Below are 57,671 nucleotides of genomic sequence, written 5' to 3'. Positions count from 1 at the left end.
CTGCAGCGCCTGCTGCGAGGTCTGGGTCCATGGTTTGGTACGGTTGAGCACTAGCCCCACCGGCAGCTTGCGGCTGTGCACGCGCGGGTTCTGGGCCAGGCTGTTGAGGAAGCCGACGATCGCTTCGATGTCCAGCGCCGAGGGCAGCACCGGTACCACCACCGCGTCGGCAGCGTCGAGGAAATGGGGAATATCGTCAGCCAGGGCACCGGCCGGCGCATCGATGATGACGGTGTCGGTGCCGTCGGGCAGCTTCTGCGCCCACTGCTTCTTCCGATACACGTCGATGGGGAGCACCGCGCTTTCCAGCCCGGCACGGCGTTGTGCCCAGCGGGTGCTGGAACCCTGCGGGTCGGCATCGGCAATCACCGTGGCCTTGCCCTGCAATGCCGCGTACGCGGCCAGGTGGGTGGCGACGGTGGTCTTGCCCACCCCGCCCTTGGAACCGGCCACCAGGATCGTCTTCATGCCAGCCTCGCTTCCGGGTACGTGCCCCGAGCGTACACCGGTGATGGTGACGGGAGGTAGCGTCGTGCTGAACCAGCGGCCATCGCCTTTGCTATCGTGGCGCCCCCGAAGGATCGAACCGGCATGAGCGAACTGCAGGATCTGAGCGCGTTGATCCGCGCCAATACCCCACTGATCGTCATCGAGACCCAGGACGAGGGTCGCATCGTCGAGCTGTTCCGGCAGACGCTGATGCACGTCTGGCGGGCGCTGCACCGCTGGTCGATCACCGAGGGCCTGCGCCGGATCGACCTGGACAGCGAAGACCCGCCGGTCGGACCGCCCGATGCCAGCGCGGCCCTGCAGATGATCCGCCAGGCCGACCAGCGCGGCGTCTACCTGCTGCTCGATTTCCATCCCTACCTGGGCTATGCCAGCCACCAGCGCGCCCTGCGCGACCTGATCCAGCGCCGCCACAGCGAGCCGCACGTGCTGGTGCTGATCGGCGCCAAAGTGGAGCTGCCGGCCGAGCTGGAAGCGCTGGCGGTGCGCTTCAACCCGCGCCTGCCCGATGCCAATGCCCTGCTGAAGATGCTGCGCGAGGAGGCCGACGCCTATGCGCGCGAGCATGGCGGCCGCCGGGTTGAAGTCGACAGCGAGGCGGTGAAGAAAATCCTGAAGAACCTGCAGGGCCTGAGCCTGGTCGATGCCCGGCGCATCGCGCGCCAGCTGATCTACGCCGACGGCGCACTGCGCGACGACGACCTGCCACAGCTGGCGCGGCTGAAGTTCGAGCTGCTCAACCGCAGCGGCCACCTGTTCTTCGAACATGACAGCGCGCTTCGGCGATGTGGCCGGCGCCAACCGGCTCAAGCGCTGGATCAACCAGCGGCGCGTGGCCTTCATTGCCGGCTCCGCCCCGGCCGGGCTGGACCCGCCGCGCGGCATGCTGCTGCTGGGTGTACAGGGCTGTGGCAAGTCGATGCTGGCCAAGGCCACCGCCGCCGGCTTCGGCGTGCCCCTGCTGCGCCTGGACGTGGGCGCGCTGTACAACAAGTACCACGGCGAGACCGAAGCCAACCTGCGCCAGGCGCTGGCCTCGGCCGAACAGCTCGCGCCCTGCGTGCTGTGGATGGACGAGATCGAGAAGGGCCTGGCCAGCGGAGGCGAGGACGGCGGCGTGTCACGCCGCGTGCTCGGTTACCTGCTGACCTGGATGGCCGAACGCAAAGCGCCGGTGTTCATCGTCGCCACCGCCAACCAGGTGCACGAGCTGCCCGCCGAGCTGCTGCGCAAGGGCCGCTTCGACGAGATCTTCTTCGTCGATCTGCCCTCGCCTGACGTGCGCGTGGAACTGCTGCGGCTGCACCTGGGCCGGCGGCAGCTCAACGCCGACGACTTCGCACTGCCCGCGCTGGCGGCGGCCGCCAATGGTTTTTCCGGCGCCGAGATCGAGCAGGCGATCGTGGCTGGCCTGTATGCGGCGCATGCCGAGGGCCAGCCGCTGGACACCGAGCTGCTGATGACCGAGATCCGCGCCACCCGACCGCTGTCGGTGCTGATGGCAGAGCAGGTAGAAGCACTGCGTGCGTGGGCGTCGGGGCGGACGGTTTCCGCGGACGACTGAGGGGTTTCCAGCGAACGGCGCAGCCCCTCGTGGCGGCTGGTTGACTGTGAACATCAAAAGCCGCGCTTGGCCGGGCGGGATGGATTCGCGGGGGACGCCGTCAACCCGTCCATGGGGGCTTGGCCGCGGCATCCATGCCGCGGACACCCCCGCGAACCCATCCCGCCCGGCCTCTGACAATTTCCGAGTGCGTCCGCCACGTAAAAGAAAAAAGAAAAGCAGAAGCAAAGGCAAAAGCGCTTGGCCGGCCGCTCTTTGTAGAGCCGAGCCCACACTCGGCTGCATTTCGATCAGATATCGAATACTCGATTCCGATGTGGATTCATTCGCGCATGGCGTGGACATCGTGTCGACCAAGGTCGACACCTACCAACAGCTGCCGGAATCTGTCGAAGGCGGGGCACTGTGGGTTTGCGGGGTGTGAGCCGCATGGATGCGGCGACCAAGCCCCCAGGACGGGTTTACGGCGGCCCCGCAAACCCACAGTGCCCCGCCATCCCGCAGGAAGCCCGCTGTTGCTTCGGCTGTTGCTGTTGCTTCAGCTGTTGCCTCTGCGGGTGCCGGGTGCAACCCGGCCGAACCCCTTCCCTCAGGGCCAGGCAGGTGGTGCGGCCGCCCAGGCCTGCTGCACCTCGGCCAGCGACGCGCGCTCATCCTCACGCCACTGCGGCAGCAGCTGCCCATAGTTGGCCGTGGTACTCCACTGCGTCGGCTCGGTGCGTACCGCAGCCGCATACCACTGCACCGCCTCCTGCTTCTGCCCCATCCGCCACAATGCCAACGCATAGGTCGGTGGCACCCAGGTGGGCTTCGTACGGGCGTTGCTGGCCGATACCAGCCACTGTTCCAGCGCCGCCTCCGGCTTGCCCTGGCGCAGCAGGTCCCAACCGTAGTTCCAGCGCACGCTGCGGCCGCTGCTGCTCTGTGCCGGCGCCTCCTTCATCGCCTCGCCATACAGCTGCTCGGCCAGCTCGCCACGGCCCTGCGCGCCGGCCACCGAGGCCAGCTGCACCGTCGCTTCCACCGCGCGGCGGCCGCGCTCACGCAGCTTGACCAGCTGGGCCACCAGCTCATCGCCCTCGCCCTGCACCGCCACCATCGGCGTTGCCGCCAGGTCGTTGTCGAAGTAGAACTCCTGTGGTGCCGGCACAGCCGGCGCGGCCCACGCAGTGGCCACTCCCGAGGCCAGCAGCACGCTGGCCAGGATCTTTCCTGGAACTGACATCCCTTCTCCCCAGGCCGCAACTGCAGCCTCCCTCTCTCTCCCCGATCCTAACCCCAGCACCGCCGCGGGCGCGAGTGCCGGGGCCTCGCGGCCCCGCTGCTACAATTCGCGCCTTTCCCGCCGCGTGCCTTCACGCGGCCGGTGCCAGCCGATCCTACCGGGCCAGCCATGACCAGTACCGCGCAACTCACTTCGCCCTCGTCCGCCGACCTGCTCGACCGTGATTACACGCTCGACCACAAGTACACCCGCAGCGAGGGGCGGATCTATCTGAGTGGCGTGCAGGCGCTGGTGCGGCTGCCGCTGATGCAGCGGCTGCGCGACGCCGCCGAAGGCATCGACAGCGCCGGCTTTGTCAGCGGCTACCGTGGCAGCCCGCTGGGTGGCTTCGACCTGGAGCTGTGGGCGCGCGCAAGCACCTTGAAGCAGCCAAGGTGAAGTTCACCCCGGGCCTGAACGAGGATCTGGGCGCCACCATGGTGTGGGGCACGCAACAGACCAACCTGTTCCCCGGCGCCAACGTGCAGGGCGTGTTCGGCATGTGGTACGGCAAGGGCCCGGGCGTGGACCGCTGCGGCGACGTGTTCAAGCACGCCAATGCCGCCGGCACCTCGCGCTACGGCGGCGTGCTGGCGCTGGCTGCCGACGACCATGCCTGCCGCAGCTCGACGCTGCCGCACGGCAGCGAGGACGAGTTCGTCAGCGCGATGATGCCGGTGCTGAACCCGGCCGGCGTGCAGGACATCCTCGACATGGGCCTGCTGGGCTGGGCGATGAGCCGCTATACCGGCCGCTGGGTTGGCTTCAAGACGATCGCCGAGACGGTGGAATCGTCGGCCTCGGTCGAGGTCGATCCGATGGCGCGCCGCATCGTGCTGCCGGAAGACTTCGAGATGCCCTCGGGTGGCCTCAACATCCGCTGGCCGGACCCGCCGCTGGACCAGGAAATGCGCCTGCACCGCTATGCGGTGAAGGCGGCGCAGGCGTTTGCCCGCGCCAACGGCATCGACAAGGTGGTGATGGATGCGCCGCGCGCGGCTGGGCATCGTCACCACCGGCAAGAGCTACCTGGACGTGCTGCAGGCGCTGGAGTACCTGGGCCTGGACGAAGCCGCGTGCGCCGACATCGGCATCCGCGTGTACAAGGTCGGCATGACCTGGCCGCTGGAACCGCAGGGCATCGCGCGCTTCGCGCAGGGCCTGGAAGACATCATCGTGGTGGAGGAGAAGCGTGCCTTCATCGAGCGCCAGATGAAGGAACAGTTCTTCAACTGGCCGGCCAGCTGGGGCCAGCGCCCGTCCATCGTCGGCAAGTACGATGAAAGCGGCGAATGGATCCTGCCGTCCACCGGTGAGCTGACGCCGGCCACCATCGCCGGCGTGATCGGTCGCCGCATCCAGAAGTTCTTCAACAACGAATCGATCGAGCAGCGCCTGCAGTGGATGCAGGAGAAGGAAGCCGAGCTTGCGTTGCCGCGCGCCAGCTTCCCGCGCGTACCGCACTACTGCTCGGGCTGCCCGCACAACACCTCCACCCAGGTGCCGGAAGGCTCGCGGGCGCTGGCCGGCATCGGTTGCCACTACATGGTGACCTGGATGGACCGCAGCACCGACACCTTCACTCACATGGGCGGCGAAGGCGTGACCTGGGCCGGGCAGGCGCCGTTCACCGACACCCCGCACGTATTCCAGAATCTGGGCGACGGCACCTATTTCCACAGCGGCTCGCTGGCGATCCGCCAGGCGGTCGCCGCCGGCGTCAACATCACCTACAAGATCCTCTACAACGACGCGGTGGCGATGACCGGCGGCCAGCCGGTGGACGGCCCGCTGAGCGTGCCGGACATCGCAAAGCAGATGCGCGCCGAAGGCATCCACACCATCGTGGTGCTGTCGGACAACATCGGCAAGTGGACCGGCCAACGCGAGCACTTCCCCAGCGACGTCGAGTTCCACGACCGCAGCGAGCTGGATGAGGTGCAGAAGCGCCTGCGCGAGGTGAAGGGTGTTTCGATCCTGATCTACGAACAGACCTGCGCCACCGAGAAGCGCCGCCGCCGCAAGCGTGGCAAGCTGGAAGATCCGCAGAAGCGCGTGCTGATCAATTCGCTGGTCTGCGAAGGCTGTGGCGACTGCGGCAAGAAGAGCTTCTGCGTGTCGGTACTGCCGAAGGAAACCGAGTTCGGGCGCAAGCGCGAGATCGACCAGTCCAACTGCAACAAGGACTATTCCTGCGTGAACGGTTTCTGCCCGAGCTTCGTCACCGTGCACGGTGGCCAGCCGCGCAAGGGCAGCAAGCGCGATGCTTCCACCCTGCTGGACAACCTGCCGGCACCGGCCATCCGCGGCACCCTCGAACAGCCCTGGAACATCCTGATCACCGGCGTCGGCGGTACCGGCGTGGTGACCATCGGCGCGCTGCTGGGCATGGCCGGCCACCTGGAAGGCAAGGGTGCGACCGTGCTCGACCAGACCGGCCTGGCACAGAAGGGCGGCGCGGTGACCACGCATATCCGCATTGCCCGTCGCCCTGAAGACATCCACGCCGTGCGCATCGCCGCCGGCGAAGCCGACCTGGTGGTGGGCTGCGACATGGTGGTGGTCAACGACTACTGGGCGCTGTCGAAGGTGCGTGCCGGCCGTTCGCAGGTGGTGCTCAACACCTATGAGGCGATGCCCGGTACCTTCACCACCCGCCCGGACATGCAGTTCCCCGCCGCCGACATCGTGGCCGGTGTGCGCGTGGCGCTGGGCGGCCAGGAGCCGTTGCTGCTGGATGCCACCCAGCTAGCCACCGCGCTGCTGGGCGATGCGATCGCCGCCAACCTGTTCATCCTCGGCTATGCGTGGCAGCAGGGCCTGGTGCCGCTGTCGTTCGAATCGCTGATGCGCGCCATCGAACTGAACGGCGCGGCCGTGGCGATGAACCAGCAGGCCTTCGCTTGGGGCCGCCTGGCCGTGGTCGACCCGCAGGCCGTGCAGCAGGCCGCCGGCCTGGTACGCAACCGCCACACCGATACCGAATCCACCCCGGGCCCGCTGCATCCGCTGCCGCCGGGCGAGTGGGAGGGCAACGAATGGGGTGCCACCGCCGCACCGCGCAACACCGGCGACGAACGCGAACTGCGTGGCCTGCCCTCGCACGGTGGCGACGTGGCATTCCTGCCGCTGGACGATGCACGCCTGTCGCGTTCGCTGGATGAAATGATCGAGCGCCGCGCCGCGTTCCTGGTCGAGTACCAGGACGCTGCCTACGCCAACCGCTACCGCAGCCTGGTCGAGCGCGTGCGCGCCGCCGAAGCCGACCGCATCGGCGGTTCCACCGCGCTGACCGAGACCGTAGCCCGTTACCTGTTCAAGCTGATGGCCTACAAGGACGAGTACGAAGTGGCCCGCCTGTATACCAGCGGCGACTTCCAGCGCCGCCTGCAGCAGCAGTTCGAGGGCGATTACCAGCTGCGTTTCCACCTGGCACCGCCGCTGTTCGCCAGGAAGGACGAGCAGGGCCGGTTGCTGAAGAAGGAATACGGCCCGTGGATGTTCAAGGCCTTCGGCCTGCTGGCCAAGCTGAAGTTCCTTCGCGGCGGCCGGCTTGATGTGTTCGGTCGCACCGAGGAACGCCGCATGGAGCGCAAGCTGATCGGCGATTACGAGGCCACCGTGCAGCTGCTGCTGGACGGCCTGGATGACGACCGCCTGGCGCTGGCGGTGGAGATCGCCAGCGTGCCCGAGCACATCCGCGGCTTCGGCCACGTCAAGGAAGCGCATTTCGAGCAGGCCAAGGCGCGCGAAGCCGCCCTGCTGGCGCAGTGGCGGAACCCGAAGGCGCTGCATATCGTGCAGGTGGCTTGAGCACCGCTGACGGCACGAAAGCAACCTATTGATTGCATATTGAGATAGCAATCGATAGGTTGCCTCCAGCGAAGGAAAGAGATAGGTTGCTTGTCGTAATGCAACCTATCCTTTGCGTACACGTTCGCGTACGGTCACTTTCTAGGGGACTGCCGATATGGACAGGCCGCTGCACACGGTGAGGACACCTCAACAACTGGCACCGCTGATGCGTGCGTTCAGGCGCCAGGCGGGCCTGAGCCAGGCGCAGTTGGCGGCACAGCTCGGCATAAGCCGCCAGGCAGTAGGCGCATTGGAGCGCGACCCGGCATCGGCAAGCTTCGAACGGCTGATGCGGGTCTGGGCAGTGCTGGGTCTGGAAGTCAGATTGCAGCAGCGAAGCCCCCCGGAGACAACGTCAACGTTGGAGTGGTGAGCCATGGGTACGCTGCGGGTCTGGATGAATGGTGTCGAGGTCGCGCTCTGGGATGATGTCCGGGGCGGATCTTCCCGGCTTTCGTACGTCGACTCGTGGATCAGCTCCGCCCAGTCCCGGCCGTTGTCACTCTCACTGCCCCTGCTCCCGGAGGGTGAGAGCCATCGGGGCGATGTCGTCAACAACTACTTCGACAACCTTCTTCCCGACAACGCCGTCATCCGCAACCGGATCCGCGACAGGTTCTCCACGCGCAGCAGCGACACATTCGATCTTCTCGAAGCCATTGGCCGGGATTGCGTCGGCGCAGTGCAACTGCTGCCGCTTTCGCATACACCGGGGGACATCCAGCAGATTACGTGCGAAGCGTTGGACGAATCAGGCGTCGCTGCGATCCTGCGTCAGGTGACGGGAGGGAATCTACCTGGCGCACCCACCAGTGATGATGCGTTCCGCATATCCATCGCCGGTGCGCAGGAGAAGACGGGACTTCTGCTGCATGCTGGCCAGTGGTGCATTCCTACCGGCAGTACCCCATCCACCCATATCTTCAAGCTGCCGCTTGGCATTGTGGGCAACATGCGGGCGGACATGCACCAATCCGTCGAGAACGAATGGCTGTGCATGCAACTGCTTTCCGCCTTTGGAATCCCCGTTGCGAATACGCAGATGGGACGCTTCAAGGACGAACGCGCTTATTGTGGAGCGATTCGACCGCCGCCTTTCTGCGGATCGCCGGTGGTGGCTGCGGCTGCCGCAGGAAGACATGTGCCAGGTCTTCGGTCTGCCCGCTGCCAGGAAGTATGAATCCGATGGCGGCCCAGGCATCGTGACCATCATGGATCTGCTTCGACAATCCGAGCATTTCGAGGATCGGGCGACCTTCTTCAAGACGCAGATTCTTTTCTGGATGTTGGCTGCAACCGATGGACATGCCAAGAACTTCAGTGTCTACCTCGAAGCCGGTGGACGCTTCCGCCTGACACCCGTCTACGACGTATTGTCGGTGCATCCCATCCTGGGTAGGGGGCCAAACCAGCTCGACCCGCGGAATGCACAGCTCGCCATGTCCGTCCAGGGCAAGACTCGCCACCGGAAGCTGCACCTTGTGCGACGACGCCATTGGAACGAAACCGCACGCGCCTGTGGTGTCGCTGATGGTGCGGAGCCGTGGATCGAAGCGCTGATCGCAGCCGTCGAACCCGCCATCGAGCAGGTCACGCGTCAGCTCCCAAGTGATTTCCCCGTAAACGTGTCCGAACCCATTTTCAACGGGCTGCGCGCTGCGGCGGCACGCCTTTCCAGCATGTCGCCGGACGCCTGATCACCCCAGCCGCCACAGCAGCAACCGGTTGTTGGCCGGCATCGCCACATCACCCAGGCGGGTGAAGCCGTTGTCCGCCGCCAGCGCCTGCACCGCTTCCACATCGCGGATGCCGCTGCGTGGATCACGCGCCTTCAGCCAGGCATCGAACTGCGCGTTGCTGTCGCTGGTGTAGCGACCGCCGTAGTTGAACGGGCCGTACACCGCCAGCAGCGCACCATGCCGCAGCACCGACGGCAGCGCGGCGAACAGCGCCTGCACATGCTCCCAGCCCATGATGTGCAACGTGTTGGCACTGAATGCGGCATCGAACGTGCTGCCCTCGGGCAACGACAGGCCCGGCGCCGGGGGGAGTTCCACCTGCAGTGCCACCGGCGGCAGCAGATTCAGCAACGCCGCCTCCGCGCGCCAGGCCTCGATGCCGGGCAGATGGTCCGGATGATCGCTGGGCTGCCAGCGCAGCCAGGGCCAGCGCTCGGCGAAGAACGCCGCGTGCTGGCCGGTGCCACTGCCGATCTCCAGCAGCCGATGGCGGTCGCCCATCCACGGGTCGAGTGCGGTGGCGATGGGTTCGCGGTTGCGCTCGCAGGCTTCTGAATACGGCTTGCTCGACATCAGGACGGGGTCCGGGCGGGGTCGGCTCCATTGTGCACGAGGGGGGTGTTCTGAGCAGGGCTGCGCCCTGCACCCGCAGAAGCGACGGCAAAGGCCGAAGCGACGTCAAAAGCGGACTTCCGGTGGGATGGCGGGGTGGGTCCGATTGAGGGGGACGCTGCAAGTACGTCCATGTAAGCTCGGTCGCCGCATCCATGCGGCTCACGCCCCCTCAACCGGACCCACCCCGCCTTCGACAGACTTCCGTGATCTGCCGGAACGGCGTACGGCCTTGGTGGGTGCCGACCGTTGGTCGGCACGGATGAGTTCATTCGATATCTGACAGATGTGCCGACCAACGGTCGGCACCCACCAACGGCCACCGGCCAGCTGTCAGAGGCGGGGCGGTGTGGGTGGGCAGGACCGTTGGCGCCATGGATGGCGCCATCGAGCCCCCATGGATGGGTTAACGGCGTGTCCTGCCCACCCACACCGCCCCGCCATCCCTCAGCAAGCCCGCTGTTGCTGTAGCTGTAGCTGTTGCTCCGGCTCTGAGCAGGTGCAGGGCGCAGCCCTGCCGAAACCCTCCCCAACCATGACTGCAGTCACTTGTCCCCACGCCCCGCGCTGGCGAAAGTCGAGGAGTTGACGTGATCGGTCCGGCCCGTTGCCAACCGCACGCAAGCGAGAGAGAGAAACGCTGTGCAACGACGTGAGTTCCTGGCTTTTTCCGGTCTGGGCCTGGCGGGCCTGCTGCTGCCGCATTCCCGTGCCATCGCCGCCGAGCAGCTGCTCGCCCCGGTCGATACCGCCCAGCGCAGACGCCTGGCGGACGTTGCGCTCGCCGCCGCACGCACAGCCAAGGCCAGCTACTGCGACGTGCGCATCGGCCGCTATCTCAACCAGTCGGTCATCACCCGCGAGCACCAGGTCGGCAATGTGACCAACCGCGAATCGTCCGGTGTCGGCGTGCGGGTGATCGTCAACGGCGCCTGGGGCTTTGCCGCTACCCACCAGCAGACCGAGGCTGCCGTGCGCGCAGCGGTCGAGCAGGCCGCAGCGATTGCCCGCGCCAACGCCGGCATCCAGACCCGGCCGGTGCATCTGGCACCGACGCCGTCGGTGGGCGAGGTGCGCTGGCAGACCCCGGTGCGCAGGAACGCGATGGCGGTGCCGATCCAGGACAAGGTCGAGCTGTTGCTGGCACTCAACGCCGCCGCGCTGAATGCGGGCGCCGACTACATCAATTCCACCCTGTTCCTGGTCAATGAACAGAAGTACTTCGCCTCCAGCGACGGCTCGTTCATCGACCAGGACATCCATCGCATCTGGCTGCCGTTCACTGCCACCGCCATCGACAAGGCCAGCGGCAGGTTCCGCACTCGTGCCGGCCTGTCCTCGCCGATGGGCATGGGCTACGAGTTCCTCGATGGCGATGCGCGCGGCAAGGTGCAGCTGCCCGGTGGCATCACCGCCTACCGCGATTCCTACGACCCGGTCGAGGACGCCATCGCCGCCGCCCGCCACGCGCGCGAGAAGCTGAAGGCGCCGTCGGTGAAGCCGGGCAAGTACGACCTGGTGCTGGACCCGTCCAACCTGTTCCTGACCATCCACGAGAACGTTGGCCACCCGCTGGAGCTGGACCGCGTGCTCGGCTACGAAGCCAACTACGCCGGCACCAGCTTCGCCACGCTGGACAAGCGCGATGCCGGTTTCCGCTGGGGCAGCGACATCGTCACCTTCTTCGCCGACAAGACCCAACCGGGCAGCCTCGGTGCGGTCGGCTACGACGACGAAGGCGTGAAGACCCAGCGCTGGGATCTGGTGCGCGACGGCATCCTGGTCGATTACCAGGCCACCCGCGATGAGGCCCACATCCTCGGCCGCGATGCCTCGCATGGCTGCAGTTACGCCGATTCCTGGTCCAGTGTGCAGTTCCAGCGCATGGCCAATGTCTCGCTGGCGCCGGGCAAAAAGCCGCTCAGCGTCGAAGACATGATCAAGGACGTGGAGAACGGCATCTACATCCACGGCCGTGGGTCGTATTCGATCGACCAGCAGCGCTACAACGCGCAGTTCGGCGGCCAGCTGTACTACCAGATCAAGGACGGAAAGATCGCCGGCATGGTCGAGGATGCGGCCTACCAGATCCGTACGCCGGAGTTCTGGAACGCGTGCACCGCGATCTGCGATGAGCGTGACTTCCGCCTGGGTGGTTCGTTCTTCGACGGCAAGGGCCAGCCCGGCCAGGTCTCGGCGGTCTCGCACGGTTCGTCCACCACCCGCTTCAACGGCATCAACATCATCAACACCGCGCGCAGTCTCGGCGCTTGAGCCACCCATCCTTCGACATGGAGAGCAGCCTTGCAAAGACGTGACTTCCTGGCCCTGACCGGGCTTACCGCGGGCGGGCTGATCGTGCCCTCCTTCTTCGGCAAGGCGATCGCCGCCGAACAACTGCAGAGCACGCTGGACCTGGGGCTGAAGAAGCGCCTGGCCGATGCGGCGCTGGCCGCTGCCCGCCAGGCCGGTGCCACCTACTGCGACGTGCGCATCGGCCGCTACCTGCGGCAGTTCGTGATCACCCGCGAGGACAAGGTGCAGAACGTGGTGAACACCGAGTCCACCGGCGTGGGCATCCGCGTGATCGTCAACGGTGCGTGGGGCTTCGCCGCCACCAATGCGCTGGGTACGGCCGATGTAGCCAAGGCCGCGCAGCAGGCCGCAGCAATCGCCAAGGCCAATGCCGGCGTGCAGACCGCACCGGTACAGCTGGCCAAGGCGCCGGGCGTGGGTGAGGTGAGCTGGCGCACGCCGATCCGCAAGAATGCGATGGAAGTGCCGATCAAGGACAAGGTCGGCCTGCTGCTGGACGTCAACGCTGCGGCGATGGGCGCCGGTGCCAGCTTCGTCAACTCGATGCTGTTCCTGGTCAACGAGCAGAAGTACTTCGCCTCCACCGATGGCTCTTACATCGACCAGGACGTGCACCGCATCTGGGCCCCGATGACGATCACCGCCATCGACAAGGCCAGTGGCAAGTTCCGTACCCGCGAAGGCCTGTCCTCGCCGATGGGCCTGGGCTACGAGTACCTGGACGGTGCGGCTGCCGGCAAGGTGGTCAGCCCGAATGGCGTGGTCAACTACAGCTCTTCCTACAACATGAAGGAAGACGCGATCGCCGCCGCCAAGCAGGCGCAGGAGAAGCTGAAGGCTCCGTCGGTGAAGCCAGGCAAGTACGACCTGGTGCTCGATCCGTCGCACACCTGGCTGACCATCCACGAGTCGATCGGCCACCCGCTGGAGCTGGACCGCGTGCTCGGCTACGAAGCCAACTACGCCGGCACCAGCTTCGCCACCCTGGACAAGCGCGAACAGCATTTCCAGTACGGCAGCGAGCTGGTCAACATCTTCGCCGACAAGACCCAGCCGGGCAGCCTCGGTGCGGTGGCGTACGACGATGAAGGCGTGAAGTGCAAGCGCTGGGACCTGATCAGCAACGGCAAGCTGGTGGATTACCAGACCATCCGCGACCAGGCCCACATCCTCGGCAAGACCGAGTCCGACGGCTGCTGCTACGCCGACTCGTGGTCCAGCGTGCAGTTCCAGCGCATGGCCAACGTGTCGATGGCACCGGGCAAGAAGCCGCTGAGCGTGCCGGACCTGATCAAGGACGTGGAGAACGGCATCTACATCATCGGTGATGGTTCGTTCTCGATCGACCAGCAGCGCTACAACGCGCAGTTCGGCGGCCAGCTGTTCTACGAGATCAAGAACGGCCAGATCACCCGCATGCTGGAAGACGTGGCCTACCAGATCCGCACACCGGAGTTCTGGAACGCCTGCACCGCCGTCGCCGACGAGAGTGACTACCGCCTGGGCGGTTCGTTCTTCGACGGCAAGGGCCAGCCGGGCCAGGTCTCGGCGGTCTCGCACGGTTCGTCGACCGCGCGCTTCAACGGCATCAACGTCATCAACACCGCACGCAGCCTCGGCTGATCGGTCAGGAGCCCTTACACCATGAGTATCTTCACCGAAGCCCAGGCCAAGGCCATCCTCGACAAGGTCATCGCCCTGTCCAAGGCCGACGAATGCACCGCCGTGCTGGCCGGCGCGATCAGCGGCAACATCCGTTTCGCGCTGAACAACGTCTCCACCAGCGGCATCGTCGACAACACCGAGCTGGCGGTCACCGTCGCCTTCGGCAAGCGCGTGGGTACCGCCTCGATCAACGAGTTCGACGATGCCGCGCTGGAACGCGTGGTACGCCGCGCCGAAGACCTGGCGCGCCTGGCGCCGGAGAACCCGGAGTTCATGCCGGCCATCGGCAAGCAGAGCTACCGCGCCAGCCCGACCTTCAGCGAATCCACTGCAGCGATCGATCCGGCCTTCCGCGCCAAGGTCGCCGCCGATTCGATCGCCCCGTGCCGTGGCCACGGCCTGATCGCCGCCGGCTTCCTCGAAGACGGCCAGGGCTTCCAGGCCACCGCCAACAGCAACGGCAACTTCGCCTACCAGCGCACCACCAACTTCGATTACACCTGCACCGTGCGTACCGAAGATGGCCGCGGTTCGGGCTGGGTCGGCCGCAACCTGAAGGATGCCGCCGACTTCAAGGCCGACCAGGACATCCGCATCGCCATGCGCAAGGCCACCGAATCGGCCGAAGCCAAGGCGCTGGAGCCGGGCAAGTACACGGTGATCCTGGAACCGGCCGCGGCCGCGGGCCTGATCAGCTTCATGATGAACTTCTTCAGCGCACGCTCGGCCGATGAAGGCCGCAGCTTCCTGTCGAAGAAGGGCGGTGGCAACAAACTGGGCGAGCAGGTCTACGACCCGCGCGTGACCATGATTGCCGATCCGTGGCATCCGGACGCACCGGTGCTGCCGTGGGACGGCGAAGGCATGCCACGCGAGCGCATGGCCATCATCGAGAACGGCAAGATCGCCAACCTGGACTACTCGCGCTTCTGGGCGCAGAAGCAGGGCAAGACCGCCAAGGCTACGCCGGGCAACCTGCTGATGAGCGGTGGCGACAAGAGCACCGCCGAGCTGGTGCGCGGCACCCAGAAGGGCATCCTGGTCACCCGCACCTGGTACATCCGCATGGTCGATCCGCAGACCGTGCTGCTGACCGGCCTGACCCGCGACGGCACCTTCTACATCGAGAACGGCCAGATCAAGCACCCGGTGAAGAACTTCCGCTTCAACGAGTCCCCGGTGATCATGCTCAACAACATCGAAGAGCTCGGCAAGCCGGTGCGCGTGGCCGGTGATGAATCCAGCTACGTGATGATGATCCCGCCGATGAAGCTGCGCGACTTCACCTTCACCTCGCTGTCCGACGCGGTCTGATGGATCGCCGGGCCTGCCTGCGCTGGTTGGCCGCTGCCGCTTCGGCGGCGGCGCTGCCGGCCTTGGCGCAGTCAGGCCCGCGCAGTTCGCGCTACGACTTCTGGTTCACCCGCCTGCAGTACGACTCCGGCGACTGGGATGTGGACGCGCGCATGCCGTCCAACCTGATCACCTCGCTGATCGACTACACCTCGCTGCGCGTGGATCCGCAGGAGCACGTGGTGGCGCTGGCCGACCCACGCATGCTGGAAGCGCCGTTCTGCTACCTGGCCGGGCACACGCTGGTGGAGTTCAACGCCGCCGAGCGGCAGAACTTCGTGCGCTATGTGCGCAATGGCGGCTTCGTCTTCGTCGACGACTGCAACCACGATATCGACGGCCTGTTCGCCACCTCGTTCGAGTCGCAGATGGGTCGCCTGTTTGGTCCCAAGGCACTGCAGAAGCTGCCCAACAGCCACCCGCTGTACCGCAGCTTCTTCCGCTTCCCCGATGGCCCGCCCGCCACCAGCTTCGAACTCAACGGCTGGGGCGACGACCTGGTGCACGACTATCTGAAGGGCATCGAGGTCGATGGCCGCCTGGGCCTGCTCTACAGCAACAAGGACTACGGCTGCGAGTGGGACTACGACTGGCGCAACAAGCGCTTCCTGGCCGAAGACAACACCCGCTTCGGCGTCAACATCGTGATGTACGCGTTGAACAATTGATAGGACCTGCACGCCCATGACCTCCCCCGACCTCGATTCCCTGCTGCCGCGCCTGCACGATCTGCGCGCTGCGCTCGCACGCGCGGTGGTTGGCCAGAACACGGTGGTCGAGCAGCTGCTGATCGGCCTGCTGGCCGGTGGCCACTGCCTGCTGGAAGGTGCGCCCGGGCTCGGCAAGACCCTGCTGGTGCGCTCGCTCGGCCAGGCACTGGAGCTGCAGTTCCGGCGCGTGCAGTTCACCCCGGACCTGATGCCCAGCGACATCCTCGGCACCGAGCTGCTGGAGGAAGACCACGGCACCGGCCATCGCCACTTCCGTTTCCAGCAGGGCCCGATCTTCACCCACCTGCTGCTCGCAGACGAACTCAACCGCACCCCGCCCAAGACCCAGGCCGCGCTGCTGGAAGCGATGCAGGAACGCACGGTCAGCTACGCCGGCACCACCTACGCATTGCCCGCGCCATTCTTCGTGCTGGCTACGCAGAATCCGATCGAGCAGGCCGGCACCTACCCGCTGCCGGAAGCACAGCTGGACCGCTTCCTGCTGCACGTGCTGGTGGATTACCCCAGCGAAGACGAGGAACGGCAGATCCTGGAACAGACCACCGGCGGTGCCACCGACGCTGTGCCGAAGGTGATGGATGCCGAAGCGGTGATCGCGCTGCAGGCCGCAGTACGCCAGGTGCATGTCAGCCCTGATGTGCTGGCCTGGATCACCCGCCTGGTGCGCGCCAGCCGCCCAGGCGAAGGCGCACCCGCGGCGATCAACCAGTGGGTGAAGTGGGGTGCGGGCCCGCGCGCCGGGCAGTCGCTGGTGCTGGCGGCGAAGGCACGCGCACTGCTGCAGGGCCGCTTCGCCGCCACCCGCGAGGATGTGCAGGCACTGGCCGCACCGGTGATGCGCCATCGCCTGCTGCTGTCGTTCGCCGCCGAGGCCGAGCAGAAGCGTGCCGACGACGTGGTCGCCGCCCTGCTGCAGGCCGTGCCGTTCCCGGGTTGAGCCACGCGTGAACGCAGGTGCCCCGCTGACGTTGCCACCGGAACTGCGTGCGCGCCTGCGCCTGCTGCGGTTGCGGCCGCGCCTGGCGAGCGGCGCAAGCGGCATCGGCCAGCACGCCAGCCGCAGCCGCGGTGCGGGCCTCGAATTCGCCCAGTACCGGGCCTACGAACCAGGCGACGAGCTGCGCCAGATCGACTGGAAGCTGTATGCACGCTCGGACCGCTTCTTCGTGCGCGAATCCGAACGCGAAAGCCCGATCACGGTCTGGCTGCTGCTCGATGCCACCGCCTCGGCCGGCCAGGCCGATCGCGCGGCACCACAGCGCACGCGCCTGGACCACATGCGCGGCGTGGCCGCCTGCGTGGTCGAACTGGCCCTGCAGCAGGGCGACCGTTTCGGCCTGCTGGCGATCAACGGCGATGGACCGCAACTGGTGCCCGCAGCGAACGGCGCACGCCAGCGTGACCGCGTGCATCTGCAACTTCATGCGCTGCAGGCCCGCGGTGGCTGGCCTGCGGCCGATCGCCTGCGCCCGCTGTGGGAGCGCGTGCGTCCGGGCGACCTGCTGCTGGCGATCAGCGATGGCTTCGACGAGGCCGGCATCGTGTTGCTGGAGCAGCTGGCCGGCGCACGCCGCGAAGTGGCACTGCTGCAGATCCTCACCGCCGACGAGCGCGACTTCCCGTTCGATGCCGGCCACCGCTTCCGCGATCCGGAAACCGGCGAGGAACTGCTGGGCGATGGTGCGGCGATCCGCGCCGACTACCTGCAGCGCTTCGCCGACGCACGCAGTGCGCTGCAGTCGCGCCTGCAGGCCAGTGGCATCGCCAGTGCCACCGGCTGGCTCGACCAGCCGCTGGATCAACCACTGCAGGCGCTGTTCGGGCGTGGGGGCGGTGCATGATCCTGCTGTTCCCGTTGGGCCTGGCCGCGCTCGCCGCAGGGCTGTTGCCGTTGTTGATCCACCTCGCCCGGCGCCATCCGTATACGCCGCTGGATTTCGCCGCGCTGCGCTGGCTGCGTGCACAGATCCGGCCGCGCCAGCGCATCCGCTTCGATGACTGGCCATTGCTGCTGGTGCGCCTGCTGTTGCTGGCCGCGCTGGCTTTGCTGCTGGCACGGCCTGCGTTGACCGGGCCTGCACCAGCCCCCACTGCGTGGACGGTCGTTGCTCCAGGGCTGGACGCGACCGCTCTGCGCGGCACCGCCGAAGCGGGCAACTGGCATTGGCTGGCGCCGGGCTTCCCGGCCATTGATCAAGTGCCACCTGCGTCCACGGCCTCCCTGCCCAGCCTGCTGCGCGAACTGGACGCGCAGCTGCCCGTTGGCACCGCATTGACCGTGCACGTTCCCGATCCCCTGCCCGGCCTTGATGGCGCCCGCCTGCAGCTGTCGCGCGAGGTGCAGTGGCGCCCGCAGCCGATGCCGGTCACTGCGCAACCGCGTGCCGCAACGTCGCCGCGCCTGCGCGTGCACAGCGATGCTGCGGCCGCTGCCCAGCACTGGTTGAATGCACTGCAGCGCGCGTGGGGCGTGCAGGCGCCGCTCGCTCCTCTGGCCGTGGACGCCCTGCCCGAACGCGGCGAGATCGGCGTGTGGAGCCGCAACGGCGCACTGCCGGCAAACTGGCAGGCGTGGCTGCAAGACGGCGGACGTGTAGTGACTGCCGGCAATCCCGCCGCCAATGCCAGCATCCTGCTGCGCAACACCGAGGGCGCACCGCTGCTGTGGCAGCAACGCATCGGCCACGGTGTCCTGCTATCTCTGCCCGGCGACTGGGATGCCTCAGGCAACGCTGCGCTGCGCGATCCGCAGTTGCCGCGTGCCCTGCTGCTGGCCCTGCAACCGCCTCCGCTGCCGCGCCTCGGCGATGCACATGATCAGGCACCCCAGCGGGCAGCACTGCCTGTGGCAACGCCGCTGCAGCGCGAGCCAACGCCTTGGCTGTTGCTGGCCATCCTGCTGCTGTTCGCGCTGGAACGCTGGATGGCCAGCAGTAGCCGACGCAGGGGGCCCGCATGAACACCCTGCAGCACGCCTGGCAACGCGCGCGCCGCCGCCATGCGCTCGTCACCCTGCTGCAGGGCCTGCCGTGGGCGCTGGCCGCAACGGTGCTGGCGCTGCGCCTGGCGGGCTTCGACATCGCCTGCGTGGTCGGCACGATCGGCCTGCTCGCCTGCGCGGCCTTCGCCACTGCACGTGCCCGCCAGCTGGACCGCCAGTGGCTGCAGCGCCAACTCGATAGCAGTGGTGCCAGCGAGGACAGTGCCGATCTGCTGTTCGCCGATACGCTCACCCTCAATCCGCTGCAGCAGCGCCAGCGCGCACATGTGCTGGCCACGCTGGAACGCGCGATGCCGGAACTGCGTCCGCGCTGGCCGCGTGGGGCATTGGCGCTGTGCTGGATCGCAGGCCTGGCCATCGTTGCGCTGGCACTCGGCTGGCCGCGTTCGAATCCCGGTTCCGCGCCTGCTCGCACGTCGGCGCCAGGCAGTACGGCTGCCGCGGGCCCACTGCACCTGCAGTCCACCCGCCTGCGCATCGACGCACCGGCTTATACCGGCCAGTCCACGCTCACCCAGAACGCACTGGATGCCAAGGTCGCCGCCGACAGCCGGCTGTCGTGGTCCCTGCGCTTCGACCGCGCACCGGACAAGGCATGGCTGCAGTTCCACGATGGTCGCCGGTTGCCACTGAGCGAGCACGATGGACAGTGGCAGGCGCAGGATGTGGCACGCACGCCGGTGCTGTACCGCGTGGTGAGCGAACCGGCACTGGCAGAGACCCGCCTGTATCGGCTGGATGTAGTGGCCGACCGCGCGCCCAGCGTGCGCGTGCTGGAGCCCGCCGCCAGCCTGGTGCTGGGCACGCCCGGGCAACGGCAATGGGCGCTGCGCTTCGAGGCCAGCGACGATTACGGTGTCGCGGCGCAGGCAACACTGTCGATCACCACCACCCAGGGCAGCGGTGAGAACATCACCTTCGCGAAGCGCAGCGTCACGCTTGCCGGCAGCGGCGAAGCCACCGCGCGGCGTTTCGCCCATACCCTTGATCTTGCTGCGCTGGGCGCACAGCCCGGCAACGATGTCATCGCCCAGCTGGAAGTGCGCGACAACCATGCGCCCACGCCGCAGACCGGACGCAGCAGCAGCGTGATCCTGCGCCTGCCCAGCGCCGAAGTCGCACTCGGTGCAGAGCTGGAAGGCCGCATCAAGAAGACCCTGCCGGCCTACTTCCGCAGCCAGCGACAGATCATCATTGATGCCGAAGCGCTGATCCGGCAGCGCCGCACTCTCGCCGCCGAGGACTTCGTGAAGCGCAGCGATGCGATCGGCGTCGACCAGCGCATCCTGCGCCTGCGCTACGGCCAGTTCCTGGGTGAGGAAAGCGAAGGTGCGCCGAAGCCACCGCCGACCAGCGACCTGCCCACCAGCGATACGCCCGCCGCAGACGACCACGATCACGACGACGATCACGACCATGGCGCCGAGGCCGGAGCGCACGATGAGCATGGCCACGATCACGGCGGCAAGGCGTCCAATGCCGATACGCCACCGGTGTTCGGCAGCGCCACCGACGTGCTCTCGGAATACGGACACACCCATGACCACGCCGAGGCGGCCACTCTGCTCGATCCGCAGACCCGTGCCACGCTGAAGGCGGCGCTTGACCAGATGTGGTCGGCCGAAGGCGAGCTGCGCCAGGGCCGCCCGGAGCAGGCGCTTCCGTTTGCCTACAAGGCATTGGGCTTCATCAAGCAGGTGCAGCAGGCCGAGCGCATCTATCTGGCCCGTGTCGGGCCGGAGCTGCCACCGATCGATGAAGGCCGCCGCCTCGGCGGTGACCGTGCCGGGCTGGCCAGTCGTGAACTGCCGCTGGCCGCCCGCACCCCGCCCGATCCGGCCATCGTCGAAGCCTGGCAGCGTCTCGGCGACGACACCGGCGCGCCGGATCTGGACGCGCTCGCGACCTGGCAGCAGCGCAACGCGGCCTACCTGCCCGATGCACTCGATCTGGCTGCGGCCATCGAGCAGCTGCGCATCGAGCCCGGTTGCCAAGACTGTCGCCAGCGCCTGCGCGCACAGTTGTGGCGGGCGCTGCAGCGTCCGCTGCCGCAGGCGATGCGGCGCAGTGCCGCCGATGCGATGGGCCAGCGCTACCTCGACGCGCTGGAGGCGCAGCCATGAACGCCTCCGCTGTGAACCTGTGGATTGCGCTGGCACTCGCCCTGATCGTGGTCATCGCCAGCGTGCGCCAGCTGCGTGGAAACACCGCGCACCCTGGCCGCCGGTGGATCGTGATCGCACTGCAGATCATCGTCGCCGCGCTGCTGTATTTCTGCCTGGTGCCGCCCACCCGCCAGCAACCCGCAGGCGGGCTGGTGGTGCTCGGAACCGATGCCGGCAAGGCCGGCGCGCTCCCGGCCAGCGAAGGCCCGCTGTTGCTTTTGCCCGAAGCTGCCGACATTCCCGGCGCACAGCGCGTTCCTGACCTGGCCACCGCGCTGCGCCAGCATCCGGCGTCCACACTGACACTGGTCGGTGCGGGCCTCGCCGCACGCGATCGCGACGCGGTGTTGCCGCCGGATGTACGTTGGCAGGCCGCACCGGAGCCGCGCGGCTGGATCGCGCTGCAGCCACCGGCCGATGTCGCTCCCGGTGCTCGTTTTGACGTCCAGGCACAGGCGCGTGGCGCGGCCAAAGCGAAAGCAGAGCTGCTTGACCCCGCCGACAGCGTGGTTGATCGCACGGACGTTGCCGAGGACGGGCGCGTGAAGCTCAGCGGCATCGCCCGCGCCGAGGGCCGCAGCGTGTTCCAGCTGCGCCTGCTCGATGCCGACGGCCATGTGGTGGACAGCGTACCGGTACCGCAGCAGACCCTGCCGGCCGCACCGCTGCGCCTGCTGGTGCGCGCCAGTGCGCCGGGTCCAGAGCTGAAGTACCTGCGGCGTTGGGCGGCCGATGCCGGCATCCGCGTGCAGGTGCAGGCCGATACCGGGGCGGGTGTCAGCGTGGGAGATGGCGCGGTCGCGCTGGATGCGGCGTCACTCGCGCGCAGCGATCTGCTGTTGCTGGACGAGCGCAGCCTGGCCGCATTGAGTGCCGGCCAGCTGGCTGCCGTGCGGCAGGCGTTGCGCGAGGGACTGGGCGTGCTGGTACGCAGTGCGGGCGCACCTTCGGCCAGCGCGCCAGCGCCTCCGCGATCTGGGCCTGCCGGTGCAAGGCGATGGCAGCAGCCACGCCCTCGAACTTCCCGGCGACGGCGACAGCGCGGTCCTCGCCGCACGGCGTGGCCCGCTCGCCGCGGGTACGCTGCCGACCGGCTACGGCGAAGAGGCTGACCGCAGCTCGCACAATGCTCCCCTGCCTGCGCTGGAAGCACTCGCGCTGCAGGCACCGGGCAGCACCGCCCTGCTGCAGGATGGCACGGGCAAGGCTGTCGGTGGCTGGCGCGCTGCCGGCAAGGGCCGCATCGGCCTGCTGCCGCTGACCGACAGCTGGCGCTGGGTACTGGCCGGGCGCGACGACCGCCACGGCGAACTGTGGAGCGGCGTGGTGGCCACGCTGGCACGCGCGCAGGGCAGCGCTGATGCGCTGTGGTCACCGCAACCGATCAGCTGGGCAGGCGAACGGCAGGCGCTGTGCGGTGTGCAGGCGCCGCTGCAGGTCTTCAACAAGCGCGGCGACGATGTACCCCTGATCGTCGATGGCGCGACGTCGGCGCTGCGCTGCGCTGGCTGGTGGCCCCGCGAACCGGGCTGGCAGCGCCTGCAGCACGGCGACGTCGTTGTCTGGCGCTATGTGTTCGATCCGAAGGATGCACCGACGCTGCATCGGCAGGCGATGATCGATGCGACCACGCGTGCACTGGCTGCCAGCACGCCGGCAGACGCGTCAGTGATGCAACCCGTGGCAGGCCCACGCTGGCCGTGGTGGCTGGCGTTCGTGTTGTGCGCATCGCTGCTGTGGTGGCTGGAACGGCGACGCTGAGCCCATCGATTGGATCGCGGACAGCATCCACGCATGGCGTGGATCTACTGGCCGGTTGCCCTGGTAGATGCCAACCTTGGTTGGCGCCTTTCCGCGGGGTCAACGCGTGCCGGCGCGCCGGTACACGCCGTTGAAGCGCACGTTCATGCCACCGCATTCGCTGTTGTCGGCCACGATCAGCACCTCCCCCAGCGAATGCACGCGCACCTTGCAGGTGTCCTCTGCAAACTCGACATCGGCACCACGCGGCGCCGCGCGCTTCCACCTGGCCCATGTTCGGCCCGTAGGGACGCTGCTCCGGCGTGGGGTTGGCGGAGGGCCAGTAGGCGTCACCCTCCACATGCAGCTGCCCGCCCTGCACGGTGATGCGCAGGCCGTTGTCGCCGTCCTTCCAGTGGCCCGCCCAATCCTGCAGCGACGGCACGACCACCGGCAACGCCTGCAGCTTGCTGCGGTCCACCCAGCCAGCACTGCCACCCACCTTGTTCGGGAAGAACGCGCAGCGGTAGCGGCCAAGATCACGCCCGGTCACCACGGTATCGCCATTGACCACATAGCTGCGCTGTCGGCAGGCCGGTTCGCCCTTCGCCGGGCAGCCGTCCATGTCGCCAAGCAGGTACAGACGGGGCGCATCGACCACCCGCGCCAGAGCGAACCGGCTCTGTTCAGAGGGAAACGCGCCATTGCGGCAGGCGCCATCATCGGCGATGCCATCGGCGAAGGCGGACGCCGGCAGCAATGCGGCCAGCAGGCAGATCGAACGCAGGAACATGGCAGCACTAGCGGTGGGGAGCCGGCAGGATATACCGGCCTACTTCACCGGCGGTGCATCGCCGGCATCCTGCTCCTGGGAGAACCGCAGCGCACGCTGCTGCTGTTCGGCACTGAGCTCCGGCGGTGGCCGCGCCACGGCGGCCTGGATCTGCGCCGGTCCGCCGGTGAGTTTGTTGATCCCCTTGGCCGCCGCCATCACACCCTTGACCACGCCCATCATGATGTAGCCACCGCCCATGCTGACCTGCTCCGGCGACGGCGGTTCGCTCCAGTCGCGACTGAAGCGGTTGTCGCCGAACTTCACCGGGTTCTTGAAACGGTACAGATCCAGCGGCTCGTCTTCGGGCTTGAGCGCACGCACTTCGCCAAGGGTGGTGACGTTGTCCTGCGGCAGGGTGGTGGAGATCGGCGCGGTGGTTGCCGCCGGCGCATCTGCAGGAGGTTCGGGCGCTGGGTCGGGCACCGCTACCGGCGTGGCCTGCTGCGCCTGCGCGATACCGGCCAGCAGCATGCTGGCCAGGACGGCTCCCTGCGTTCCACGTCGTGCCACAGCCATCCACCCTGTTGGTTGCGTCCAGCACCCAAGGATACGGATGCCGGCTTCAGATTTCGTTGCTGCACTGGCAGCTGTTCAGCCAGGGGAGATGCGGCGACGCCACGGGACGCGAGCACTGAACGGTTCATGCCCTTGGTGTGCGGTGTCTCACATCCTGAGACGTGAGTGTGGTGCCATGTGACCCCTCGCAATCCGTCCCGGCTCCACTTTCCATGGCTTACGAACTCGCCAAGCGCACCGCCGATGCCGAGCAGAAGCTCGCCACCCGCGATGGCCTGCCCGCCCGCGACGGCGCGCTGCTCAGCGCGCCTGCAGCGCCGCTACCAGGACCGCATCACCGGCAGCTTTGCCATTCCCGGCCGCGAAGGCCGCTATGCGCCCATTCCCGATTCGGTTCCGCCGGCCCTGGCTGCCGCCCTGAAGGCGCGTGGCATCGAACAGCTCTACAGCCACCAGGCCGAGGCCTGGAACGCCAGCCAGCGCGGCGAGCACGTGGCCATCGTCACCCCCACCGCCAGCGGCAAGTCGCTGTGCTACACCCTGCCGGTGGTCAGCGCGGCGATGCAGGACAAGGCCAAGGCGCTGTACCTGTTCCCGACCAAGGCACTGGCCCAGGACCAGGTGGCCGAGCTGCTGGAACTCAACCGCGCTGGCGACCTCGGGGTGAAGGCCTTCACCTTCGATGGCGACACTCCCGGCGATGCGCGCCAGGCCATCCGCCTGCACGGCGACATCGTGGTGTCCAACCCGGACATGCTGCACCAGGCGATCCTGCCGCATCACACCAAGTGGGCGCAGTTCTTCGAGAACCTGCGCTACATCGTCATCGACGAGGTGCACACCTATCGCGGCGTATTCGGCAGTCACGTCACCAACGTGCTGCGCCGGCTCAAGCGCATCTGCGCGTTCTACGGCGTGCAACCGCAGTTCATCCTGTGCTCGGCCACCATCGGCAACCCGCAGGCGCATGCCGAGGCGCTGATCGAGGCACCGGTCACCGCCATCACCGAATCCGGCGCGCCCAGCGGGCCCAAGCAGGTGCTGCTGTGGAACCCGCCGGTGATCAATCCGGACCTGGGCCTGCGCGCCTCGGCACGCTCGCAGAGCAACCGCATCGCACGCATTGCGATCAAATCCGGGCTGAAGACCCTGGTGTTCGCGCAGACCCGCTTGATGGTCGAGGTGCTGACCAAGTACCTGAAGGACATCTTCGACCACGACCCGCGCAAGCCGCCGCGCATCCGCGCCTACCGTGGCGGCTACCTGCCCACCGAGCGCCGCGAGACCGAGCGTGCGATGCGTGCCGGCAACATCGACGGCATCGTCAGCACCTCGGCACTGGAGCTGGGCGTGGATATCGGCAGCCTGGACGTGGTCATCCTCAATGGCTACCCCGGCAGCGTGGCCGCCACCTGGCAGCGCTTCGGCCGCGCCGGCCGCCGCCAGCAACCGGCGCTCGGGGTGATGGTGGCCAGTTCGCAGCCGCTGGACCAGTACGTGGTGCGGCATCCGGACTTCTTCGCCGAGGCCTCGCCCGAGCACGCGCGCATCGCGCCGGACCAGCCGCTGATCCTGTTCGACCACATCCGCTGCGCAGCTTTCGAGCTGCCGTTCCGGGTCGGCGATGGCTTCGGCCCGATCGACCCGGAAGTGTTCCTGGAAGCGCTGGCTGAAACCGAGGTGATCCACCGCGAGGGCGAACGCTGGGAATGGATCGCCGACAGTTACCCGGCCAACGCGGTCAGCCTGCGTGCGGTGGCCGATGGCAACTTCGTGGTGGTCGATCGCAGCGATGGCCGCCAGCAGATCATCGCCGAAGTGGATTACTCCGCCGCCGCGCTCACACTGTACGAGGGCGCGATCCACATGGTGCAGTCCACGCCCTACCAGGTGGAGACGCTCGACTGGGACGGCCGCAAGGCCTATGTCACCCGCACGCATGTGGATTACTACACCGACAGCATCGACTTCACCAAGCTCAAGGTGCTGGACCGCTTCGACGGCGGCGTGGCCGGGCGTGGCGATTCGCACCATGGCGAGGTGCACGTGGTGCGCCGCGTGGCCGGCTACAAGAAGATCCGCTACTACACCCATGAGAACATCGGCTACGGCCCGGTGAACCTGCCCGACCAGGAACTGCACACCACTGCGGTGTGGTGGCAGCTACCGCAGGCACTGCTGCTGCGCGCCTTCGCCAGCAAGCAGGATGCGCTGGATGGCTTCCTCGGCGCCGCGTATGCGCTGCACATCGTCGCCACCGTAGCGGTGATGGCCGATGCGCGTGACCTGCAGAAGTCGGTGGGCAACGGCGATGGTTCCTGGTTCGCGATTGCCGACCAGAGCGGCCGCGGCCAGCTGCGCGGCAGCGAGGGTGATCCCGGTGTGGTGGAGCTGCTGCAGGAGTTCGTGCCCACCGTGTATCTGTACGACAACTTCCCCGGCGGCGTCGGCCTGAGCGAACCGCTGTGGCAGCGCCAGGCCGAGCTGGTGCAGCGCGCGCGCGAACTGGTGCAGCGCTGCGACTGCAAGGCCGGCTGCCCGGCCTGCGTGGGCCCGGTGCTGGCCGCGCAGGAAGAGGATGACACCTCGCCGCGCGCGCTGGCGCTGCGCGTGCTGGACCTGTTCGATGGCGAGGCCTGCCGGCACGTGCCCGACGTGGTGGTGACCACGCGCGATCCGATGGAGCTGCTGGCACCGTGAGCCTGAGCCTGGACAAGCTGCGCCTGCTGCGGAAGCAGGCCGGTGACCCGAAGGCAGTCACGCCGGCTGCGCCCGAGCCGCCGCCCGCAGCGCCGGCACCGGTTGCCGCCAATGATGCGCGGCAGCCACCGGCCGAGCGTTCGGTGTTCGCCTGGGTCGAACAGGAAGTCCGCCACAAGCCAACCGGCGCTGCGGCCTCCACACCGGCACCCGCACCGCTGCGTCGGCCGGAAGTGGGCAGCCTGCATCGCCTGCTCGGCCTGCGTTCGCGGGGTGGAGCCGCGCCGGCACGTGCCAGCGCGCAGGATCGCCAGCTGCCCGGTGAGGAGATCGCACCGGGCCTGTTCCTGATCGAATCACTGCTGTCGCAGCCGATTCCGTCGCAGCCGCTATCGCTGGATTTCGCCCGCCGCGAAGGCGAGCACGTGGCCCCACGCGATCTGCTGTTCTTCGATACCGAAACCACCGGCCTGGCCGGCGGCACCGGCACCCGTGCCTTCATGATCGGTGCCGCCGACTGGCATGTGTGCCCGCAACGCGGTGAAGGCCTGCGCATCCGCCAATTGTTGATGTCAACGATGGCCGCCGAGGACGCGATGCTGGCCACCTTCGCCCGCTGGCTGCAGCCGTCCACCGTGTTCTGCAGCTACAACGGCCGCAGCTACGATGCGCCCCTGTTGAAGGCACGCTACCGGCTGGCCCGCCAGCGCTGCCCGATCAGCGCGCTGGATCACGTCGACCTGCTCTATCCCACCCGCCGCCGCTATCGCGGCACGTGGGAGAACTGCAAGCTGTCCACCATCGAACGCCAGCTGCTGCGCGTGGTGCGCGAGGACGACCTGCCCGGTTCTGAAGCGCCGGGCGCATGGCTGCGCTTCCTGCGCGGCGGCGACGCGGTGAACCTGCGCCGGGTGGCCGACCACAACCACCAGGACGTGGTGACCCTGGCCCTGCTGCTGCAGCGGCTGGTACGGGAAGAACAACGTGAGCGCGAAACCCTGGCGCTGGTCGGGCAGTAGGCGTTGACGCAGCCTGACGGTGGCAGCGGTGACACTGCCGCCACCATCCACGCCTGGAGCCCGACGATGCGCCTCAACCCTCTGGTCCTGCTCGCCATCCTGCCCTTGGCCGCCTGCAGTCACGCCGGCAGCAGCACCACCCACGATCCCGCGCCGGCACCCGTGGCCGATGCTGCGCACGAATGCAGGCCGGAGGCGCTGGAGGCCTTCACCGGCAAGACCGCCGACGAAGCCACGATCAAGAAACTGGTGGCTGACAGCGGCGCGCGGTGCACGGGTAGTCAAACCCGGCATGGCGGTGACCATGGACTTCCGCCAGGACCGCGTGACCGTGCAGGTGGATGCGCAGAACCGCATCGAGCGCGCCAGCTGCGGTTGATCGCCTCAGGGTAGTGCCGGCCGCTGGCCGGCACCCCACATTGCCGGCCAGCGGCCGGCACTACCGCTCAGAGGCGCTCGGCCTTGCCGCTGGCCAGTGCGCGCGCGATCACCTGCTGTGCCTGCTGCGATGCCTGCGCATGCACGCGTGCCTGACGCTCGCCCAACGCGGCCTGTTGGCTGCCCAGTGCCGCCTGTCGGCTGGCCAGTTCAGACTGCTGGCTGGCCAGGCGCTGCATGTCACGGGTCCGGCCGGATTGCGCGGCCTCGCTGCGGGCTTCCTGCATTGCACGACGTGCCTCAGCGGCGGCCTCACGTGCAGCCTCACGTGCAACGGCCATATCGCTGGTCGCACCACGCGCCGCCTTCGCTGCTTCTGCCGCGGCCTCACGGTTGATGTCGTGGGCGGCCATCGCGCTGCGCGCTACCTCAGCGGCGGCCAGCGCAAGGCGGCGTGACTCCTCGCCCTGCAGGCGGCCCATCTCACCCATCTGCCTGCCGAGTTCGCCCTGCTCGCGACCCAGCGCACTCTGCTGGCGGCCCAGTTCGCTCTGCTGGCGACCGAGGTCTGCGGCGCCGCTGTAGGCGCGCTGCAGGGTCTGGATCAGCATCGGGTCGCGCACCACATAGCGCTTGTCGCCCTGGCGGAACCACAGCGCCGGCCCCTTGCCGAGCTGCCTGCGGGCCACCGTTACATCGTCGATGCCGCCATTGGCGAAGGTCGAATCACCATCGACCAGCACGTAGGCCTGCAACGGCGACTTGCCGAGATCCAGGCGCCCGTAGGTGGTGATGGAGGTGGTGTGGGAAGTCGAATGCTCACTGTGCATGTCGGTATCCACATCGACATCCACGTCGACCGCCACATCGGCATCGTCCGGGCCTGACAGCGCCTCGACATCGGCCGGCTCGGCAGGCGGCGCGGGCGCCACCGGCACGGCCGGAACGCGCGCGGCCGAAGGCGCTGCGGGCGGCGCGTTCGGAGCCTTCGGCGGCGGCGGCACCACGGCCTTCGGTGCGGCCGGCGGCGCGGGCGGTGCCGGTGGCACTGGCGCAGCGACCAGCCGCATCGGTGCCACGCCCACCAGCACCACGACGGCGGTCAGTGCCATCGCCAGAATGCGCGGGCAGGCCCGGCGCGGCTGCAGCGAGAGCAGGCGACGCTTGAGGCTGGTGGTGTTCGGCGCGGCGCTGGCCACGCCCAGGTGTGGCTGCGGTGCCACGCCCAGCTGCAACAGCAGGCGGCCATAGGCCTGACGGCTCGCGCCATGCTGGCCAACCACGGCCGCATCCACCGCTTCTTCGCGGGCCTGTGCGTATTCGCGCACCGACAGGCGCAGCAGCGGGTGGAAGAAGAACAGGTGCTGGGCCAGTGCGGGCAGCAGGCCCCACTGCAGGTCACGCCGCTGCAGGTGTTGCAGTTCGTGAGTCAATGCCAGGTCCAGCGCATCACCCTGCAGGGCGTTGTCGCCGGCCGGCAGCAGCAGCACCGGGCGGAACGGCCCGACCAGCTGCGGTGCGTCCACCTGCGTGCTCATCCACAACCGCGGCGCAGGACGCACGCCGTGCGCATCGGAGGCCAGTTGCAGGGCCTGCACCAGCGCTTCGTCCTCGCAGGGATAGGCGGCGGCCAGCAGCGCCCGGCAGCGGCGCCATTCACCAAAGGTGCGCAGGGCCATCAGCAGCACACCGGATGCCCACAGCGCAGCCAGTGCAACGGCCCACAACGCAACTGCCGGCACGTCCGCTGCAGGCACCGGCATCGCCGCCAGCAGCTGTGCCGAGGCTTCCGGTGCCAGCGGGTAGACCAGATCTGCGGCAACGTCGGTGGCGGTCATCGCCACCGCCTGCGGTGCGGGCAACCAGGCCAGCTGCAGCGGCTGGCTCCAGAACAGGCCGAGCACGGCCTGCAGCGATACCAGCCACCACAGGCGGCAGCGGGTGGCCGCCGACAGCGACGGCAGTGCGCGGCACACGCCGTACACCAGGGCCACCAGCAGCACGGTCTGCAGGCTGGTCCAGCCCAGCCGTTCCAACAACGGGATCAGCATCGTGGTGTCCATGGCTCAGCCCTCGTGGCGGCGCGATTGGAGTTCGGCGACCAGCGCTTCCAGCTCGGCCAGCTCGTTGTCGCTGACCTGCTGGCGCTGCGACAGGTAGGCCACGAACGGCGACACCGAGCCCTGCAGGGTGTTGTCGACGAACTGGGCCACTGCACCCTGCAGCACGCTTTCCGGGCCACGCGTGGCCTGGTAGCGGTAGACGCCGTCCTGCTGCTGGCGACGAAGATACCCCTTCGCCCGCAGCCGCTCCATCATCGTCAGCACGGTGGACCGGGCCAGGCCACGGGCCTCGCCGTAGCCACTAGCGACCTCACCGACGCTGGCCGGCGCATGTTCATCGATGTACTGCAGCAGGGCCAGTTCCTGGTCCCCGATCGTCTTGCCACGCATGACACCACTCCCTTGACTACACGTGTCGCCACTTTCATTGTGACGACAACTGTAGTCAACCCCCCGGAAGTCATGGGCCGACGAACGGTAGGGGGGGCGTGCCCCTCAGTACTCCACCCGATACCCGATCGAGAAGGTCCGCCCTGCCGCCGGCAGGCTGGACATCTTCCCGTAGGTCGCCTCGGCCTGCTGGCCATAGACTGTGCGGTAGTCACGATCGGCCAGGTTGTAGATGCCGACACTGAAGCGGCCGCCTGCCAGCGGCAGCTCGCCGATCAGGTCGAACACCGCATAGCCGTGGATCTTCGCCGCCGGGGTAGCGCGGATGCTGGGACTGATCGCTGCGAGTGGTGCATCGCGCCAGGCACGATCGGTCCCGCCCACCACTTGTCCCTGCAAGCGCAGCAGGCTGTCATTGGCGAAGCGCCACTGCCCATGCACACCCGCCTTCAAGGGTGAAACGCGGAACGCATTGAGCTCACGCCAACGTCCGGCAGCATCGCGGTACTGGCCCCGGGTGCTGGCAAGGCTTGCGCCCAGCTCCAGCTGCGCCGTCGGTGTGTAGCGCAGGTTGGCCTCCACGCCCCACACGCGCTCATCGGTGTCGGCCACCGACACGCTGTAGTCGCGGTTGAACTGCACGGTCTTGTCCGAGCGGTTGTAGAACGCGGTCACCGCGCTCTGCAGCGTTGCATCGCTGCGGCGCCAGCCCAGCTCATAGCTGTCGACCTTGATCGGGCCGACGTTGCGGCTGTCGATGACGAAGCTTGCCGGTACATCGCGCAGCATGCGCTGGGTGTCGGGCAGGCTGAAGCCCTGCGAGACGTTGGCGAACAGCTGTTGCGATGCATCCATCCGGTACACCACGCCGGCATTGAACAGGGTCTGCGAGTGGCGCACGCGGCCGCCCCGCAGCAGGTGCGGCTGATACCCGGCAACGGCATCGGCCGTGATCGCTTCGGTGTAGGGAAGCGAGTCTTCTACGCGGTTGCGCAGGATCTGGTGGCGCACGCCGGCCTGCACGCTGAAGCGCTCACTCAGCGAATGGTCGGCCTGCAGGAACAGGCCGGTGGTATCCACGCGCACGTCCGGCCCCATCGCGTACTGCGCGGTGGGCTGGTAATCGAGACCGTTGCTGGCGATGAAGCGGTTGATGTCATACATCTGCCCGCGCTGGCTGTCCTGCTCGCGCTCGTGGTCCACGCCGTACGACAGCTGCAGGCTGCGGCCCGCCACGTCGAAACCCTTGTGCAGCGCTGTGCGCAGGCCCCACACATCGATATCGGTATTGGACTGCATCGCCACATAGGCGAAGCCACCGCGCAGTGCCGGGTGCACCAGCGTCGACACCGACGGGAACCAGCGCCCCTGCTCGTTGCGGTAATAGGCTTCCACGCTCAGTTCCTGCCCGCCCAGTACATCGCGGTTGCGGTACTGCGCATTCACTCCCTGGTGCCGGGTACGTGGCTGCGCCTCCAGCTGCAGGCCGGGCAGCGCCTGGTGGCTGGGCGTGAATGCTGGGGTGAACAGCGCAGCCAGGCGCGGGCCATAGTCGGGGCCATGATCACTGTCCTGCTGATCGTCGAACCAGCGCACGCCCACGCTCAACTGCTGGCTGTCCGTCGGGGTCCAGTCGAAGCGCGCATTGAGTTCGCGGGTCTCGGTGTCCTGCCGATCAGTCTGCGCGATCTCCGGGCCGATACGGCGGCCATGCGCATCCAGCGATGCGCCCTGCCGGCCATAGGCGATGCCGAACGCGCCACTGAACTGATCGCCGCGCACGGTCATGGTCTGCGCGGCGTTCCAGGCCAGCGTGTCATTGGACAGATGCGAGGGACTGCGCAGGCCGAACTGGCTGGCCAGCTGCACCGGCTGCTCACCGGGCTGCAGGGTGATGATGTTGATGATGCCGCCACTGGCACCGGCGCCATACAGCGCGGTGGCGCCGGAGATCACCTCGATGCGCTCGATCATGGTCGGCGAGATGCTGTTGAGCTGGCGCGACCCATCGCGTGCGCCGGTCAATGGCACGCCATCGATCATCACCTGCACGCTGCGGCCACGCATGGTCATGCCGTAGTTGCTGGTGGTCCCGCTGGCCGGCGCCAGCGACGGCACCAACTGGCCGAGGATGTCGGCGGTGCTGCGCCCGGCGGTGATCTGCTGGGCAATCTGCTCGCGCTCGATGGCATACACGGTGCCGGCGATCTCGGCCACGCTGCGTGCGCCTCGCACGGCGGTGACACTCACCGCATCCAGTTGCCGGGTGCCAGCCGTAGCGGACGTATTCTGCGCCGCCAGCTGGCCACTGATGGCCAACGCCAGCATCGCCAGCGGAAGGGTTGCTGCGGTATGCCGCATGGTGTCCTCGTTGCGTATCAGGGGGAGTTCGTGGGTGCTGCGAAGCGGCGCATCAGCGGCCGGCACAGCAGCAACCCGAGCGCCGAAACTGCCGCCAGCGCGATGTAGTAGATGGGGTAGCCCAGGCCCTTGGCGAGGAAGCCAGACAACGCGCCGCCGATGAAATTGACCAGCAGCTCGAAGCACACCAGCAGGGTGAAGTCAGTGCCGGCCTGGGCACGCGAACTGACCCGCATGAACAGGGCATACAGGCTGGTCATCGCCACATAGCGCAGCGCCAGCAGCGCGATCACCAGCGCGCCCAGGCCCCACCGTGACGTCGCCATCGCACCGCTGTAAAGCATCAACGCCAGCAGTACATAGAACACGGTGCGCCACCAGCCAGCGTGCATCAGCAACTGCTCGGCCCGGCGCTGCTTGAGCAGCCAGGCGGTGCCCACCGCAGCCAGCATGCCGGTACCGGCACCGCCCACCGAGATCAGCAATCCGATCTCGGTCAGGCTGAACTGCTGGTCGACCAGCAGCGGGTTGATCATCGCCATGGCCGGCGCTTCCACCAGCCGGTACAGCACGATCAGCAGCAGCGCCCAGCGCAGTTCGCGGCGACGCAGCGCACGCAGGATGCTCGGCCGCGGCGCGTCGGGCCTGGCCGGCGTTTCGTTGATCTGCTGCACTGCCAGCAGGGTCAGTGCGCTCATTGCCGCCAGGCTCAGCAGGGCCACGCTCCAGCCGCGGGTTTCATACAGCCACAGCACGCCGGCGCCACCGATCATGCTGCCCAAGGCCACGCCCACGCTCTGCGCCATGCTGCCCAGCCGGTGCTCGGCCGGCGCCAGCGCCTCCACGGTATAGCCGTCGATGGCGATGTCCTGGGTGGCGGCAATGGTCGAGATCCACATGCCGACCAGCACGAATACGACCAGGCCATGATCCAGGCCGGTGAACGCCAGCACCAGGATGCCTGCCAGCAGCAACAGCTGGGTCAGCCACAGCCAGCTGCGGCGGCGGCCGAGGGCGGGCAGGTGCCAGCGGTCGACCAGTGGTGCCCACAGGAACTTCAGCGCCCACGGCAGGTAAAGCAGCGACAACATGCCGATCCAGCGCAGATCCACGCCCTGGCTGCGCAGGATTGCCGGTACCGCCACGTTGTAGAAATACAGGGGCAAGGCATGCGCCATGTACAGCGCGACGATCACCCCCAGGCCGAACGGCGATGCGGCGGCGCGCTCAGTGCGCATCGGCCTGCTCCAGGTGCTCGCCAATCCAGCGCATCCCCGCGCCGGCATCGGCGGTGACGAAGTACGGCACGGCCCAGGCCGCATGCAGCGCCGGAGTGTCCAGCCGCTGCTGCTCGGCGGCATCGCTGGCGATGCGCACCAGGCCCCGGCAGTACTGCCGGAAGGCGGCCTTGTACTGCTTGTACCAGACCGCCTGCAGGGCACGGTAATCGTCGCAGAAGGTGGCACCGGGCGCGGTGCTGGCAACGAAGTAGAAGGGGCGGTGGGCATCGATCAGCGCCTGCACGCGGTCCAGCCAGTACCGGATCTGGTGCGCATCCACCGCGCCATGGAAGACGGCACGCAGCACCACCGCCTCGTTGATCACCAGACCCATCGCCATCGACCTTCTTGCTGAACAGGGGAAAGGGGCGGCGAGCCCCGCAAATGAGAATAATTTGCAATACCATTGAAAGTTTAGGCGCGACGAAAGAAAATTTAGGCACGACAGCATTCGCGGGTGCCTTGCATGCAGGTCTATTCCTGCGCCGAACTGATGAGCGCCGCCCACGCGCTGGGTGGCCGGGTCGACTTTGAATCGGGCCTCCCCGATGCGCTGCCGGTGCTGGCCGGCTGGCAGCAGGTGCAGTCGATGGACAGCGGCCTGGTGCTCTACCTCAGCCGCAGCCAGGACATGGTCGGCGGCCGCAGCCAGAACTGCCTGCCTGCGGGTCTCACCGCCAGTTTCCTGCTGCAGGGGCAGGCCGAAGTGGTCATCGCCAACCAGCGCCTGCAGATGGACAGCCGCCGGGCCGGGAGCCCGGCGATGCTGGTCCACCTTCGTGAGGAGGAAGCGTTCCAGCGCCATTGGCAGGCGGGTCGTGAGGAAACCAAGGTCAGCCTGCACCTCGGCCGGGACTGGTTGTCGCGCCAGCTCGATGGCATTGCATCGGCCGGACTCACCCGCCTGCGACTGAGCCACGCACGCAACCAGGCGTGGCAACCGCCTGCGCCACTGCTGCGGCGGGCCGCAGCGTTGTTCGGGGCGGAAACGGCGGAGCCGCCTCTGCTGGCCAGCCTGCAACGCGAGAGCTTTGCGCTGGAAGTGGCGGCCAGCGTAGTTCGATCCGTGATCGCCGAACGCGAGGCGCCTGCCCCCAGCGCACATCTGCGGCGTTGCGTGGACCAGTTGCAACAGTGGCTGCAGAGCGGCGAGGCCGATGGCCTGACCATCAACCAGATGGCGCGCAGGCTGGGTACCAACGCCGTCGACCTGCAAAGCACCTTCCAGCAGCTGCACGGCAGCAGCATCGCCGCCTGGCTGCGTGCACTGCGCCTGCAACGGGCGCACGATGCCCTGCTGCAACGACGGGTGTCAGTGGACGTGGCGGCCAGCCTCGCCGGCTATGCCCATACCAGCAGCTTCAGTGCCGCATTCAAGCGACAGTTCGGAAGGTCTCCTTCCCGGATCCGCTAGCCGCAGCAGGCACGTCCCGCGCACACAACCAGTACCTGCCTCGCAGCGCAGGTACTGCTTAAACCTTTTGCGCACCCGCTGCATCCGATCCTCGACGCCCCGCCGGAATCCCGCATGTTCCGCCCAACGCTTCGAGTCGTGCTCATGCTCATCACTGCCCTGCCCTTCGCCGCCATCTCCGCCAGCCAGGACCAGGCCAACGACCAGACCCGCCGCCTGATCCGCCAGATCATGCTGGAGCAGCGCATTCCCGGGCTGCAGGTCGCGGTGGTCAAGGACGGGCAGATCGTGTTGTCCGAGGCCTACGGCCTGGCCAATGTCGAGAACGGTGTGCTTGCCTCGCGCGACACCCGCTTTCCGCTCAATTCGGCCACCAAGGCGTTCACCGGCGTGGCCATCGCGCAGTTGGCACAGCAGGGGCGATTGGATCTGGATGCCCCAGCATCGCGCTATCTGGATGATCTTCCGGCCACCTGGCAGGACGTGCGTGTGCGCCAGCTGCTGGCACATACCTCGGGACTGCCCGACATCCTCGATGCGAGCGGGCTGCTGGGTGGTGGTACCGAAGCCCAAGCGTGGGCGGCGGTCACCGCGCTGCCGATGGAGGCGGCCTCCGGCCAGCGCTTCGCATACAACCAGACCAACTACGTGCTGCTGGCGCGGATCATCGCGCAGCAATCGGGCATGTCCTATGAACGATTCCTCGCCACCGGCCAGTTCAGCAGCGCGCGCATGGCGCGCACCACCTTTGGCGACAGCTACGATCTGATTCCGCAGATGGCAACGATGTACAGCCTGGCCCCGCGTGCAACCGACGCAGCCGATGCACCGCCGCGCCTGTCGCATTGGTTCTACGACATTCCGCCTTCACTGTGGGCCGGTGGTGGCATCCTCACCACCGCCGATGACACCGCACGCTGGCTGGTCGCGCTGACCGACGGGCGCCTGCTTCAGGATGCACCTCGGAAGAGGATGTGGACCGCAGAGCGCCTCACCGATGGCCGTGCCGGCCCATGGGCGGGCGGCTGGCCGGTGCTGCGTGCATCGCCCGACCTTCAGGTGGCCGGTATCGGCGGTGCGCGCTCGGCCTTCGTGGTCTATCCCGACCGCGACGTCGCGGTGGTGGTGCTGACCAATCTGGTCGGCGCCAATCCACAGCAGTTCATTCCGCGCATTGCCGATTTCTATGCGCGCGCGGCCTCAACGCCCGCTCACGAACGGGTCGCCCTTGCACGGCAGCAACGGGCTGTCATCGCAGGGCCATAGCGCGGCGGGTACGGTCCTGGCCACTTCGAAGTGATCCTGGTTCCAGCGCAGGAAACCGCCGTGGATGGCATTGCCATGGTCGAAGCTGCGCGCATCGGCGGCCAGTGGCTGTTCGGGGTCTGCTTCGGCCACCCAGCGCAGCACCGGCACCTTGTCCAGCGCCCCGATGAAGGCGAACAGATCACCCGCGCCCTTGTCCTGGTAAGCCGTCATGGTCGCCGCGTCGGGCAGCTCGGCCTGCGCCAGCAACAACGCGGTGACATCCTGCAGCGGTGCGGCTCCCTGTGCGATGTAGGCGCGCATGCCCGTGGTGGTTGCCGGGCAGTCCTGCAGCTGCACCAGATACCCGGTGGTACCGCCACGGCCGGAGAACGACCGCATCCAGTAGCGGAAGCGCGGCCCGCTGCGATCGGTGACCATGAAATCCTGCTGGCCATCCTGCGCGGGAGTGGAAAGCACCTGCACCTTGCTGGCGCCCTCCACGTTGCACTTCAACTGCGCCAGCACCTGCCTGGCAGGTTCGGGTAGCGCAGCGTAGCGACCGCCGGGATGGGCGCTGCCGGAGGCATCTGGCAGTGCGGGCAATCCTCGATCAGTGGGCAGGGTCTGCGCAGGCAAGGTCTCCGGTTTCGCCGACGAGCTGGCGGTGGGTGCTACCGGCGCGACGCGCTCTCCAGCGGGCGCGCAGGCGCTGCAGGCCAGCAACAGCATCAACGAAACGCTCGGCATCAGGTGTGATCGGATCATCGCTCAACGCCCTCCCATCGCCGGCGCTTCCTGCAGGTGTGCAGGCGCGGGTGTGGGTGCCGCCTGTTCGCGCGATTGCTGCTGCAGCTGGCGCAGGCTGGATTCCACCGAAGTTTCGCGCACCTCGGCTGCATTGACCCCTGCGCGCAGCGCCGCAGGATCGCCCGGACTGCCCTGCACAAGGAACAGCGTCTCACCGGCTGCACGACCCGCGCTGGGGTTGCTGGCCACGATCTGGTCGACATGGGTGATGCCTGCGGCCTTCGCTTCGCGCAGCATCACCAAGCTGTAGGCATCGGCATGCTCGGCGTAGCGTCCGCCCAACGCCTGCAGGCGCGTACTGATCTGCTGCTGCAGGGCATGGTCGCGATGCTGGGGCTGGCGGGGGTCGTCATTGGCAGCAAGCGGGGCGTCCTGCCCCAGCTCACGCGCCTGCCCCGGTGCGACCGAGGTCAGCACGTACTGCCAGCGGTTCTGCCCGGGCGTGCCGCGCACCGTCGCCACGAAGTCGTCGTACTCGCCGCCACCGATGGTCTGGCAACCTGCCGAATCGGTGTTTGCCCGGCTGCCGCGGTGGATCTTGAAGGTGTCGTTGAGGTCCTGCACGCCCTGGGTATCGCGCGCGTCGAACCAGCCATCGCCATTGCTGTCCCGCTCCACCCGGCCGGCACCGGCGGTTACCGCGTCCTGCGAGGGACGCAGCGCGAACTCATCGGCGTGGCCGTGGCGCGGGTGGGTGGTCGCGCGCATTTCGGTGGTGCCTTCGCCCAGTCGCCCCAGATCCTTGACCCGGTCGCCATTGACGTCCTCGCCCTCGGTCTTGGTACGCGGTGCCACGTTGCCGAAGCCCGGGCTGCGCGGCGTGGTCTTGGCATGGCCGTCGTACTGCGCGGTCGGCTCGGTCGTGGCCTGGTTGAACTCGCGCACATGGCCTTGGCCCTGCGCATCCTTCCACAGCACCACGATGCGGTCGTCGTAGACACCACGCCCGCGCGCCTCCGTGGTGCGGTTCTCGTCGCGCAGCCCCAGCACCACGCGGTCCTGCGTCGCCATTGCTTCGTTCGCTGCCGTGTTGCCGCGCTGGGCCACGATGCTGCCGTAGACGTCGTACTGCTGGGCCTGGCTCAAGCCCGCGGTCTCTGCCGCCTCGGGCATCCGCGGTGGGCGCGTCGCCTCACCCAGGCGATCCAGCATCGGGTTCACTGTGGCCGCATCTGCTGCGGCAACACCACCATTCCGGCGCAACGCCTCAAGCTCGGTGGCGGCACGCGCCGAGATGTAGCGATCCAGCGATTCCTGCACCACAACACTCTGGCCGTCGTGCAGGGCCTCCAGGCGGGCGGCGGCACCGCGCACGTCGTTCTGCCGCAACAGGGCGACGACTTCGTTGGCCGCCGCATTGATATCCATCTCGGGCATGGTCGGTCCTTGAACGTGATCGGTTGGGAGTCAGCCTACCCCAGCTGCCCGACGGAGCTTTTGACACAGCGCACACCCCAGCACCTGCCCCATTCAGGCGGCACATGCCGCGCCCGGCCTCACCCCCGCGGCCCGCCCATCACCGGCAGGATCACCCCGCTGATGTAGCTGGCACAGACCGGCGAGGCCAGGAATACATAGGCCGGCGACAGTTCTTCAGGCTGTGCGGGCCGCCCCATGTCGCTGTCCTTGCCGAACTCCGCCACGTCCTCCGCCGGCTTGTCGGCCGGGTTCAGCGGCGTCCACACCGGTCCCGGCGCCACGCAGTTGACCCGGATGCCACGTGGTAGCAATTGGCTCGCCAGCGATTTGGTGAACGCATGGATCGCGCCCTTGGTGGCCGAGTAATCGATCAGCGCCTTGCTGCCGAAGATTCCCGTTTCCGATCCTGTATTGATGATGCTGGCACCCTCGCCCAGATGCTGCAGTACCGCGCGCCATCTGTATGTAACCGCCGATGTTGGTCTGCAGGGTTTCCTGCAGATGCGCGTCTTCCAGGTCTTCCAGCCGCTCGCAATGCAGCTGGAACGCGGCATTGTTGACCAGGATGTCGATGCCGCCGAACGCCTTGGCCACCTGCTTGACCGCCTTGTTGCAGAAGCGCGGATCGCGCACGTCGCCGGCGATCACCACGCAGCGGCCGCCTTCGCGCTCCACGTGCTGGCGGGTGATGTCCGCGTCCTCGGCCTCGTCCAGGTGCAGTACCGCCACATCGGCGCCTTCGCGTGCGAACAGCACCGCCACTGCACGGCCAATGCCGGAATCACCACCGGTGACGATCGCACGCATGCCCTGCAGCTTGCCGCTGCCGGTGTAGTCCGGTGCAAGGAAACGCGGCGCCAGCTCCAGTTCGTGTTCGTGCCCTGGCTTGGCCAGCTGCTGCGCCGGCATCGCCTCCGGCTGACGGCGTGCGCCTGCCTGGGTCGCGGTCTTCTTTGTCGCCTTCTTTGCCGCGCGCACATCCTTGGACTTTTCCTGGTCCTGCAGGCGCCGCTGCCGGGCCGCAACGCGCGCTGCCCGCGGATCGCTGGCGGCCGCCTTGCGGGTTGCGGTCTTCACCACCCGTGGGCGATCGGGGTCGGCGACGGTCTTGGTTGCGGTGCTGCCTTTGCGCACCTTCGGCGATGCCTTGCGGCGGGCGGGGGTCTTCTTGGCGGTGGCCATGCAGGTCTCCTCGGGGGGAATGGGGTTGCCGGCCAGCTGCCGGCGCTACCACGGGCGGCATCCGCCGCGCCTGCAGTGTCTCCACCTATGCTGTTGGCGGCAGTGAGCGCACCGTGTCCACGATGTGCACGGTATTCATTCCGCCACCACGTGCGACGTCGCACGCTGCACGCAACCACACAAGGAACGCCACCATGAAACATGCCATCGCCACCACCGCCGTCTGCTTCGCCCTCGCCGCCTGCAGCAGCACACCGATGGCCCAGGTGCAGCCGATCGACGGCGTGATTTCCGGGCAGTGCCACAGCGACATGGTGCGCGGCGCACTTGGCCTGGCCGCTTCGGATGCCACCGTGGCCCGCGCACGCGTGGACAGCGACAGCCTGCATGTGCGGGTGCTGCGCCATGACGGTCCGCGGGTACCGCCGGCCAGCGAAGGCGGCGACCGCCTGACCATCGAAAAGGGCCGCACCAACAACATCACCGCGATCTACTGCGGCTGAGCCTGCGCGCCCTGCGCAGCACGCGCAGGGTGGCCTGCTCCCACTGGCGCGGCCCACGCAGGCCGGCCAGCTTCGCCAGTTCACCGCGCTCCCAGCCGGCGAACACGCACGGGTCGATGTAGGCCTTGCGGCACACCGCCGGAGTGTTGCCCAGCAGCGATGCCACTTCGCACACCACCGCGCGCTGCGCCTGCGCCAGCGCGCTGACTGGCCGGTTCCGGCAGTTCGGTGGCGGCAAACGCCTGCACCGCCGCCACCGTGCCACCCCAGGTGCGGAAATCCTTGGCAGTGAAGTCCTCGCCCATCACCTCGCGCAGGTAGTCGTTCACCGCGCCGGAATCCACCGGCTGCAGCGCACCGTCGTCATCGCGGTACTGGAACAGCGCCTGCCCCGGCAGCTGCTGCAGGCGCCGCACCAGCAGTCCCAGCTTGCGGTCGCCCACGGTCACCTCCTGCAGCTGCCCGGACTTGCCGCGGAAGCGCATGCGCACCCGGCCGCCGCGCAGCAGCTCCAGATGGCGGTTGCGCAGCGTGGTCAGTCCGAACGAACGGTTCTGTTGTGCATAGGTTTCATTGCCGACCCGCACCAGGGTGTCCGCCAACAGCGCCACCACCATGGCCAGCACCTTTTCCTGCGGAAACCCAGGTCGCTTGAGATCCCGCGACAACCGCCGCCGCAGCGTGGGCAAGGCCTCGCCAAAGGCGATGATGCGGTCGAACTTGCCGGCGTCGCGCTCCCTGGCCCAGTCGGCGTGGTAGCGGTACTGCTTGCGTCCGCGTGCATCGCGGCCGGTGGCCTGCAGGTGGCCGTTGGCGTGGGCGCAGATCCATACGGCGGTATACGCCGGCGGAATCGCCAGCGCCCGGATGCGTTGCAGGGTGGTGGCGTCGCGTATCGCGTGGCCATCGGCATCGCGGTAGCTGAAACCCTTGCCGGCGCGGCGCCGGCTGATGCCCGGCTGGGTGTCATCGACATAGCGCAGGCCGGCCGCGCGCGCGGCCTGTCGTTCGGGGGTGGAGGGGGTTGGCATGTCGGTAGTGTCGCCGTCGCCATGCCGCGATCCTGTCGATAACACAAGACAAACACGTGAGGGCCGGTTCGCCGCTATGCTCGGGTCTTCACAACCCCTTCCGGAGTCATGATGTCGTTCCCGATTCGCGCCCGTTCGCTCTCCGCCCTGTTGCTGCCGGCCGTGCTGGCGCTGACCGCCTGCCAGGCACCGGCGCTGGATGAACAGGATTCGGCCACGGCCCACGCCCAGCAGGCCGCCGAAGCCGCCAAGGCGCCAGCCGACGAAGCCGGCAAGGCCACCGAGGCTCCGCCGGTCGGCACCTGCGATGCCAGCCAGGTGCAGAGCCTGGTCGGCCAGACCTACACCGACGCGCTGGGCAAGCAGGCGCAGGAAGATGCCGGCGCCAACCAGGTGCGCGTGCTCAAGCCCAACGACGTGGCCACGATGGAGTTCCTCGGCGACCGCCTGAACATCGAAGTGGACGCCAAGGGCGCCGTCAGCGGCGCGCGCTGCGGCTGAGTCCGGCCCCGCGCCGGCACTGGGTTGCCGGCGCGTTCTGTTGCACCTGCAACCGTGTATTGCGGCGTTGCAGCAACCTGTGATCTAGTCGAGGCATCCGGTGGCCTCACGATGCGCTCCAGGGATTGAGCGGGCTTGAGTGTCCCCGTTCAATTCATTCCGCATCGAGGTAGAGATGGCCCCCCGCAACCGCCAAGGGCTTTACGACCCGCGCTCCGAGCGCGATGCCTGTGGATTTGGCATGGTCGCCCAGCTCGACGATCAACCATCGCGCCTGTTGGTTGATACCGCCATCGCCGCGCTTTCGCGCATGACCCACCGTGGCGGTGTCGCCGCCGATGGCCTGACCGGCGATGGCTGCGGCCTGCTGCTGCGCCGCCCCGATGCGTTCCTGAAACTGCTGGCCAGCGAAGCCGGCATCGCGGTCTCCGCACGCTTCGCCGCCGGCCTGGTGTTCCTGCCGCACGACGCCGACGCGGCGCAGGCCTGCCGCGCGCAGCTGCAGGCGCAGGTGGAAGCGGTGGGCTGCAAGGTCGCCGGCTGGCGCGAGGTGCCCACCGATGACAGCGTCTGCGGCCAGCTGGCGCGCGACACGTTGCCGCGCATCGAGCAGGTGTTCGTCGACGCCGGCATCGGCCAGGACGATGCCGGCTTCGCGCTGGCGCTGTTCCTGGCCCGTCGCCGCAGCGAACAGCAGCTGCGCGAACACGCCGACTTCTACGTCACCACCCTCACCCCGGATGCGATCAGCTACAAGGGCATGGTGCTGCCGGACAAGCTCAGCCGCTTCTTCCCGGACCTGCAGCGCCGCGAGCTGGCCTCCAGCGCGATCGTGTTCCACCAGCGCTTCTCCACCAACACGCTGCCGCGCTGGCCGCTGGCGCACCCGTTCCGCATGCTCGCCCACAACGGCGAGATCAACACCATTGAAGGCAACCGGCGTTGGGCGCAGGCGCGCAGCAAGGTGTGGAAGACACCGCGCTTCGATATCGGTGAATTCGACCCCGTCATCTCCATGCACGGCTCTGACTCGCAGAGCCTGGACAACATGCTGGAGCTGATGGTGGCCGGTGGCATGGAGCTGATCCAGGCGCTGCGCATCCTGGTGCCGCCGGCCACCCAGTCGCTGGAATTCAAGGATCCGGACCTGGCCGCCTTCTACGAGTTCCATGGGCTCAACAGCGAGCCGTGGGATGGCCCGGCCGGCATCGTCGCCTGCGACAGCCGCTACGCCGTATGTACCCTCGACCGCAACGGCCTGCGCCCGGCGCGCTGGATGCTGACCGCCGACCGCCACTTCCTGGTCGCCTCCGAAGCGGGTGTGTGGGAAGTGCCGACCGAGCGCGTGGTGCGCAAGGGCAAGCTCGGCCCGGGCGAGATGATCGCCATCGACCTCAAGCGCGGCGACCTGCTCGACTCCGATGCGGTGGATCGCATCAACCGCGGTCGCGCGCCGTACAAGCAATGGCTGCAGCAGGGCGTGACCTACCTGCAGACCGAACTGATCGACCCGTCGCTGGTGGAGGAACCCTTCGACGAAGGCACCCTGCGCAGCTACCACAAGCTCTACCAGCTCAGCAGCGAGGAAGTGGAACAGGTGCTGCGGCCGCTGGCCGAGACCGAACAGGAAGCCACCGGTTCGATGGGCGACGACACGCCGATGGCGGTGCTGAGCCAGCGCAGCCGTCCACTGTACGACTATTTCCGCCAGGCCTTCGCGCAGGTCACCAACCCGCCGATCGACCCGCTGCGCGAAGACTGCGCGATGTCGCTGTCCACCCAGCTCGGCAAGGAGACCAACATCTTCCATGCCGGCCCGGAGACGGTGAACCACGTCATCCTCAACTCGCCGGTACTGAGCCAGCGCAAGCTGCGCCAGCTGCTGAAGATGGACCAGTACGTGCAGGCCAACCGCCTGCTCGACCTGTCCTACAGCGAAGACGAGGGCCTGCGCGCCGGCATCGAGCGTATCTGTGCCGAGGCCGAACAGGCCGCGCGCGAGGGTATGGTGATGCTGCTGCTGTCCGACCGCTACCCGGTGGCCGGACGTCCAATGGTGCATGCCCTGCTGGCTACCAGTGCCGTCCACCACCACCTGTCGCGGCTGGGCCTGCGTTGCGACGTGAACCTGATCGTCGAAACCGGCACCGCACGCGATCCGCACCACATGGCCTGCCTGCTGGGCTTCGGCGCTACCGCGGTGTACCCGTACCTGGCCTACCAGACCCTGTTCGACCTGGGCCGACGCGGCATCCTCAAGCTCAGCAAGGGCGGTGAGCAGTCGCAGATCGGCCGCCGCTACCGCAAGGGCGTCTACAAGGGCCTGTCGAAGATCATCTCGAAGATGGGCATCTGTACCGTGGCCAGCTACCGCGGCGCGCAGCTGTTCGAGATCATCGGCCTGGAACCGGAAGTCGTGGACCTGTGCTTCCCGGATACCGCTTCGCGCATCGGCGGTGCCGGTTTCGCGCGCCTGGATGCCGACGCACGCGAGCTGTGCGCGCAGGCCTGGGATGCGCAGCAGGACGTGGATGTCGGCGGCCTGCTGAAGTACGTGCACGGCGGCGAGTACCACATGTACAACCCGGACGTGGTGACCACCCTGCAGCGCGCGGCGCGCAGCGGCGATCCGCGTGCCTGGCAGCAGTACTGCGATGCCGTGCACGCGCGTCCGCCGTCGGCACTGCGCGACCTGCTGCAGCTGGTGCCGGCCGCTGCGCCGACACCACTCGATGACGTGGCGCCGGCCAGCGAACTGTTCCCGCGCTTCGATACCGCGGCGATCAGCCTGGGTGCACTGTCACCTGAGGCACACGAGGCGCTGGCGATTGCGATGAACCGCCTCGGTGGTCGCAGCAATTCCGGCGAAGGCGGCGAAGATCCCGCACGCTATGGCACCGCCAAGCGCAGCAAGATCAAGCAGGTGGCCTCGGGCCGCTTCGGCGTCACCGCCGAATACCTGGTCAATGCCGAAGTGCTGCAGATCAAGGTCGCGCAGGGCGCCAAGCCCGGCGAAGGCGGCCAGCTGCCTGGGCACAAGGTCAACGAGCTGATCGCGCGGCTGCGCTACGCGCGTCCAGGCATCGGCCTGATCTCGCCGCCGCCGCACCATGACATCTATTCGATCGAAGACCTGGCGCAGCTGATCTACGACCTCAAGCAGGTCAACCCGACCGCGCTGGTGTCGGTGAAGCTGGTCAGCCATGCCGGCGTCGGCACGATTGCCGCCGGCGTGGTCAAGGCCGGTGCGGACCTGATCACCATTTCCGGCCATGACGGCGGCACCGGCGCCTCGCCGGTCAGCTCGATCCGCTATGCCGGCGTACCGTGGGAACTGGGCGTGGCCGAAGCGCACCAGGCGCTGCTGGCCAACGACCTGCGCGGGCGCACCCTGCTGCAGACCGACGGCGGCCTGAAGACCGGTCTGGACGTGGTCAAGGCCGCGCTGCTGGGTGCGGACAGTTTCGGCTTCGGCACCGCGCCGATGATCGTGCTGGGCTGCAAGTACCTGCGCATCTGCCACCTCAACAACTGCGCCACCGGCGTGGCCACCCAGGACAAGCGCCTGCGCGAGAACCACTTCACCGGCCAGCCCGAGCGCGTAGAGAATTTCTTCCGCCTGCTGGCCGAGGAAGTGCGTGGCTGGCTGTCGTACCTGGGTGTGCGTTCGCTGGAAGAAATCGTAGGCCGCACCGACCTGCTGCGGCAGATCGAGGCGGCGCCGCGCGACGGCGTGCGCGTGGACCTGTCACGCCTGCTGGCCGACAGCCGCTATGAGGGCAGCCACTGTGCCGCGCAGCGCCTGTACGAATCGCCGGACAGCCTGGCCACGCAGATGGACGGCCTGCTGGCCCCGGCCATCGAACACAAGCGCGGTGGCGAACACCGCTTCCTGATCCACAACACCGACCGCAGCATCGGCACCCGCCTGGCCGGTGCGGTGGCGCGCACACGGCAACCAGGGCATGGCCGAGGCGCCGCTGGAACTGCGTTTCCGCGGCAGTGCCGGGCAGAGCTTCGGCGCGTTCAACGTCGGTGGCCTGCACCTGGAAGTGGAAGGCGAAGCCAACGACTACGTCGGCAAGGGCATGGCTGGCGGCCGCCTGGTGGTGCGTCCGCCGCGCGGCGCCCGCTTCGAGGCACGCAGCACCGCGATCATCGGCAACACCTGCCTGTACGGTGCCACCGGCGGTGAACTGTTCGCTGCCGGTCGTGCCGGCGAACGTTTCGCCGTGCGCAATTCCGGCGCGCTGGCGGTGGTGGAAGGCGCCGGTGACCACTGCTGCGAGTACATGACTGATGGCGTGGTGCTGGTACTGGGCAAGGTCGGCCTGAACTTCGGTGCGGGTTTCACCGGCGGGCTGGCCTACGTGCTGGACGTCGACCGCGATTTCGTCGACCGCTACAACCACGAACTGATCGACATCCATCGCGTCTCCGCCGAAGGCTTCGAGAACTACCGCCAGCACCTGCACCGCCTGATCGGCCGCCATCGCGAGCTGACCGGCAGCATCTGGGCGCAGCAGATCCTGGACGAGTTCCGCGACTACATCGGCAAGTTCTGGCTGGTCAAACCGAAGGCCGCCAGCATCGAGTCACTGACCGAAACCCTGCGACGCGCCGCGTAACGGTAGTGCCGGCCGCTGGCCGGCATCCCAGGATCACGTAGTGCCGGCCGCTGGCCGGCAACGTTCCCCCCCGCATTCCAGAGCCCGCCATGAGCCGCAAGCACGCCTTCCAGTTCCTCGACCTGCCTCGCACCATGCCGCAGCGCATTCCAGTGGAACTGCGTACGTCCGGCGACTGGGGCGAGCTGTATGGCAAGTTCGGCAAGGAGGACGCCCAGTACCAGGCCGGCCGTTGCCTGGACTGCGGCAACCCCTACTGCAGCTGGAAGTGCCCGGTGCACAACGCCATTCCGCAGTGGCTGCAGCTGGTGCAGGAGAACCGCATCCACGAAGCCGCCACGCTGTGCCACAGCACCAACCCGTTGCCGGAGGTGTGCGGCCGGGTCTGCCCGCAGGATCGCCTGTGCGAGGGCAGCTGCACGCTGGAGGAATTCGGTGCGGTCACCATCGGTGCGGTGGAGAAGTACATCGTCGATACCGCGCTGGCCAGCGGCTGGCGCCCTGACCTGGGCGCGGTGCAGCCCAGCGGCCACAGCGTGGCGGTGATCGGCGCCGGTCCGGCCGGCCTGGCCTGCGCTGATCGCCTCGCCCGCGCTGGCATTGCCGCCGTGGTCTACGACCGCTATGAGCAGATCGGCGGCCTGCTGCAGTTCGGCATTCCCAGCTTCAAGCTGGACAAGGACGTGATCCACCGCCGCCGCGAAGTGCTGGAGGGCATGGGCGTGCAGTTCCGCCTCGGCGTGGAGATCGGCCGTGACCTGAGCGTGCAGCAGCTGCTGGACAGCCACGACGCGGTGTTCGTCGGCACCGGCGCCTACCGCTACACCGATGGTGGCCTCGACGGCCAGGACCTGAAGGGCGTGCTGCCGGCCCTGCCGTTCCTGGTGCAGAACAGCCGCATCGTTGGCGGCGATGATCCGAAGGGCCGGCCGATTGCCGGCTGGGAAGACACCATTGCCCTGCCCGACCTCAACGGCAAGCGCGTGGTGGTGCTCGGTGGCGGCGATACCGGCATGGACTGCGTGCGCAGCGCGGTGCGGCTGGGCGCGGCCAAGGTCACCTGTGCCTATCGCCGCGACGAAGCCAACATGCCCGGCAGGCGCGCGAAGTGGCCAATGCCCGCGAAGAAGGCGTGCGCTTCCTGTTCAACCGGCAGCCGCTGTCGATCGAAGCCGGCGCCGACGATGAAGTGATCGGCGTGACCGTGGTGGAAACCCGGCTGGGCGAGCCCGATGCCAACGGCCGCCAGAACGCCGTGCCGATCGAAGGCAGTGAATCGCTGCTGGAAGCGGACGTGGTGATCATCGCCTTCGGCTTCTCGCCGAGCGTGCCGGCGTGGCTGGCCGAGCTGGGCGTTGAAGGCCAGTCCAACGGCCGCATCGTGGCCGGCGGCAAGGACCGCCTGCCGTTCCAGACCGCGCATCCACGCCTGTTCGCCGGTGGCGACGCGGTACGCGGTGCAGACCTGGTGGTGACCGCCGTGGCCGAAGGCCGCGATGCCGCCGCCAGCATCGTGCGGCTACTGGCCCACTGAGTCCGGTACCAGCAGTGCCGCCAGCAGTGCCCGCAGTGCGTGCGGCTCTACGGGCTTGGCCAGGAAGTGGTCGATGCCAGCCGCACGACAGGCTTCGCGGGTGCTTTCCATCACGCTGGCGGTGAGCGCGATGATCGGCACCTGCGCACGCGCCGGGCAGGCATCGGCACGGATCGCCCGTGCCAGCGCGAAGCCATCCATGCCCGGCATGTGGCAGTCGGTGATGACCAGGTCGAACGGCTGCGCCTGCCATGCTTCAAGCGCCGACCGTCCATCGGTACAGGCGTGGACCTGCAGCCCGAGCGCACACAGGTGCTGCTCCAGCAGATGCAGGTTGGTGGGATGGTCTTCAGCCATCAGCACGCGCGCCGCCGGCAATGGACGCTCGTCCGCAACCGCCGGCGCGGGCGCGGCCACGGGTGCCTCACAGGCATCCAGGTCCAGATCCAGCCACACCGTGGTGCCCTTCCCGGGTGAGCTGCGCAGCTGCAGCTCCGCCCCCATCGAGATCGCCAGCTCACGGCAGATCGCCAGGCCCAGCCCACTGCCGCCGAAGCGCCGCGTGGTCGAGCGCTCCGCCTGGGTATAGGCAGCGAACACCGCCTGCTGGCGCTCCTCGCTGATGCCCACGCCGCTGTCGCTTACCTGCAGGCGCAGTCGCTGGCCCCAGTCGCGTTGCTGCAGTACCTGCACCTGCAGTTCCACGTGGCCGTGCCGGGTGAACTTCAACGCGTTGCCGGCCAGGTTGAACAGGATCTGGCGCAGGCGCAGGCCATCGGCCAGCGATCCCGGCTGCATCTCCGGATCAAGCACCACCTGCAGGTGCAGGCCTCGGCTGGCGGCCACCGGCATCAGCAGCTGCTGCACCGCGCGCACCAGTGCCGCCAGGTCGGTGGGCCGCAGCTGCAGTGGTGCGCCCTCCAGGCGTTGGCTGTGCAGTACATCGTCGAGGATCTGCCGCAGCATCCACGCGGCATCATCGACGGTGGCCAGCACCTGCTGCTGGCGTGGCTCCAGCCTGCTGCCCGCCAGCCGTTCGAGCATGCCCAGCAGCGTGCTCATCGGGGTGCGGATCTCGTGGCTCATCGTTGCCAGGAAGTGCGCCTTGGCCTGTGCCGCCTGCTCGGCCTCGCGGCGCGCTTCGGCCAGCGCGCGGGTACGTGACTGCACCTCACTGACGTCGATCCAGTAGCCGCTCCACTCGACGTCGCTGTCGTCGCAGGACAACGGCCGCCCATGCGAGCGCACCCATCGCCAGCCCTGTGGCGAGCGGGTGCGGAAGGTGACGTCGATCGGGCCACGCGCCAATGCAGCCATCTCGACGCAGGCCATCACCTGGTTGCGGTCATCCGGGTGGACCGCGGCCAACAATCGCTGGTGATCGATCCGCGCGGTCTCCACGCTGATTCCGAACAGAGCCTGCACGTCCCCGGCGATCTGCGGAAAGCTGTAGTTGCCGCCCGCCGAACGACGCGCCTGGTAGACCACCGCCGGCAGGTTCGCGGTCACCTCCTGCAGGCGCTGCTCCACCCCTCGGCGGCGCACGCTCTCGCGATGGACCCGCCAGTAGCCGAAGGCATGGACCAGCGCCAGGGCGAGCAGGATCAGCGAGGCCGGCACCAGCCAGCGCAGGGGCGACGATGACGGAGCGTTGCGCGGCCGGTCCGGCAGCCAGGCCGCGCGGATCTGATCGCGCTCGGTATCGGTCAGCTGCGACAGCGCCTGTTCGAAGCCGGCGATGACATCGGCGCAGGCGGGCGTGGTCGCCAGCACCAGGGCATCATCGAAACCGGCCGGCGCGGCGATCAGCAGTGCATCGCCCTGGTAGCGGCGCAACGCCGCCTCGACGTCGCCGAGGTTGGCGACCACCGCATCGATCAATCCGGTGCCCAGCAGCGGGAGTGCATCGTCCAGCGCTGCCGGTGGCAGCAGCTGTGCACCCGCTGCCTGCTCGGCCAGCAGCCCCTGCAGCGGCACCCGGCTGGGGCTGGCCACAATGCGTCCACGTAGATCTTCCAGGCCCAGCACCGGCGGCGCATCCTCCCGGCGCACGATCACCTGTGGCAGCTGCAGGTAGGGCGTGCTGACCACCCATCCGGCAGGCAGTTGCGAGCGTGGCCATCCCAGCAGCGCCTGGGTGCCGGCCGGCAGCTCGTCCCGGTCCACGCTGGTGGCCGGCACGGGCAACAGCTGCAGTGGCCGTTGCCCGCCCAGCAGCTTCAGGTACGCCGCGCCGAGCCCCCGGGCTTCGCCCTGTTCGCTGGACGACAAAGGAGCACGGTCGGACGGCCAGGCGATGCGCAGCGGTGTGCTGCAGCCCGTGGCGGAGGCCGCGGCAGGCAGCAGCAGGCTGGCCATGACAGCAATGGCTGCCGGGAAGCCGGCGACATCCACGGTAGGCATCCTCATCTCGCGGGCGGAAGGAACGGCCGCGCTGCGGTACCGCTGCCTGCCACGCTATCGACGCGCGGGCCGACGGCAATGAAGAAAGTTGTAAAAGCATCCAGATGGGGGAATGCCGACATACACTGCCGCCTTCACCCGTACCTGCGGAGCGTTCGATGCGCATCGGCCTGGCTGCCAACCGTCTTCATCACCACGACGCGCGCTGCGCTGTTCCGTTGGCTGCGCAGCAGCGAGGCCGGCCTGCGCGAGCTGGGCGTGTCGCTGCATGCGGTCGGCCGCACCCATGACGCAATCGAACGGCAGGGCTTCCTGACCGGGTACGCGGGCCTGCACCGTTATCCCTACGGACGCGAGGGTGGCCTGATGAAGCTGGTCGCCGAAGTCGTTGGCATGGGTCCGGATCGGACACTGGATGGCGCGATCTACCTGATCGACCCGGTCGATCCATCCTCGGTGTTTCCGGAAGCAACCGCGCTCAAGCGGCAGTGCGTGATCCACGGCAAGCCGTTCATTTCGACCGTGGCCACCGCACGCGACTGGGTGGAGGTGGAGCGCGTCCACGCCGGGCTGGCAGCCGATGCCGGCGCCGACGACCTGCATGCGTTCGAAGGCCAGACGCTGGCGCTGATCGCGCACGATGCGATGAAGCCGGCGATGCTGGCCTTCGCCGATGAGCACTTCGATGTGCTGGCCCGGTTCGGTGAGCGGGTGGCCACCGGGACCACCGGCCAGCGTTTGAACGAGCTGGCCTGGAGCCGGGGCTGGCCGCGTGATACGCCGTGGGTGACGCGCTACCAGAGCGGTCCGATGGGCGGTGATGCGCAGATTGCCGACCGGGTGCTGGAGGGGCGTTGCCAGCGCGCGATCTTCTTCGAGGATCCGCATGTGGCGCGCCAGCATGAGGCGGATATCCAGCTGCTGGAGCGCGCGGTGACGACGGTGACCGATCAGGCGGTGTGCATTACGGCGCCGCGGGTGGCGGCGCGGTGGGCGGCGGCGGCGGCGTTGCGGGCGGGGTGAGGGTTTCGGCCAACGGCTGAGCCCCTCGTGGCTGGCGGTATCTGAAGGTAAAGCCGTGCTTGGCCGGGCGGGTGAGCCATGCAGGGGACGCTGCAAGTCCCCCTCCGGGGCCCGGCCCAGCCGCTGGCGGCTGTGCGTTCAGGCGCTTGCGAAGCAGTGCTTCGCAAGCAAAGCGCCTTCACCCCTGTAAGCTCGATGGCGCCATCCATGGCGCCAACGCCCCTGCATGGCTCACCCGCCCGGCCACGGACAGATTCCGTGCGTGTCCAGCCACGGAAGAGAGAAAGCAGAGCAAGAGCGGAAGCGGGTCGCGCGCTGTGTGCGCTTCTGTAGAGTCGAGCTTGCTCGACTGCTCAGCACGCGGTCTTGAGTGAAGCCCCTTCTGTTGAAGGGGCGCGCCGAAGGCGGGGGTAGAGGAAGAATGCGTGGGCAACTGCTGTAGCGCGGGCGCTACAGCAGTTGCCGGAGCATGGCCTTCAGGCGTCGCCCTTCCAGCTGGAAGTAGTCGCGCTGTTCGCGCCAGGCGGGGAAGCGTTGTTCCACTTCATGCCAGAACGCGGGTGAGTGATTCGGCTGGATCAGGTGGCAGAGTTCGTGCACCAGCACGTACTCGAACGCGGCCGAGCGGCCGAGCACGAGTGCCAGGTCCAGTGCCATGCTGCCATCCGGGGCCAGCGATCCCCATTGCGAGGACATCACCTTCAGGCGCAGGCGGCTGGGTGCGCGCGGCAGGGTGGGCAGGTACTTCGGCAGCCATCGGCCGACGTCGGCGCGGGTCTGGGCTTCGTAGAACTCGCGCAGCAGGCGGCGCAGGGTGGCATCACCGCCGCGGGTCGGCCACTGCACGCAGGCGCCGTGCGCGTCGATCTCCAGGCGCGCGTAGCGGCCTTCCTGCCAGCGCAGCGGCAGCAGTTCGCCACGCAGGGGCAGCACGCCGTCTTCGCCGGGCTGCAGCGGTGCCGGCAGGCCCTGGCCCTGGTACTGGCGCAGCTGCAGCGCCAGCCAGTCGCGATGCTGTTCCAGGAAGCGTTCGCCCATCACCAGGCTTGCGCGCGGCGGCAGGGTCAAGCGTGCGCCGCGTTCGTCCACGCTCAGCTTGATGCGGCGCGCACGTGGATCGCGCACGCGCAGCACCTCGATCTCGGCATCCTCCAGGCGTAGGCGAACGGTGTCGCGCTGTACGGTGGCGGGCGGGGTCGGGCTGATCAGGCGGCGCAGCAGACGGCTCATGCGCCCAGCATAGCGCCGCTTCGGGCCGCCGGATGACCGGCGGCCGTCGGGCTGCCTGTTCAGTCAGCCTTGCTGAGCTTGAAGGCTTCTTCCAGCAACAGGAACAGGCGGCGGATCTCGGCGCTCTGCAGGGCGAAGCGGGCGTCGAACTCGGCGCGGCGGCCGTCTTCGTCGGCATGCTCCAGCTGGTCCAGGGCGCCATCGAGGAACTTCAGCTTGCGCACGATCAGGTCGTCGCCGATCACGAAGGACAGGTTGTCTTCGAAGATCAGCGCCAGCTTGGTCACCTGCTTGCCGGCGTCCAGATGCTTGTCGATCTCGTCGCAGCGCAGTTCCTGGTGCTGGCACTTGACCACCGCGCCACCTTCCACCGGGTCCTTCATCTCGCACTCTTCGCCCAGGCTCAGCCCGGTCGGCAGCGGCTCACCGGCGATCCAGCCGGTCAGGATCGAACGCGGTGCGACTTCGGCATTCAGCGGCATCGCCGGGAAGCTGCCGAGCAGGCCGCGGATGTCGGACATGAAGTACTCGCCGGTCTTGCGGCTGGAGGTATCCACCGCCACGTAGCCGTGCTGCAGGTCGATGAAGGCGTCGTTGCGCGAGGACTTCACGAAGGCGCGCGGCAGCAGTTCATGCAGCAGGTCGTCCTTCATGCGCTTGCGCTCGCGGCCACCCGGGCGGCGGCCTTCCTTCTCCTCGATCTCCTCCAGCTTGCGCTCGAGCAGGTCGTTGACCACCGCCGCCGGCAGGATCTTGTCCTCGCCGCCCACGGTCAGCCACAGATGTTCGGCGATGCGGTGGGAGAGCAGTTCCTTCTCCTCGCGGCCGAACGGCGAGATGAAGCCGCGCGAATTCATTTCCAGCGCACCGACCGGCTTCAGCAGCGCGTGCGGCAGCAGGGTGTCGACTTCGGAAAAATCGGTGGTGGTCGGGAAACGGAAGAACGTCAGGTTGCGAAAGAACATGGAATTCCGGATGGCAAAGAGGAAGGGCGACCGACCTTAAACGGTGGGCGTCTCGGGATCTGCGTCGGCGTCGGCCGGGGAGCCGGCCAGCCAGGCATGGGCGTCGGGCAGCGGCGCGTCGTCGCGACGGCCCAGCGCCATGAAGTCGAACAGGGTGGTGTCGGCCAGCTGCGAGGGCCGGACTTCGCCCATGGCACGCGCGATCTGCTCGATGCGGCCCGGGTGGTCCTTTTCCCACTGCTTCAGCATCAGGCCGACCTGGCGGCGCTGCAGGTTCTCCTGGCTGCCGCACAGGTTGCAGGGAATGATCGGGAACTGGCGTGCCTGTGCGTACTCGACGATGTCGCTTTCGCGCACATAGGCCAGCGGCCGGATCACCACGTGCCTGCCGTCATCGCTGCGCAGCTTCGGCGGCATGCCCGACAGCTTGGCGTGGTGGAACAGGTTCATGAAGAACGTGGCCACCATGTCGTCGCGGTGGTGGCCCAGCGCGATCTTGGTGAAGCCATGGAGTTCGGCGTAGTTGTACAGCGCGCCACGACGCAGCCGCGAGCACAGCGAACACATGGTCTTGCCTTCCGGGATGACCCGGCTGACCACCGAATAGGTGTCCTGCTCGATGATGTGGTACGGCACGCCCAGCCCGGCCAGGTACTCCGGCAGCACGTGCTCGGGGAAGTCCGGCTGCTTCTGGTCCAGGTTCACCGCCACCAGCTCGAACGGCACCGGCGCCTTCTTCTGCAGCTGCAGCAGCACGTCCAGCAGGGTGTAGCTGTCCTTGCCGCCGGACAGGCAGACCATGACCTTGTCGCCGGCCTCGATCATGCCGAAGTCGGCAATCGCCTCGCCGACCTGGCGGCGCAGGCGCTTGGCCAGCTTGTGCTGCTCGCGCTCGGCCACGCGCGGATCACGGGCGATGCGCGGCTGGGGATCGGGAAGGGAAATCACGGCACTCATGGGTTCCATTCTAACGGCTCGGAGCGGCCACGGCCGGGGGTCGGGATTCCCCTCTCCCGGCAGTCATCATCGCTGTGTATGCTCGGAGGCTGTGGACACCTACAGCCCCGCCGAGATCGTCGAGCACCTCGCCGCCCTGCGCGCCGAGCACCGCCTGCTGGATGAACAGATCACCCGCATGGCCGCCAACGGCGAGGACGAGCTGGAAGCCAAGCGCCTGAAGCGGCGCAAGCTGCAGCTGAAGGACTGCATCGCCAAGCTGGAAAGCCTGCAGATTCCCGACGAACCGGCCTGAGCGGTGGCACATCCACGCATGGCGTGGATCTACTGCTTCGCCCCGGTAGATGCCAACCTTGGTTGGCATGCCGTTCGCCGGGCATCGCCCGGCGCTGCCTTCAATCCTGCGGCGCAGGCTCGTCCGGGCGGGCCGCTTCCGGGCTGACCCGCTCGATGGTGTGGCGCAATTCGCGGCCGAGGATGAACTTAGCATCCTTGGCCCAGGCGTCCAGGCGTTCGTCGAACAGCAGCTTGCTGTTCTCGTCCGGCCACACCAGGCGCAGCTCGCGCAGCTTCTGGATGAAGCCGCGGAACAGGGACTTGTCGAAGAACTCCGGTGCCGCCGGTGCATAGAGCAGGCTCAGCCGCTGCGCGGCCTGCTGGCACAGGCTTTCCAGCTCGGCCGCGCCGAGCACGCCCGGGCCGTTCTTCACCAGCACCGAGATGGCGATGTAATAGCGCTCGAACGCCTGCTGCAGCGAATGGCCGATCGCACGCAGGCGGAACACCTCGTCGGTCTGCCCGGTGTTGCGCGCCAGGATGCCGCCGTCGTCATCGTTGACGTTCTGCAGCAGGCCTTCGCGCACGAACACATCGATGGTCCGGTCGATGCGCTGGGCGAACTCGTCCTCGCTCCACGGCAGGAACAGCTCGGCCTGCAGGAACGGGTATACCGTACGGCCCAGCTGGACCAGGCCGGTGCGGCTCATGCGGCGGTTGTTCTGGAAGCAGCAGGCCACCCACGACGAGGCGGTGAACAGGTGCACCACGTTGTTGCGGAAGTAGCTGAGCAGCACCGCGGTATCGCCGCTGACGCTGAGCACGTCGCCCAGCGGGTGCTTGATGCGGGTGAGGACGTTGATTTCCTCGGCGTGGGCGATGATCCGCTCGGGCGAGTGCGGGGTCACTGTCACCCGGTCCGAGTACGGCATCTCGACCAGCAGGGTCTTGCACAGCTCGATCTGCGCGATCAGGTCGGCCTCGCCCATCGCGTGCTTCGGCGTGGACAGCAGGGCCAGCGCCAGCAGGTTGATCGGGTTGACGTCGGCGGCGCCGTTGATGCGCACCTGGATGCGTTCGGCCAGCGTGTCCACCGTGGTCGACAGCCAGGCCGGCTTCTCGTCCTCGGACACCGCCTCGCCCTTCCACTCCGGCGCCTTCTCGGCGAGCACGTCGTTCAGTGCGATCGGCTCGCCGAAGTTCACCACCACCTGGCCGTAGTTCTGCTTGAGCACCTTGGGGATGCCCCACAGCAGCGACCAGATCGATTCCTTTTCCTTCGGCCGGCCGGACAGTTCGTCCAGGTAGCTGCCGCCCTCCATCAGCTTCTCGTAGCCGATGTAGATGGGCTGGAACAGCACCGGCTTGCGCGGCTGGCGCAGGAACGCGCGCAGCGTCATCGAGATCATGCCGCCCTTGGGCTGCAGCAGTCGGCCGGTACGCGAGCGGCCGCCTTCGACGAAGTACTCCAGCGAGTAGCCACCGGCCACCAGCTGCGCGACGTATTCGCTGAGCACCGCCGAGTACAGCGCGTTGCCACGGATCGAGCGGCGGATGAAGAACGCACCGCCCTTGCGCAGCAGGGTGCCGACCACCGGCAGGTTCAGGTTGATGCCGGCCACGATGTGCGGCGGCACGATGCCACGGTCGTACAGCAGGTAGGACAGCAGCAGGTAGTCCATGTGGCTGCGGTGGCTGGGCACGTAGACCACTTCGTGGCCCGGCGCGGCGGCCTTGAACTTGTCCAGGTGGTGCACCAGCACGCCCGCATAGATGCGGTTCCACACGTGGCTGAGCATGAAGCTGGCCGAGCGCACCACCGGGCTGGAGTAGTCCGCGGCGATTTCCCAGGCGTAGGCGTGCGCCTTCTTCCAGGCATCGGCCGGCTTCGAATTGTCGCGCTTGGCCTGTGCGGCGATCGCTTCGCGCACCGGTTCGGCGGCCAGCACCTGGTCGACCAGCAGGCGCCGCGTCGACAGGTCGGGGCCGATCACCGATTCACGGATGCGGCGGAAATGGGTACGCAGCACGCGCTGCAGCTTGCGCACCGTGCGTTCCGGCTCAAGGCCTTCGTCCACGGTGCTGCGCAGCGAGATCGGCGGGGCAAAGCGGACGATGGTGCTGCGGCCGTTGAGCAGCACCGCCAGCAGGCGGCGGAAGCGGCCGACCAGCGCCCAGTTTTCCGAGAACAGCACGGCGAACCAGCCGCTCTGCTTGTCCGGCGCGCGGCCGACGAAGATCGACACCGGCACCAGGTGCACGTCCAGGTCATCGCGCACGCGATGGGCCTGCAGCACCTTGGCCAGCGAATCCGAATGGGTCTTGGCGCCGCGCTGCTCGGGAATCAGCGAGTTGCTGGAGCTGCGCCGCGACAGCGCCAGGTAGGCGCGCTTGCGGCCGGTCGGGTCACCGGCCAGCGGCACCAGCGGCGACGGCAGGCCGGCCTGGCGGCAGGCCTTGTCCAGGATCAGCGCATTGGACAGGCCGTAGTCC

At 67.9% G+C, this 57,671-nt stretch carries 33 protein-coding genes and 11 pseudogenes (2 of these 44 cut by a window edge); 25 read left to right on the top strand and 19 right to left on the bottom strand.

The window, feature by feature from the left end:
- Positions 1-468, bottom strand: partial view of a ParA family protein gene (locus ACZK2V_RS00485; protein WP_010487235.1) — the 5' portion only. The gene continues 162 nt to the left of window position 1, outside the view; only the first 468 of its 630 coding nucleotides appear in the window; its start codon is at positions 466-468; its stop codon lies beyond the left edge, outside the window.
- Positions 469-591: 123 nt separating this feature from the next.
- On the opposite strand from ACZK2V_RS00485, the pseudogene ACZK2V_RS00480 reads away from it, so the two are divergent.
- A pseudogene (locus tag ACZK2V_RS00480) lies at positions 592-2,074 on the top strand (AAA family ATPase).
- A gap of 589 nt (positions 2,075-2,663) precedes the next feature.
- On the opposite strand, the gene ACZK2V_RS00475 reads toward ACZK2V_RS00480, so the two are convergent.
- Positions 2,664-3,299, bottom strand: a complete 636-nt coding sequence (locus tag ACZK2V_RS00475; protein ID WP_032128715.1) for a tetratricopeptide repeat protein — start codon at positions 3,297-3,299, stop codon at positions 2,664-2,666.
- A 168-nt stretch (positions 3,300-3,467) separates the two neighbouring features.
- Between ACZK2V_RS00475 and ACZK2V_RS00470 the strand changes: the two genes are divergently transcribed.
- From ACZK2V_RS00470 to ACZK2V_RS00455, 4 genes and pseudogenes are all read left to right on the top strand, one after another.
- A complete protein-coding gene (locus ACZK2V_RS00470; protein ID WP_486322890.1) occupies positions 3,468-3,737 on the top strand; it encodes a hypothetical protein in 270 nt (89 codons plus the stop codon).
- Between the two features lie 585 nt (positions 3,738-4,322).
- Positions 4,323-7,151 (top strand): indolepyruvate ferredoxin oxidoreductase family protein, encoded by a 2,829-nt coding sequence (locus tag ACZK2V_RS00465; protein ID WP_486322889.1) that lies wholly within the window; start codon positions 4,323-4,325, stop codon positions 7,149-7,151.
- Between the two features lie 157 nt (positions 7,152-7,308).
- Positions 7,309-7,566 (top strand): helix-turn-helix domain-containing protein, encoded by a 258-nt coding sequence (locus tag ACZK2V_RS00460; protein ID WP_004134030.1) that lies wholly within the window; start codon positions 7,309-7,311, stop codon positions 7,564-7,566.
- 3 nt (positions 7,567-7,569) lie between these two features.
- A pseudogene (locus ACZK2V_RS00455) lies at positions 7,570-8,890 on the top strand (type II toxin-antitoxin system HipA family toxin).
- On the opposite strand, the gene ACZK2V_RS00450 reads toward ACZK2V_RS00455, so the two are convergent.
- Positions 8,891-9,505, bottom strand: coding sequence for a DUF938 domain-containing protein (locus ACZK2V_RS00450; protein WP_049462868.1), 615 nt, complete (start codon positions 9,503-9,505; stop codon positions 8,891-8,893).
- 681 nt (positions 9,506-10,186) lie between these two features.
- On the opposite strand from ACZK2V_RS00450, the gene ACZK2V_RS00445 reads away from it, so the two are divergent.
- The 9 genes and pseudogenes from ACZK2V_RS00445 (at position 10,187) to ACZK2V_RS00405 (ending at position 22,536) form a co-directional block, all read left to right on the top strand.
- Positions 10,187-11,818 carry a TldD/PmbA family protein gene (locus ACZK2V_RS00445; RefSeq protein ID WP_486322888.1) on the top strand — a complete coding sequence of 544 codons (1,632 nt, stop codon included), beginning with the start codon at positions 10,187-10,189 and terminating at the stop codon, positions 11,816-11,818.
- A 30-nt stretch (positions 11,819-11,848) separates the two neighbouring features.
- Positions 11,849-13,483 (top strand): TldD/PmbA family protein, encoded by a 1,635-nt coding sequence (locus tag ACZK2V_RS00440; protein ID WP_107432582.1) that lies wholly within the window; start codon positions 11,849-11,851, stop codon positions 13,481-13,483.
- A gap of 21 nt (positions 13,484-13,504) precedes the next feature.
- On the top strand, positions 13,505-14,839 hold the full coding sequence (locus ACZK2V_RS00435; RefSeq protein WP_019336350.1) for a TldD/PmbA family protein: 1,335 nt from the start codon (positions 13,505-13,507) through the stop codon (positions 14,837-14,839).
- Positions 14,839-15,546, top strand: coding sequence for a DUF4159 domain-containing protein (locus tag ACZK2V_RS00430; protein ID WP_049422407.1), 708 nt, complete (start codon positions 14,839-14,841; stop codon positions 15,544-15,546). The genes ACZK2V_RS00435 and ACZK2V_RS00430 overlap by 1 nt, the downstream gene beginning before the upstream one ends.
- A gap of 16 nt (positions 15,547-15,562) precedes the next feature.
- Positions 15,563-16,546, top strand: coding sequence for an AAA family ATPase (locus ACZK2V_RS00425; RefSeq protein WP_164090252.1), 984 nt, complete (start codon positions 15,563-15,565; stop codon positions 16,544-16,546).
- Positions 16,547-16,553: 7 nt separating this feature from the next.
- Complete coding sequence (locus ACZK2V_RS00420) at positions 16,554-17,450, top strand: DUF58 domain-containing protein (RefSeq protein WP_486322887.1); 897 nt, start codon at positions 16,554-16,556, stop codon at positions 17,448-17,450.
- Positions 17,447-18,568 carry a BatA domain-containing protein gene (locus ACZK2V_RS00415; RefSeq protein WP_486322886.1) on the top strand — a complete coding sequence of 374 codons (1,122 nt, stop codon included), beginning with the start codon at positions 17,447-17,449 and terminating at the stop codon, positions 18,566-18,568. Before ACZK2V_RS00420 ends, ACZK2V_RS00415 begins: the two co-directional genes overlap by 4 nt.
- Positions 18,565-20,733 carry a hypothetical protein gene (locus tag ACZK2V_RS00410; protein ID WP_486322885.1) on the top strand — a complete coding sequence of 723 codons (2,169 nt, stop codon included), beginning with the start codon at positions 18,565-18,567 and terminating at the stop codon, positions 20,731-20,733. The genes ACZK2V_RS00415 and ACZK2V_RS00410 overlap by 4 nt, the downstream gene beginning before the upstream one ends.
- A pseudogene (locus ACZK2V_RS00405) lies at positions 20,730-22,536 on the top strand (hypothetical protein). The gene ACZK2V_RS00410 and the pseudogene ACZK2V_RS00405 overlap by 4 nt, the downstream one beginning before the upstream one ends.
- 99 nt (positions 22,537-22,635) lie before the next feature.
- Here the strand turns inward: ACZK2V_RS00405 and ACZK2V_RS00400 are convergent.
- Together ACZK2V_RS00400 and ACZK2V_RS00395 are read right to left on the bottom strand one after the other, a co-directional pair.
- Positions 22,636-23,308: pseudogene (locus ACZK2V_RS00400) on the bottom strand (hypothetical protein).
- A gap of 39 nt (positions 23,309-23,347) precedes the next feature.
- Positions 23,348-23,866, bottom strand: a complete 519-nt coding sequence (locus ACZK2V_RS00395; protein ID WP_012509660.1) for a hypothetical protein — start codon at positions 23,864-23,866, stop codon at positions 23,348-23,350.
- A gap of 212 nt (positions 23,867-24,078) precedes the next feature.
- Between ACZK2V_RS00395 and ACZK2V_RS00390 the strand changes: the two are divergent.
- The 3 genes and pseudogenes from ACZK2V_RS00390 (at position 24,079) to ACZK2V_RS00380 (ending at position 27,964) form a co-directional block, all read left to right on the top strand.
- Positions 24,079-26,566: pseudogene (locus ACZK2V_RS00390) on the top strand (DEAD/DEAH box helicase).
- Entirely contained in the window at positions 26,563-27,585 is a 1,023-nt protein-coding gene (locus ACZK2V_RS00385; RefSeq protein ID WP_486322884.1) for a ribonuclease H-like domain-containing protein, read from the top strand. The pseudogene ACZK2V_RS00390 and the gene ACZK2V_RS00385 overlap by 4 nt, the downstream one beginning before the upstream one ends.
- A 66-nt stretch (positions 27,586-27,651) precedes the next feature.
- Positions 27,652-27,964, top strand: a pseudogene (locus tag ACZK2V_RS00380) (I78 family peptidase inhibitor).
- Between the two features lie 67 nt (positions 27,965-28,031).
- Here ACZK2V_RS00380 and ACZK2V_RS00375 read toward each other — a convergent pair.
- From ACZK2V_RS00375 to ACZK2V_RS00355, 5 genes are all read right to left on the bottom strand, one after another.
- Complete coding sequence (locus ACZK2V_RS00375; protein ID WP_486322883.1) at positions 28,032-30,026, bottom strand: M56 family metallopeptidase; 1,995 nt, start codon at positions 30,024-30,026, stop codon at positions 28,032-28,034.
- 3 nt (positions 30,027-30,029) lie between these two features.
- Positions 30,030-30,416, bottom strand: a complete 387-nt coding sequence (locus tag ACZK2V_RS00370) for a BlaI/MecI/CopY family transcriptional regulator (RefSeq protein ID WP_004133922.1) — start codon at positions 30,414-30,416, stop codon at positions 30,030-30,032.
- 105 nt (positions 30,417-30,521) lie between these two features.
- Positions 30,522-32,777, bottom strand: coding sequence for a TonB-dependent receptor (locus ACZK2V_RS00365; RefSeq protein WP_486322882.1), 2,256 nt, complete (start codon positions 32,775-32,777; stop codon positions 30,522-30,524).
- A 17-nt stretch (positions 32,778-32,794) separates the two neighbouring features.
- The gene (locus ACZK2V_RS00360) at positions 32,795-34,015 is read right to left on the bottom strand and encodes an MFS transporter (RefSeq protein WP_486322881.1); all 1,221 of its coding nucleotides are present in this window, start codon (positions 34,013-34,015) and stop codon (positions 32,795-32,797) included.
- Positions 34,005-34,397, bottom strand: a complete 393-nt coding sequence (locus ACZK2V_RS00355) for a hypothetical protein (protein ID WP_223224697.1) — start codon at positions 34,395-34,397, stop codon at positions 34,005-34,007. The genes ACZK2V_RS00360 and ACZK2V_RS00355 overlap by 11 nt, the downstream gene beginning before the upstream one ends.
- Positions 34,398-34,523: 126 nt before the next feature.
- Here ACZK2V_RS00355 and ACZK2V_RS00350 point away from each other — a divergent pair, with 126 nt between their 5' ends.
- Both ACZK2V_RS00350 and ACZK2V_RS00345 read left to right on the top strand, forming a co-directional pair.
- A complete protein-coding gene (locus ACZK2V_RS00350) occupies positions 34,524-35,471 on the top strand; it encodes a helix-turn-helix transcriptional regulator (RefSeq protein ID WP_458073782.1) in 948 nt (315 codons plus the stop codon).
- A 144-nt stretch (positions 35,472-35,615) separates the two neighbouring features.
- Complete coding sequence (locus ACZK2V_RS00345) at positions 35,616-36,737, top strand: serine hydrolase domain-containing protein (protein WP_180844760.1); 1,122 nt, start codon at positions 35,616-35,618, stop codon at positions 36,735-36,737.
- Here ACZK2V_RS00345 and ACZK2V_RS00340 read toward each other — a convergent pair.
- The 3 genes and pseudogenes from ACZK2V_RS00340 to ACZK2V_RS00330 form a co-directional block, all read right to left on the bottom strand.
- A complete protein-coding gene (locus ACZK2V_RS00340) occupies positions 36,672-37,484 on the bottom strand; it encodes a hypothetical protein (RefSeq protein WP_180844759.1) in 813 nt (270 codons plus the stop codon). The genes ACZK2V_RS00345 and ACZK2V_RS00340 overlap by 66 nt on opposite strands.
- A gap of 3 nt (positions 37,485-37,487) precedes the next feature.
- The gene (locus tag ACZK2V_RS00335; protein WP_180844758.1) at positions 37,488-38,903 is read right to left on the bottom strand and encodes an XVIPCD domain-containing protein; all 1,416 of its coding nucleotides are present in this window, start codon (positions 38,901-38,903) and stop codon (positions 37,488-37,490) included.
- A 119-nt stretch (positions 38,904-39,022) separates the two neighbouring features.
- A pseudogene (locus tag ACZK2V_RS00330) lies at positions 39,023-40,127 on the bottom strand (SDR family oxidoreductase).
- A 194-nt stretch (positions 40,128-40,321) separates the two neighbouring features.
- Here ACZK2V_RS00330 and ACZK2V_RS00325 point away from each other — a divergent pair.
- Positions 40,322-40,630 carry a hypothetical protein gene (locus ACZK2V_RS00325; RefSeq protein WP_004153470.1) on the top strand — a complete coding sequence of 103 codons (309 nt, stop codon included), beginning with the start codon at positions 40,322-40,324 and terminating at the stop codon, positions 40,628-40,630.
- On the opposite strand, the pseudogene ACZK2V_RS00320 reads toward ACZK2V_RS00325, so the two are convergent.
- Positions 40,608-41,661 (bottom strand): annotated as a pseudogene (locus tag ACZK2V_RS00320) (DNA topoisomerase IB). The gene ACZK2V_RS00325 and the pseudogene ACZK2V_RS00320 sit on opposite strands and share 23 nt — an antisense overlap.
- Before the next feature lie 111 nt (positions 41,662-41,772).
- On the opposite strand from ACZK2V_RS00320, the gene ACZK2V_RS00315 reads away from it, so the two are divergent.
- The 3 genes and pseudogenes from ACZK2V_RS00315 (at position 41,773) to ACZK2V_RS00305 (ending at position 48,324) form a co-directional block, all read left to right on the top strand.
- A complete protein-coding gene (locus tag ACZK2V_RS00315; RefSeq protein WP_004133799.1) occupies positions 41,773-42,162 on the top strand; it encodes an I78 family peptidase inhibitor in 390 nt (129 codons plus the stop codon).
- A 175-nt stretch (positions 42,163-42,337) separates the two neighbouring features.
- Positions 42,338-46,790 (top strand): annotated as a pseudogene (gene gltB / locus ACZK2V_RS00310) (glutamate synthase large subunit).
- An 89-nt stretch (positions 46,791-46,879) separates the two neighbouring features.
- Positions 46,880-48,324: pseudogene (locus ACZK2V_RS00305) on the top strand (FAD-dependent oxidoreductase).
- Here ACZK2V_RS00305 and ACZK2V_RS00300 read toward each other — a convergent pair.
- Positions 48,310-50,727, bottom strand: a complete 2,418-nt coding sequence (locus ACZK2V_RS00300) for an ATP-binding protein (RefSeq protein WP_486322880.1) — start codon at positions 50,725-50,727, stop codon at positions 48,310-48,312. The pseudogene ACZK2V_RS00305 and the gene ACZK2V_RS00300 sit on opposite strands and share 15 nt — an antisense overlap.
- A 158-nt stretch (positions 50,728-50,885) precedes the next feature.
- Between ACZK2V_RS00300 and ACZK2V_RS00295 the strand changes: the two are divergent.
- Positions 50,886-51,750: pseudogene (locus ACZK2V_RS00295) on the top strand (methylglyoxal synthase).
- A gap of 450 nt (positions 51,751-52,200) precedes the next feature.
- Here ACZK2V_RS00295 and ACZK2V_RS00290 read toward each other — a convergent pair.
- From ACZK2V_RS00290 to ttcA, 3 genes are read right to left on the bottom strand one after another with little or no spacing between them, the layout of a single operon-like run.
- Positions 52,201-52,980: a M48 family metallopeptidase gene (locus ACZK2V_RS00290; protein ID WP_071228636.1), complete on the bottom strand. Its 780-nt coding sequence runs from the start codon at positions 52,978-52,980 to the stop codon at positions 52,201-52,203.
- A 59-nt stretch (positions 52,981-53,039) separates the two neighbouring features.
- Entirely contained in the window at positions 53,040-53,945 is a 906-nt protein-coding gene (locus ACZK2V_RS00285) for a recombination-associated protein RdgC (protein WP_005411825.1), read from the bottom strand.
- A 36-nt stretch (positions 53,946-53,981) separates the two neighbouring features.
- The gene (gene ttcA / locus ACZK2V_RS00280) at positions 53,982-54,902 is read right to left on the bottom strand and encodes a tRNA 2-thiocytidine(32) synthetase TtcA (RefSeq protein WP_486322879.1); all 921 of its coding nucleotides are present in this window, start codon (positions 54,900-54,902) and stop codon (positions 53,982-53,984) included.
- 91 nt (positions 54,903-54,993) lie between these two features.
- Here ttcA and ACZK2V_RS00275 point away from each other — a divergent pair, with 91 nt between their 5' ends.
- Positions 54,994-55,197, top strand: coding sequence for a YdcH family protein (locus tag ACZK2V_RS00275; RefSeq protein WP_049461553.1), 204 nt, complete (start codon positions 54,994-54,996; stop codon positions 55,195-55,197).
- Between the two features lie 100 nt (positions 55,198-55,297).
- On the opposite strand, the gene plsB is transcribed toward ACZK2V_RS00275, so the two are convergent.
- Positions 55,298-57,671, bottom strand: the 3' portion of a protein-coding gene (gene plsB, locus ACZK2V_RS00270; RefSeq protein ID WP_032128690.1) for a glycerol-3-phosphate 1-O-acyltransferase PlsB. 263 nt of this gene lie beyond the right edge of the window; 2,374 of the gene's 2,637 nt are visible here — the last part of the coding sequence; the start codon falls outside the window, past its right edge — the gene reads right to left on this strand; the stop codon is at positions 55,298-55,300.

This window comes from Stenotrophomonas sp. 93052_Sma (assembly GCF_056481145.1).
Note: the sequence above shows the minus strand (reverse complement) of the source record. Positions and strands in the feature narration are given on the sequence as shown.

What these genes read in the sequence shown, in the direction of transcription:
- ACZK2V_RS00395 (WP_012509660.1), bottom strand. Translation starts at nt 23,866, where the DNA reads ATGGCTGTGGCACGACGTGGAACGCAGGGAGCCGTCCTGGCCAGCATG.
- ACZK2V_RS00325 (WP_004153470.1), top strand. Translation starts at nt 40,322, where the DNA reads ATGAAACATGCCATCGCCACCACCGCCGTCTGCTTCGCCCTCGCCGCC.
- ACZK2V_RS00475 (WP_032128715.1), bottom strand. Translation starts at nt 3,299, where the DNA reads ATGTCAGTTCCAGGAAAGATCCTGGCCAGCGTGCTGCTGGCCTCGGGA.
- ACZK2V_RS00345 (WP_180844760.1), top strand. Translation starts at nt 35,616, where the DNA reads ATGCTCATCACTGCCCTGCCCTTCGCCGCCATCTCCGCCAGCCAGGAC.
- ACZK2V_RS00430 (WP_049422407.1), top strand. Translation starts at nt 14,839, where the DNA reads ATGGATCGCCGGGCCTGCCTGCGCTGGTTGGCCGCTGCCGCTTCGGCG.
- ACZK2V_RS00435 (WP_019336350.1), top strand. Translation starts at nt 13,505, where the DNA reads ATGAGTATCTTCACCGAAGCCCAGGCCAAGGCCATCCTCGACAAGGTC.
- ACZK2V_RS00460 (WP_004134030.1), top strand. Translation starts at nt 7,309, where the DNA reads ATGGACAGGCCGCTGCACACGGTGAGGACACCTCAACAACTGGCACCG.
- ACZK2V_RS00450 (WP_049462868.1), bottom strand. Translation starts at nt 9,505, where the DNA reads ATGTCGAGCAAGCCGTATTCAGAAGCCTGCGAGCGCAACCGCGAACCC.
- ACZK2V_RS00415 (WP_486322886.1), top strand. Translation starts at nt 17,447, where the DNA reads ATGATCCTGCTGTTCCCGTTGGGCCTGGCCGCGCTCGCCGCAGGGCTG.
- ACZK2V_RS00315 (WP_004133799.1), top strand. Translation starts at nt 41,773, where the DNA reads ATGTCGTTCCCGATTCGCGCCCGTTCGCTCTCCGCCCTGTTGCTGCCG.
- ACZK2V_RS00470 (WP_486322890.1), top strand. Translation starts at nt 3,468, where the DNA reads ATGACCAGTACCGCGCAACTCACTTCGCCCTCGTCCGCCGACCTGCTC.
- ACZK2V_RS00335 (WP_180844758.1), bottom strand. Translation starts at nt 38,903, where the DNA reads ATGCCCGAGATGGATATCAATGCGGCGGCCAACGAAGTCGTCGCCCTG.
- ACZK2V_RS00360 (WP_486322881.1), bottom strand. Translation starts at nt 34,015, where the DNA reads ATGCGCACTGAGCGCGCCGCCGCATCGCCGTTCGGCCTGGGGGTGATC.
- ACZK2V_RS00365 (WP_486322882.1), bottom strand. Translation starts at nt 32,777, where the DNA reads ATGCGGCATACCGCAGCAACCCTTCCGCTGGCGATGCTGGCGTTGGCC.
- ACZK2V_RS00370 (WP_004133922.1), bottom strand. Translation starts at nt 30,416, where the DNA reads ATGCGTGGCAAGACGATCGGGGACCAGGAACTGGCCCTGCTGCAGTAC.
- ACZK2V_RS00375 (WP_486322883.1), bottom strand. Translation starts at nt 30,026, where the DNA reads ATGGACACCACGATGCTGATCCCGTTGTTGGAACGGCTGGGCTGGACC.
- ACZK2V_RS00290 (WP_071228636.1), bottom strand. Translation starts at nt 52,980, where the DNA reads ATGAGCCGTCTGCTGCGCCGCCTGATCAGCCCGACCCCGCCCGCCACC.
- ACZK2V_RS00410 (WP_486322885.1), top strand. Translation starts at nt 18,565, where the DNA reads ATGAACACCCTGCAGCACGCCTGGCAACGCGCGCGCCGCCGCCATGCG.
- ACZK2V_RS00465 (WP_486322889.1), top strand. Translation starts at nt 4,323, where the DNA reads ATGCGCCGCGCGCGGCTGGGCATCGTCACCACCGGCAAGAGCTACCTG.
- ACZK2V_RS00425 (WP_164090252.1), top strand. Translation starts at nt 15,563, where the DNA reads ATGACCTCCCCCGACCTCGATTCCCTGCTGCCGCGCCTGCACGATCTG.
- ACZK2V_RS00300 (WP_486322880.1), bottom strand. Translation starts at nt 50,727, where the DNA reads ATGCCTACCGTGGATGTCGCCGGCTTCCCGGCAGCCATTGCTGTCATG.
- ttcA (WP_486322879.1), bottom strand. Translation starts at nt 54,902, where the DNA reads ATGAGTGCCGTGATTTCCCTTCCCGATCCCCAGCCGCGCATCGCCCGT.
- ACZK2V_RS00340 (WP_180844759.1), bottom strand. Translation starts at nt 37,484, where the DNA reads ATGATCCGATCACACCTGATGCCGAGCGTTTCGTTGATGCTGTTGCTG.
- ACZK2V_RS00285 (WP_005411825.1), bottom strand. Translation starts at nt 53,945, where the DNA reads ATGTTCTTTCGCAACCTGACGTTCTTCCGTTTCCCGACCACCACCGAT.
- ACZK2V_RS00355 (WP_223224697.1), bottom strand. Translation starts at nt 34,397, where the DNA reads ATGGCGATGGGTCTGGTGATCAACGAGGCGGTGGTGCTGCGTGCCGTC.
- ACZK2V_RS00350 (WP_458073782.1), top strand. Translation starts at nt 34,524, where the DNA reads ATGCAGGTCTATTCCTGCGCCGAACTGATGAGCGCCGCCCACGCGCTG.